Here is a 47,073-nt window from a genome sequence, read left to right as displayed (position 1 = left end):
ATCGAGGTTATTTGGCATTTGACAAGTGCACGCTGTTGAGTTCTCAAGGATCGGACGCTCCCCCCACAACACCTCACGGCATCCCAGAAGGGCAACTTCTCTACCTTACACTTCGTGTTTCGCTTGTCAAATCGGCGTTTCCGACCGAAGTCAGACGCGATGACTCGCTTGTCACGAAGCTAGATCGTTTGCTCAGCGTTTCGGCTTTACGCCAGCCCGCCGGGCAACTTCACTATCCTATCCCTCTCGCCCGACTGTGTCAAATCAGCTGTTCGCGACGATCTCGCGTCTGCGACAGCTCTCAACGACAGACTTCGATGAGCGGGATCCCATCCTAGACCAGAAGGTCTTGTTTTCTCTAGCGAGAAGTTCGAGATGGGGTGGTCCTCCACTTGAGGGGGCGAGGCCTCTCGGCCGTTTCGCTCTTCCCTGTGGGGCGAACAAGTAATATCCTGCCGCGATCACTGGGATCGGACAAATCCGGCTTGCATCCCGGGCGTGTCGCGCAGGACGGCCCCCGCTCCGAAGAGCGGGGGCCGTCGTCTGTCGTGTGGCGCTGCTTACTGGGCAGCCTTCACGATGTCGAGGAGGGTCGGGTTGTTGGCATACGCCTCAGCCGCGTTCTCCTTGGTGACGATGACCGGCTTGAGCAGGTACGCGGGAACGACCTTCACGCCGTTGTCGTACTGCTCGGTGTCGTTGACGTCGACCTCTTCGCCCTTCTGCAGCTGACCGATCATCTTGATGGTCTGCTCGACCAGGAGCGAGGTGTCCTTGTTGATCGTCGAGTACTGCTCACCGGCCATGATCGACTTCACCGACTCGACCTCGGAGTCCTGACCGGTGACGGTGAAGGTCGAGATGTCCTTACCAGCCGCCTTCACCGAGGTGATGATGGCGCGGGCGAGGGTGTCGTTCGGCGAGAGCACGCCGTCGATGGTCGCGGAGGTGTAGTTCGCCGTCAGCAGCGAGTCCATGCGACTCTGCGCGTTCTCGGCCTTCCAGCCCTGCGTCGCCGTCTGCTGGATGTCGGTCTGACCCGAGACCACCTTGAGCGTGCCGTCGTCGATCTTCGGCTGCAGCACCTTCATCGCGCCGTTGAAGAACACCGCCGAGTTGGCGTCGTCGGGTGAGCCCGAGAAGAGCTCGATGTTCCACGGCGCTGCGTGGCCCGAGCGCTTCGCCAGCCCGTCGAGCAGGGCCTGGCCCTGCAGCTCGCCGACCTTGAAGTTGTCGAACGCGACGTAGTAGTCGACGTTCGGCGTGTTCTCGATCAGCCGGTCGTACGCGATGATCTTCACACCGGCATCCGCGGCCTGCTGAAGCTGCGTACCGAGCTGCTTGCCGTCCTTGGCACCGATCACGATGACCTTCGCACCGTTGGTGATCATCGCCGAGATCTGGTTCTGCTGCTCGGCGACCGTGTTGGATGCCGGGGCGTACTGCACGTCGCCCTTGAAGCCGGCCGACTTCAGGCCGTCTTCGAAGAGCTTGCCCGCGAGCACCCAGTTCTCGGAGGTCTTGTCGGGCAGGGCGATGCCGATCGTCGCGTCGGAGGCGAACCCGGCCGCGGCCGACTCGGAGGCGCCGGTGTCGCCGCCGCGCCCACCCGAGCTCGAGCATCCCGTGAGGGCGAGAGCGGTGACGGCGGCAACCGCCGCCGCCGCGAGTGCGATTCTCTTCATTGATTCATCACTTTCTGTTGTGGGTATCTCTTGGTGTGGCAGCGCGCGAGGGCTACTGCCGGGGAAGGTCGGCCGGAAGGCTCGACTCGTTGGAGACCGACGTCGGGGCGACGGCGGGCACGGTTTCGGGGAGGGCGGCCTTCGTGTCCTTGTCGCCGGAGTCCTTGCCACCGAAGTTGCGCATGAACAGGCCGATGATCGACGGACCGCCGCGACGCTTGCTGATGACGTCGATCGCGACGGCGAGCAGCAGCACGAGACCCTTCGTGATCGAGATGGCGTCGGCACCCGCACCGATCAGTTGCAGGCCGTTGTTGAGGAACGCCATCACGAGACCGCCGATGATCGATCCGATGACCGTGCCGATGCCGCCCGAGACGGCGGCGCCGCCGATGAAGACCGCGGCGATGGCATCCAGCTCCCAGCCGTTGCCGTCTTGCGGGCCCGACGCCGTGGCGCGACCGACGTAGATCATGCCGGCGACGGCGGCGAGGATCGACATGTTCATCATCACGAGGAAGTCGACGCGACGGTCTTTGACACCCGACAGCGCGGCGGCCATGCGGTTGCCGCCGACGGCGTAGATGTGCCGACCGAAGACGGTGCGGTTCGTGATGAACGAGTAGACCACCACGAGGACGAGGAGGATCACGCCCGAGATGGGGAAGCTCGTGCCGGGGCGCCCGGTGGCGAACAGCCAGGCCGCCCAGAGGATCGCGGCCGACAGCAGCACGACCTTCACACCCGACACCCACAGCGGCGCGGGCTCGACGCCGATGCGCTGCTGCTGACGGCGCAGCCGGTACTCGTTGTAGAACACCCAGCCGACACCGATCAGGCCGAGCAGCATCGTCAGCACGTTGAAGTTCACCGCGATGGGGAGCTCGGGCAGGTAGCCGGAGCCGATGAAGCTGTACTCGGGCGGCACCGGCGTGGTCGTCGACTGGCCGATCCACTGGTTGCCACCGCGGAAGATCAGCATGCCGGCCAGGGTCACGATGAACGCGGGAACCCCGACGTAGGCGACCCAGAACCCCTGCCATGCGCCCACGAGCGCGCCGACCACCAGGCCGATGCCGATCGCGACGGGCCAGGGCACCTGCCAGTCATCCATCGACTTCGCGACGATGATGCCGACGAAGGCGGCCACCGAGCCCACCGACAGATCGATGTGACCGAGGATGATCACCATCACCATGCCGATCGCGAGGATCAGGATGTAGGACTGCTGGCTGACGACGTTGATGAGGTTCTGCGGCGAGAGCGTCGTGCCGTTCGTCCAGATCTGGAACACCACGATGATCGCGATCAGCGAGAACAGGATGCCGAATTGGCGCAGCGACGACGTGCCGCCGCCGAACATCTTCTTCAGGTCGGCGATGCCGCCGTTGCTTTTCGAGGGAACCGTCTCGGTGGTCATCGCTGTGCTTTCTGTCGTACGGAGGTCATGCTGCGCATGAGGTTCTCGGGGGTCGCCTCCGAGACCGGCAGATCATCGGTGATCTGCCCCTCGAAGATCGTGTAGATGCGGTCGGAGATGCCCAGGAGCTCGGGCAGTTCGCTCGAGATGAGGATCACGCCTTTCCCCTGCGCGGCGAGCTGCTGGATGATCGTGTAGATCTCGTACTTCGCCCCGACGTCGATGCCGCGCGTGGGCTCGTCGAGGATCAGCAGATCGGGATCGGTGAACATCCACTTGGCCAGCACGACTTTCTGCTGGTTGCCGCCGGAGAGCTTCGCGACGCCCACGTCGACCGACGGCGTCTTGATGCGAAGACGCTTGCGGTAATCATCGGCGACATCGCTCTCGGTGTAGGCGTCGATCACGCCGCGCGGGGCGACCTTCGACAGCTTCGCCGACACGATCGAGCGCTTGATGGTGTCGAGCAGGTTCAGCCCCAGAACCTTGCGGTCTTCGCTCACGTAGGCGAGACCGTGGTCGATGGCCGACTGCACGTCTTTCAAGACGATCTCTTCGCCGTCTTTGATGAGCGTGCCCGAGAGGTACTTGCCGTAGGAGCGGCCGAAGACACTCATCGCGAGCTCGGTGCGCCCGGCGCCCATGAGCCCGGCGAGGCCGACGATCTCGCCGCGACGGACGACGAGGTTCGAGCCCTTCGCGACGAGCCGCTCGGGAACCTGCGGGTGCTGCACCCACCAGTCGCGCACCTCGAAGAACACCTCGCCGATGTGCGGCGTGCGGTCGGGGAACCGGCTCTCGAGCGACCGGCCCACCATGCCGCGGATGATGCGGTCTTCGTCGACGCCGCCGGCGTTCACGTCGAGCGTCTCGATCGTGCGGCCGTCGCGGATGATCGTGATCTCGTCGGCGATCTGCTCGATCTCGTTGAGCTTGTGGCTGATGATGATCGACGTGATCCCCTTGCCCTTGAGCGAGAGGATGAGGTCGAGCAGGTGCTGCGAGTCGTCTTCGTTCAGCGCCGCGGTCGGCTCGTCGAGGATGAGGAGCTTGACCTCTTTCGAGAGCGCCTTCGCGATCTCGACGAGCTGCTGCTTGCCGACGCCGAGGTGCTTGATCTGCGTGTCGGGATCTTCGCGCAGACCGACGCGGGCCAGCAGGTCGAGGGCGCGCAGTCGGGCCTGCGACCAGTCGATCACTCCCCCGCGCTCGATCTCGTTGCCGAGGAAGATGTTCTCGGTGATCGACAGCTCGGGGATCAGCGCGAGCTCCTGGTGGATGATCACGATGCCAGCCTGCTCGCTCGCGCGGATGTCTTTGAACTCGACGACCTCGCCGCGGAACCAGATCTCTCCGTCGTACGTGCCGTACGGGTAGACGCCCGAGAGCACCTTCATGAGCGTCGACTTGCCGGCGCCGTTCTCACCGCAGATCGCGTGCACTTCGCCGGCAGCCACCGTGATCGACACGTTGCTGAGCGCCTTGACACCCGGGAACTCTTTGGTGATGGAGCGCATCTCCAAGATCGGGACTGCGTCCGTCATCGTGCGCGACCTCCTCGTCGTGTGCTGTCGTCCGGTATCGGACCGCTAGATGTGACCGTTCACATTGCTTGATCATCGTGCACCTTCGACGGCGCCGTGTCAATCGGCGCGAAGCGCTGTTATCGGCCCGTTATGGAACGGTCAGCGGCCGGGCGACGGAGCAGGCGCCGATGAGTCGCGTACGACCAGGCGCGGCACGACATCGGATGCCTCCGGAGCCGCTTCCGCCGCCTCGGGGGCAGTCGACGGTGCACCGATCGCGTCGAGCAGCGCGCGGACCGCGCGCTCGCCGAGACCCGTGAAGTTCTGGTGCACGGTCGTCAGCGGCGGCCACCCGTGGCGGGCGAGCGGGATGTCATCGAAGCCGACGACGCTGAGCTGGCGGGGAAGGTCGACCCCCACGTCGCGGAACCCGTGCAGCAGCCCCAGCGCCATGGAATCGTTCGCGGCGAACACGGCGGTGAAGTCGAGCCGCCTCGACAACTCGATCGCGGCGCGATAGCCGAAGTCTCCCGTCCAGTCGCCGAGGATCGGCGGACGGGTGGGCAGATCGGCGTCGGAGAGTGCGTGCAGATAACCGCGCATGCGGCTCTCGGCCTCGATCCAGTCCTGCGGGCCGGCGACGTGCAGGATCTCGACGTGACCGAGCGAGATCAGGTGTTCGGTGACCATGCGCGCACCGTGCACCTGGTCGTCGGCGAGTTCGGCGATGCCGCGCTCGGCCGAGTGCAGTCCGAGATAGGGCACGTCGACGTCGAGTTCGGCGAGAACGTCGAACACGCGCACCTGCGGGGCGTGCACGATGATGCCCTCGACCGACTGGCGGCGCAGATGCTCGACGGCGGCGCGGATCGTCTCGGGACGGGTGTCGCTCAGGTAGGCGGAGGTCACCCAGTAGCCGCGTTCGCGTGCGGCGTCTTCGAGGGCGGCCAGGCTCGAGGTCGGCCCGTACTCGCCGCGCGAGCCGAGGACGACGCCGAGCGTGCGCGAGCGACTCGTGACGAGCGCTCGCGCCGCCTGGTTCGGCCGATAGCGGAGCTCGGCCATGGCGTCGAGCACCCGCTGCTTCGTGGCGGGACGGATCGAGGGGTGGCCGTTGAGCACGCGCGAGACGGTCTGGTACGAGACGTCGGCAGCGCGCGCGACGTCGCGGATGCTCGCGGTGCGCGTGCGTTCCTCGCCTGCCGTCACCCTGCCCTCGCCTTCGATGTGCACGTTCACATTACCGCTCGCGGTGCGCGCGGGCGTCACGCCCGGGCGCCGCGGCGGCGCACCAGCACGATGACGAGGCAGAGCACGAGAGTCAGCACACCCCACACCGCGCACGCGGGAGGCAGCACACGGTAGGCGAGGTGCTGCGCCGTCCACGATGCGGTGAGCGGGCCGTAGACGGCGAGCCCGATCAGCCACGCGACGACGAGGGCGATCGGGAGCGACACCCACCACGCGCGGCGCACTCCGGGCGGCAGAACGCGGGCGACGGATGCCACGGGCGCACGCCGCGAGAGCCAGCGCGCACCGTACACCGCGAGGATCACGAGGGCGACGATGCTCGAGCCGTGCTGCAGCCACTTGTAACCAGGCAACGGACCCCATTGATCGGTCAGCGCCGGGATCAGCCGCAACCCCCAGCGGTCCTCGTGCGTGAAGGCATCCCACGCGATGTGCGAGAGCACGCCGAGAAGGAGAGAGACCGCGACGAGCAGCGCGACGACGAGGCGCGAACGCGTCCGCGCTCCCCCGCCGGTGCGCCCGAAGGCGGGCGGGCCGTCCCACTCCGCCGGCAGTCTCCGCGCCAGCGCGTCGGGCGAGAGCTCGCGCACCGCCGGCCGCAGCACCGCGTACCAGAGGGCGAGGAGCCCCAGCGCGATCACCGTCGACAGCAGCACGTTCGTGTGCGTCGCCTGATACGTGAGCGGCGTGCTACGGAGGAAGAGCGGCAGATCGGGGGTCATCGCCCCGATCGCGATCGCCGCGGGGACGAGCGGCGTGCGTACGAACGGCAGCGCGACGACCGCGTGCGAGGGGGTGAACGGCACGCGGTCAGCCGACGAAGAGGCCCGCGAGGGTCTTCTTGCCGCGGCGCAGCACCGACACCCCACCGGGCAACGCGCCGGTCACGACCGCGTCTTCACCCTCGACCTTGGCTCCATCGAGCGAGACGCCGCCCTGGGCGATCGCGCGTCGCGCCTCGGAGAGACTCGCGACGAGACCCGTGTCGACGAGCGCCTGCACCACCGGCGTGCCCGCCGCGACCTCGGCGTGCGGAAGCTCCTCCAGGGCGCTCCGCAGCGTCGCCGCATCGAGCGTCGTCAGATCGCCCGCGCCGAAGAGGGCCTCGGATGCCGCGATGACGGCATCCGCGGCATCCTCACCGTGCACGAACGCCGTGACCTCGCGCGCCAGACGCTTCTGCGCGGCGCGACGGAACGGCTCGGACTCGACGAGCGCCGCGTACTGGTCGATCTCGGCGCGCGTGAGGAAGGTGAACACCTTGAGACGGTCGACGACGTCGGCGTCGGTCGTCGACAGCCAGAACTGGTACATGCGGTACGGGCTGCACATCGCGGCATCGAGCCAGATCGCGTTGCCCTCGCTCTTGCCGAACTTCGTGCCGTCGCTGTTGGTGATCAGCGGTGTGCCGATCGCATGCACCCCGACGCCTTCGACGCGGTGGATGAGGTCGACACCGCTCGTGAGGTTGCCCCACTGGTCCGATCCGCCGGTCTGCAGCACGCACCCGTACTGCCGGTGGAGCTCGAGGAAGTCCATGCCCTGCAGGATCTGGTAGCTGAACTCGGTGTAGCTGATGCCGGCCTCGGAGTTGAGGCGTGCCGACACGGCGTCTTTCTTCAGCATCGTGCCGACGCGGTAGTACTTGCCGATGTCACGCAGGAAGTCGATCGCCGACAGCGGAGCCGTCCAGTCGAGGTTGTTCACCATGCGGGCGGCGTTCTCGCCCTCGAAGCTGAGGAACCGTTCGACCTGCGAACGCAGGTACCCCACCCACTCGGCGACGGTGTCTTTCGTGTTGAGGGTGCGCTCGGCGGTCGGGCGCGGGTCGCCGATGAGGCCCGTCGATCCGCCCACGAGACCCAGCGGCCGGTGACCGGCCAGCTGCAGCCGGCGCATCGTGAGCAGCTGCACCAGGTTGCCCAGGTGCAGGCTCGGGGCGGTCGGGTCGAATCCGCAGTAGTACGTGATCGGGTCGCCCGACAGCAGCTCGCGCAGAGCCTCTTGGTCGGTGGACACGTGCACGAGGCCGCGCCAGACGATCTCGTCCCAGACGTTCTCGAACGTCGGGTCGTTGGCGGGCGTCAGCGCCCGCAGGGGCGCGGCCGGAGCGTTCGCGGAGACGGTTTCAGACACCCGCCCAGGGTACCGTGCCCTGCGTGCGTGCCAGACTGACGACGTGGATGCCGCTGCCGATCTGCTCGTGACGACGCTCGTCGCGATCTTCCTCTTCCTCGCCCTGTGCGCGGCGCTCGTGCTCGTGACCGTGTCGCTGCGGCGCCCGCGAGCCGTGCCGCTGCTCGTCGCGAGCGGGCTCGTCGTGCTGTGCGTCGTCGTGGTCGCCGTACTGCCGTGGAACATCCCGCCGCTCTACGTCGCGGTGCTCGCTCTTCTGGCCGTCGCTCTCGCCGCGTTCGGCGGAAACCCGGTCGTGCGATGGGTGCTCGCCGTCGCCGACGGCGGTCGCATCGTCGACGGGCCGCGCGGAGGCATCCTCGTCGAACTCATGAGCGAGCCGCCCGCCACTCCCCGGCAGGAAGAGATCCTCCGCGGCGGCACGACGATCGGTTACGTCGAGCGGCTGGCGGCGGCCCTCGGCATCGTGGCGGGGTTTCCCGCGGTCATCGCGGTGATCGTCGCGGTGAAGGGCGTCGGGCGCTTCACCGAGCTCGCCACTCCCGCCGCGCGCGAGCGCTTCATCGTGGGGACCCTCACGAGCCTGCTGTGGGCGTGCGCCGTGTCGGCGATCGTGCCACTCGCGCTCTGGTGAGCGGGCTCAGCCGGGTTCAGCCCGGTGCGACGAGCTCCTCGAACCCGGCGATGATCGCCGTCGCCCCCGCCGCCGACAGGGTCTGCGAGACGGCCGACTGGCTGATCCCCTCCGCATCGGCGAGTTCGGCCTGCGTCGCGCCGGTGATGCGGCCGTAGACGAGCCGGCGCACACGGTCGCTCCAGCGCCCGATGAGGCGATCGCGCGCGAGGGCGCCCGCATTCGCGATGCGCACGAGCTCGGTCGCCGCGCGTTCTTCGGGAGCCGCCGCGACCCACGTGCGGGCCTGCGGCACCTCTCGCGCGGCGAGCTCTTCGACCCGTTCGACGGCGGCCCGGGCCGCCCACCACGCCGGCCCTTCGGCGAGCGCCCCGGCTGCCGAGGGGATCTCTTCGGCCGGCCCGATGCCGAGACCGAAGCGCAGGTCGACGCCGGGAGGGAGAGCGAGCCGCTGCAGCGTCGTCGCGGCGAGTGCGATCCGCAGCGATGGAAAGGTGCCCTGCAGCTCGTCGCCGACGACGGCACGCAAAGGGTCTGCGGTGCGAGCGTGCTCGGGCATCGCGAGCGACGCCCGCTCGAGGGCGCTTTCGAGGTCGCGCTGCGCCGCGGCGCGGTTGGCGAGAGTGCGAGACCCGACGATGTCGGCGATGACGGCGATGACCATGACGTCAGACTATCGCTTATATCTGACGATCAAGAAGTCTGCGGGTTATTTATTCGACGCTATCAGCCGAAGATCGATGTCGCGGCGTGCTGGGCGCGCGCGATGAGCTCGGCGCGCTGCTCGGCGACGCGCACGCCCGCCGTTCCGCCCGCCCCGGTGCGACTCGCGACCGAGCCCTCGATCGAGAGCACCCCGCGCACCGCGGGCGTGAGCAGCGGCGACACCGATGCCAGCAGCTCGTCGTCCGCGTCTTCGAGCCCGATTCCGCGCTGCTCGCACGCCCGCACGAGCGATCCCGAGATCTCGTGCGCGTCGCGGAACGGCACGCCCTGCGTGACGAGCCACTCCGCGACATCCGTGGCGAGCGAGAAGCCCGCCGGCGCGAGCGCGGCCATGCGCTCAGTGTCGAAGCGGAGCGTCGCCACCATTCCCGCGAACGCCGGCAGCACGACCTCGAGCGTTGCGATCGAATCGAAGACCGGCTCTTTGTCTTCTTGCAGGTCGCGGTTGTAGGCGAGAGGCAGGGCCTTCAGCGTCGCCAGCAGCCCCGACAGGTTGCCGATGAGGCGGCCGGCCTTGCCACGCGCCAGCTCGGCGATGTCGGGGTTCTTCTTCTGCGGCATGATGCTCGAGCCCGTGGAGTACCCGTCGTCGAGGGTGACGAAACCGAACTCGCGCGTGTTCCAGATGATCACGTCTTCGGCGAAGCGCGAGAGGTCGACGGCGATCATCGCCGCGACGAACGCGAACTCGGCGACCACGTCGCGGGCACTGGTGGCGTCGAGCGAGTTCTCGGCGGGTCGCGACAGCCCCAGCCGCTCGGCGACCAGCTGCGGGTCGAGGCCGAGCGTCGCGCCGGCGAGCGCGCCGCCGCCGTAGGGCGAGACGGATGCCCGCACCGACCAGTCGCGCAGGCGCTCGAGGTCGCGCACGAGCGGCCACGCGTGCGCCTGCAGGTGGTGGGCGAGCAGGATCGGCTGCGCGTGCTGCAGGTGGGTGCGACCGGGCATGATCGCCGACGGGTGCGCCTCGGCCTGCGAGACGATCGCGTCGATCAGCCGCAAGACGTCGCGCGCGATCACACGCGCGTGGTCGAGCAGGTACAGGCGCACGAGCGTGGCGATCTGATCGTTCCGGCTGCGGCCCGCGCGGAGCTTGCCGCCGAGCTCGGCCCCGACCTGGGCGATGAGCGCGGCCTCGAGGGCGCCGTGCACGTCTTCGTCGGAGTCGGCGGCGACCAGCGATCCGTCGGCGACGGCGGCGGCGAGAGCATCGAGCCCCGCGTGCATGCGCTCCTCTTCGTCGGCCGTCAGATAACCGGCAGCGGCGAGGGCGGCGGCGTGCGCGTGCGAACCAGCGAGGTCGTAGGGCGCGAGCACCCAGTCGAAGTGGGTCGAGCGGCTCAGGGCGGCGAGTTCGGGCGACGGGCCCGAGGCGAAACGCGCGCCCCACAGGGCGCCTTCATTCGTGCCGTGCGCGGTGGAGTCAGTCACCCGCACAGCCTACCGAGGGTCAGCGGGGCACGAGCCGCCGCGTGATCACAGCGATCATGCGCTCGAGCGGACCGCGACCCCAGATGAGGGCCCACACCGTGCAGCCGACGAGGGTGGCGAGAACGAACGGCCAGAAGGGCTGCAGCGCACGGAAGCCGGCGAGGTCGCCGGTGTCGCCGAGCACCACCGCGGCCCCGATCGCCCATGCCACGAGCTGCCCCACATAGGCGGTGAGCGGCATCGATCCGACGGTCCGGAGCGGCAGGAGGACCGCCGACACGCGCAAGCGGCACACCAGCACGCACGCGCCGATGACGGCGAGCGCTCCCCCGCCCGATCCCACGACCTCCCAGAGACCGCCCGAGTGCGCGGCATCCGTCAGCACCGTCTGCAGATAGCCGCCGAACGCACCGCCGTCGGGAACGGCAGACAGGGTGTGCGCCGTGATCGACGCGCCCACGGCCGCCGCGACGACGGCCGACAGACCCGCCAGCACGAGCACGAGGTCGGTGTGCGCCACCCGCAGATCGCTGCGACCGGCCGCCATGCCCGCCACGAGGAACGCCGCCCACAGCGGAAACGGGTAGTGCCAGCCGACGAGCGCCGTGAGGTTCCACGCCTCGCCCGCCTGCCATACCGGCACGGCATCGAGCACGGGCAGCACCCACGGCATGAGCACGGCGAGGGAGGCCGCGACGATCCAGAGCGTCTGCGCGCGCAGCGTGAGCAGGGCAGCCCCCAACAGGAACAGCAGGGCGTAGGCGGGAAGAATCACGTACACCGGCACGCCGGTCGCGACGAGCGCCACCCCGAGCAGCCAGATCAGCACCGCACGCACGATCAGCCGCCGCCGGGTGAGCGAGAGCGCGCGGCCCCGCTGGGGACGGGTGCCCGACGACCCGGGCTCGGCACTGAGCAGCGCGATCGACACCCCCGCGAGGGTCGCGAAGAGGATCGACGAGCGACCGTTGACGACATCGACCCAGGTGCCCGGGCGGGTCGGGTCGAACCGCTCGATCACGAGCAGGTGCGCGGCCAGCATGCCGAGCACCGCCAGCCCGCGGGCGAGGTCGACGCCCCGCACGCGCGACGGCGCGTTCAGGGCGGCGACCCCGACAGGTCTCACTGCTGGCGCAGCAACCAGACCAGCAGCGCCTTCTGGGCGTGCAGACGGTTCTCGGCCTCGTCCCAGACGACCGACTGCGGGCCGTCGATGACCTCGGCATCCACTTCATAGCCGCGGTCGGCGGGCAGGCAGTGGATGAAGATGGCGTCGGATGCCGCGAGGCCCATCGTCTCGGTCGTCACCTTGTAGGGGCCGAGGTCGCGCAGGCGTGCCGCCTTCTCTTCCTCTTTGCCCATCGACACCCAGGTGTCGGTGACGATGACGTCGGAGCCGACCGCGGCCTCGTTCGGGTCGGTGTAGAGAGTCACCGATCCGCCCGTCTCCGCCGCGATGCGCTCGGCGTCGGCGACGACGTCGGCGCGCGGCGCGTACGCCGCCGGGGATGCCACACGCACGTGCATGCCCGCCGTGACACCCGCGAGCACGTACGAATGCCCCATGTTGGACAGTCCGTCGCCGAAGAACGTGAGGGTGAGCCCCTTCAGCTCTCCCTTGTGCTCGCGGATGGTGAGGAGGTCTGCGAGCAACTGGCAGGGGTGGAAATCGTCGCTCAAGGCGTTGACCACCGGCACCGTGGTGCCCCGCGCCATCTCTTCGAGGCCCGCCTGCGCGTAGGTGCGCCAGACGATCGCCGCGACCTGGCGCTCGAGCACGCGCGCGGTGTCGGAGGGGGTCTCTTTGCCGCCGAGCTGGCTGTTGGCCGTCGAGATGATGAGGGGCGAGCCGCCGAGGTCGGCGATGCCGACCGCGAACGACACCCGCGTGCGGGTCGAGCTCTTGTCGAAGATCACCGCGACGGTCTGCGGACCTTCGAGGGGCTTCAGCTTCCAGCGGTCCTTCTTCAGCGAGACGGCGAGATCGAGGATCTCGGCCTGCTCGGCCGGGCTCAGGTCGTCGTCGCGGAGCAGGTGACGGGTCATGCGGATACCTCCGATGGGTCGGTGTCGTCGGGCAGCAGCGCATCGTGCACGGCCCCGAGCGCGCGGGAGAACAGGTCGGCGAACTCGTCGACCTCGACGTCGCCGATCACGAGCGGCGGCGCGAGGCGGATGGTGCGGTCGTTGGCGGCGTTGACGATCAGGCCGTGCTGCTGGGCCGCGGCGACGACGGCGCCGGCGACGGGCTCGTGGAGCGCCACGCCGATCAGCAGCCCCTGGCCGCGTGTGCCCGCGACGAGCGGCGAGTCGATCGCCGCGATGGCGGCACGGACACGGTCGCCCTGCACGGTGGCGTTCGTCAGCAGGTCGGCGCGTTCGATCTCGCCGAGGACGGCGGATGCCACGGCGGTGCCGAGCGCGTTGCCGCCGAACGTCGAGCCGTGGGTGCCGGGGTAGAACAGGTCGCCGGCGGCGCCGAAGGTGATGAGCGCCCCGATCGGGAACCCGCTGCCGATGCCCTTCGCGACCGTGATCGCATCGGGCGTGATGCCGGCGTGCTGAAAGCCGAACCAGGCGCCGGTGCGGCCGGCGCCGGTCTGGATCTCGTCGACGATCAGCAGCGCCCCGTGCCGCGCCGTGATCTCGCGTGCCGCCTCGAGGTACCCCTCGGGCAGCGCCACGACCCCCGCCTCGCCCTTGATGGGCTCGACGAACAGCGCCGCGACCCGGTCATCCATCGCCTCTTCGAGGGCCTCGATCGTCGAGTCGAGGAATTCGACGCCCGGCGTCATCGGCAGGAACGGCTCTTGCATGTACGGCTTGCCGGTGAGGGCGAGGGTGCCCATCGTGCGGCCGTGGAACGCGTCTTTGAGGGCGAGGATGCGCGGGCGCACCACGGTGCCGTCGGCACTGCGGCCGTGCAGCCGGGCGAGCTTGAACGCGGCCTCGTTCGCCTCGGCGCCCGAGTTGCCGAAGTAGACGCGACCGGAAGGGCCCGTGCCGGCGAGGCGCTTCAGCGTCGCCGCGAGGGCGAGCTGGGAGGGCGTCGCGAAGTAGTTCGAGACGTGCGCGAGCGTGGCCGCCTGCCGCGACACCGCCTCGACGAACACCGGGTGGGCGTGCCCGAGCGAGACGACCGCGATGCCCGCGAGGAAGTCGAGGTAGCGTCGCCCCTCGGCATCCCACAGGTAGGCGCCCTCGCCGCGCACGAAGAGTGCCATGCGGTCGCCGACGTTGCGGGTGAGATCCCGCGCGGCGTCGTCCTGCCACGGCGAGACCGCCGCGGTCTCGCTCACGCTCTGCGTGTCTGCGCTGGTCACTGCGCCACCACCTCTGTTCCGATTCCCTGTTCCGTGAAGATCTCGACCAGCACCGAATGGGGCTGGCGTCCGTCGATGATGGCGGCCGTGTCGACGCCGCCGTCGACGGCGTCGAGGCAGGCCTGCATCTTGGGGATCATCCCCGATTCGAGCCGCGGCAGCATCTCGCGCAGTTCGGCCGCCGTCAGGTGCGACACGAGCGAATCGCGGTTCGGCCAGTCGGCGTAGAGCCCCGCGACATCGGTGAGCACGACGAGCTTCGAGGCGCCGAGTGCCGTGGCGAGCGCGGATGCCGCGGCATCGGCGTTCACGTTCAGCGAGTGCCCCGGGTTGTCGTGGTCGGGAGCGATCGACGAGACCACTGGAATGCGCCCGGCGGCGAGCTGATCGAGCACCGGCTGCGGATCGACCCCGACGACATCGCCGACGGCGCCGAGGTCGTGCTCGGTGCCGTCGATCACGACACCGCGGCGGCGGCCGCGGAACAGGCCCGCGTCTTCGCCCGAGAGGCCCGCGGCGAACGGCCCGTAGGCGTTGATGCGCGCGACCAGTTGCGGGTTCACCTGCCCGGTGAGCACCATGCGCACGACGCTCATCGCCTCGGTCGAGGTGACCCGGTAGCCGCCCTTGAACTCGCTCGGGATCGACAGCCGGTCGAGCATCTGCGAGATCTGCGGACCGCCGCCGTGCACGACGACGGGTTTGACGCCCACGAACCGCAGGTACGCGATGTCTTGCGCGAAGGCATCCTGCAGCTCTTCGGACACCATCGCGTTGCCGCCGTATTTGATGACGATGATCTGATCGCGAAAGCGCGCCAGCCAGGGCAGTGACTCGATGAGCACGGCCGCCTTCTCGGCGGCCTGCTCAGGGGTCGTCAGCTGGACGTTCTCGGCGGCCGTGTCGCTCATGAGCTGTAGGCGCTGTTCTCGTGCACGTAGTCGTGCGTCAGGTCGTTCGTGAGGATCGTGGCCTCGGCATCGCCCGCCTTCAGGTCGATGACGACGAGGGTCGGCCGCGGGGTGAGGTCGACCTCGTCGCGGGGGCGGTCGGGTGCGCCCGCGCTGCACAGGCGCACGCCGTTGAAGCTGACGTCGACGGCGTAGGGGTCGAAGGATGCCTGGGTGGTGCCGATCGCGGCGAGCACCCGCCCCCAGTTCGGATCGTTGCCGAAGATCGCGGCTTTGAAGAGGTTGTTGCGGGCGACCGATCGCCCCACCTCGACCGCGTCGTCGACCGATGCGGCGTGCACGACCTGGATCGCGATGTCGTGGCTCGCGCCCTCCGCATCGCCCTGCAGCTGCTGGGCGAGGTCGGCGCACAGCTCGGTGAGCGCGAGGGCGAACTCGTCGAGGTCGGGGCGGATGCCGCTCGCGCCGCTCGCGAGCAGGGTCACCTGGTCGTTCGTCGACATGCAGCCGTCGGAATCGAGTCGGTCGAACGTGACCGCCGTCGCGCGGCGGAGCGCGGTGTCGAGCTCCTTCGCATCGAGGACCGCGTCGGTGGTGACGACGACGAGCATCGTCGCCAGGCCCGGCGCGAGCATGCCGGCGCCCTTCGCCATGCCGCCGATCGTCCACCCGTCCCGCGTGACGACGGCGCGCTTCGCGTGCGAGTCGGTCGTCATGATGGCCTCCGACGCGGCGATGCCGCCGTCGGGGCTGAGCTCGGCGAGCGCCGCCTCGGTGCCGGCGAGCACCTTCGCACGGAAGGTCTCATCCCCCGAGCCGATGAGCCCCGTCGAGCACACGAGCACGTCACCCGGACTCACGGCGAGAAGCTCGGCTGCCCGCTCGGCGGTCTGGTGGGTGGTCTGAAAACCGAAGGCGCCGGTGAAGCAGTTCGCGCCGCCCGAGTTCAGCACCACGGCCTCGACCGTGCCGTCGGCGATCGCCTGCTGCGACCAGAGGATCGGGTTGGCCTTGGCCCGGTTGCTCGTGAAGACGGCGGCACCGGCCTTCAGCGGCCCGCGGTTGACGACGACGGCGACGTCGGGCTTGCCGGTCGATTTCAGTCCGACGGCGACACCCGCCGCCTCGAACCCTGCTGCTGCGGTGACGCTCACGGTGCCACTCCGTTCACGGTCAGGCCCGTGGTCTCGGGAAGACCGAGGGCGATGTTCATCGACTGGATGGCGGCACCCGCGGTGCCCTTGACGAGGTTGTCGACCGCGGTCACCACGACGACGCGGTTCGCGGCGCGGTCGATCGCGAGGCCCACGAGCGCCGTGTTCGCGCCCAGCACGTCGGCGGTGCGCGGGAACTGGCCCTCGGGCAGCAGTTGCACGAAGGTTTCGTCGCCGTACGCCGACTCCCAGGCATCCCTGATCTCGGCGTCGGTCACGCCGCTCGCGATCGGCGCCGACGAGGTCGCGAGGATGCCCCGCGCCATCGGCACGATCACAGGCGTGAACGAGATGCGCACCTCGCCCGACGCGCCGGCGCCCAGCAGGGCCTGCCGGATCTCTGGGATGTGCCGGTGCGTGCCGCCGACGGCATAGGGGTTCGCCGAACCGAGGATCTCGGATGCCAGCAGGTTGGTCTTCAGGCTCTTGCCGGCCCCCGAGGGACCGACGGCCAGCACGCTCACGATGTCGGAGGGGTCGATGACCCCGGCCGAGACCCCGGGGGCGAGGCTCAGGCTCACGGTCGACGCGTTGCACCCGGGCGCGGCGATGCGGCTCGCGCCGACGAGGTTCGCGCGCTGCTTTCCGCCCGCGACGGGCAGTTCGGGCACGCCGTACGCCCACGGATCGTGGAAGTCGCCGCCGTAGAACTGCGCCCAGGCATCCGCCGACGTCAACCGATGGTCGGCGCCCGCGTCGATCACGAGCGGCGTGGCCGCGAGCGCGTCGGTGTACTGCCCCGACTGTCCGTGCGGCAGCGCGAGGAAGACGATGTCGTGGCCGGCGAGCACCTCGGGCGTCGTCGGCGCGAGCGTCAGGTGCGCGAGCGAACGCAGGTGCGGCTGGTGCGCCGCGAGCGGGTCGCCCGCGTTGCTGTGCGCGGTGACGGTGGTGATCTCGATATCGGGGTGCGAGGCGAGCAGGCGCAGGATCTCGCCACCCGCATAGCCGGAGGCGCCGGAGACGGCGACCGAATAGGTCATTTCTCAACCTTATTGTCTGTGGGATCGGGGCCGGAGACGGCGACACCCACTGCTCGACCCGGCGACGGGGAGCATGCGGGGTCGCCTACAGTCGGCGGCCGCGGAGGTCGAGGCGTCGGGGCGCGCGGAACACCGTCGACACGGTGTTCAGGTCGGCCACGAGCATGCGGTGACGATAGCGCGCGTGCGGGGCGAGAGGCAAATCCGGGCGCTCACACGCGCAACGCGGCGATCAGCTCGATCTCTTCGCCGCGGGTGAGCCCCGCCGCCCGCGCGCGGTCGAGACCCCGAGAGCGTTCGTCGTCGAGGGTGCGCGCGATCGTCTCGTCAAGCGGACGCAGCGCGCCGCCGAGCAGGCGGTAGGTCGCGTTCGACCGCGTCGCGAACCCCGTCGCCTCGGCCGGGAGCCACAGCGGCAGCGACCGGGGGCCGGCCCAGTAGCCGACACCGTGGTCCTGCAGCGCCTCGGGCGATGCGACGGCGAGGTCGCCGGTGTGACCGGATGCCTCCCGCGCGAGCCGCAGCACCTCGCCGAGCGGCACGGAATCGCCCACCGTGTTGACCACTCCCGTGAACCCGGCGCGGCCGATCGCGACGATGAAGGCCGCGAGGTCGTCGACGTCGATGACCTGCACCCGGGCATCCGGTTCGTCGGGCACGAGCACCGGTTCGGCCCCCGCGAGCGCGAACCGCGCGGGCCAGTAGCCGAACCGGTCGGTCGGGTCACCGGGGCCGACGATGAGCCCCGGGCGCACGATCGCGCCGCGGTGGCCGAACGCCGCACGAACGGCGTCTTCTGCCGCAGACTTCTGGCCCGCGTAGTCGCCATCGGCGCCGGGGTCTGCCGGGTCGACCGGGTCGGCGAGCGCGGCATGCTCATCAGCGCCGGGCTCGTCGTCGCGGGCGTACACCGACACACTCGACACGTAGGTCAAGTGGCGGGCGGTCTCACGCAGCGCGTCGGCGGCCGCCGCGACGTGCGCCGCGCGCGACGAGACGTCGACGACCTCGTCCCAGTCGCGCGTGCGGACCTCGTCGTACGCGCCGGGCGCGGTGCGGTCGGCGCGCACGAGCCGAGCGCCGTACGGCGCGTCGCGCCCGCCGCGGGCGAGGCAGGTGACGGATGCCCCGGCATCCAGCCACGCCGTCGCGACGCGGCCACCCAGCCATCCCGTCCCGCCGAGGATCAGCACGTCGGTCATGGGTCTCCTCCCCTCGTCGCAAAATCAGGTCGTCGGAAAAATCAGGTCGTCTAGAAGCTCAGGTCGTCGGGAAGGCCTTGATCCGCTGCAGCAGGTCCGGGCCGGTGCGCTCGAGGGTGCGGCCGCCGACGAGCACGCCCACCACGATCACGCCCGCGCCCACGACGAGGCCGACGGCGAGCGCGACGAGTCCCACCGCCGGGTCGCGGCCGACCATTCCGATGCCGCCGACGATGAGGGCCGGCGCGGCGAGCACACCGCACGCGGCGAGCACGACGAACACGAGCAGCCCGCTCACGAAGGTCTGACCCGGCACCGTCTTGAACGGGCTGTCGCCGGGCGCGGCCACAGGCGTCACGATGAGCGCCGACGACACGGCCGTCACTCCGTACCCGACCAGGAGCAGCCCGAGCGCCGCGCCGAGGGTCGCGGCGAGCGTCGACACGTGGCCGCCGATGACGGCGGTGATCACCGCGATCACGACGGTGAGCGGCACGCCGACGCATGCCGCGCCGAGAATGCGGCCCCACCGGTCGTGCCGGCCGCGGATGCCGCTCGAGAGCACCGACGCGAACGCCGTGCCGTCGTAGGAGATGTCGCTGTAACCGGCGATGCACAGCACGAACGCCACCATCACGGGCGAGGCCGCGAACATAAAGCCGTCCACTCCCCCGGTGAAGGCGAACAGGATCGGGAAGAGCGGCGCCACGACCAGCTGCCGCAGATAGCGCGGGTCGCGCAGCCACCCGGTGAGCGAACGCGCCCACGTGGCGCCGACGCCGCCGGTCGGCATGACGCCGAAAAGGCCGAGTCGCCCGGGTCGCACCGCCCGGGTCGCCTGCCGCGGGGGCGAGACCGTCGCCCGTTCGAGCGACCAGCGCCACGCGGCCCAGAGCACGGCGAGGGTCGCGACAGCGATGACGAACTTCAGCACCGCCGTGCCGTACGAACCGGCGGCGACGTCGCCGGGCACGGCCCACGCGGCGCCGAACGGCGTCCACCCGAGCACGTCGGCGGTGCGCCCGAACTGCGCGCCGATGTCGCCCGCGTTCGACAGGGCGGCCAAGGCTCCGGTGGCGAGCGGACCGGCGAAGATGATGACGACGAGCACGATCGTGCCGACGAGCTCGCGGCCGCGCCGGTTGCCGCCGAGACCCGTGCTGAGGGCGGATCCCAGGCGCGTCGCGACCACGCACGTGAGCACGGCCAGGGCGATGCAGGGCACCGCGACCACGACGGCGAGCGGCGAGCGCACCCACAGCACGAGTGTCGCGAGCGCGGCGATCGAGGTCGCGATGCCGGGGATTCCGGTGAGGCCCGTCGCGGTGAGGATCGCCATCACCTGACGGGTCGTGAACGGGAAGGTCGCGAGCTTCGTGGCATCCACCGTCGTGTCGATCCCCGCGATCAGCAACGGCCCCACGATCCAGCCGAGTAGCAGTGCCGAGCCGCCGAGGATCGCCACCGCGCGCACAGGCTCGAGGTCGTCGAGACGCGAGACCCCGATGAGCACCGAGATCACGAGGGCGAGGATGCTGAGGGCCCAGAGGATGCCGAAGCAGAAGCCGACGAGCTGCCAGGGACGGCGTGCGAGGGTGTTGCCGAGAATGCGGTAGCGGAGCTTCAGGACTGTCGCAACCACTGCGGTCCCTCGCTCGTGTGCCGGCCGCCGACGAGTTCGACGAAGCGGTCTTGCAGCGACTGGGCGCCGCGCACCTGATCGACCGTTCCCGCGGCGAGCACGCGGCCCGCGGCGATCACGGCGACGTGGTCGCACATGCGCTGAACGAGGTCCATCGAGTGGCTCGAGACGATGACGGTGCCGCCGGTGGCGGTGTACGAGCGCAGCACGTCTTCGATGTTGGCCGCCGAGACAGGGTCGACCGACTCGAACGGCTCGTCGAGCACGAGCAGGCGCGGCGCGTGCACGAGAGCGCACGCGAGCGCGACCTTCTTGGTCATGCCGGCCGAGTAGTCGGCGACGATGACGCCCGCCGCGTCGCGGAGGTCCATCAGGTCGAGGAGGTCTGCCACGCGCGGCGCGATCTGCTCGCGCGGCACCGAGAACATCATCGCCGTGTAGGTGATGAGCTGCTCGCCGGTGAGCCGGTCGAAGAGCCGCACGCCGTCGGCGAGGTTGCCGATCATCGCCTTCGCGGCGACAGGATCGGCCCACACATCGACGCCGTGCACCCACGCGGTACCCGCGTCGGGTCGCAGCAGCCCGGTGGCCATCGACAGGGTCGTGGTCTTGCCGGCCCCGTTCGGCCCGACGAGGCCGTAGAAGGAGCCCTGCGGGACGAGGAGGTCGACGCCGGCGACCGCGACCTTGTCGTCGAAGCGCTTCACGAGCCCCGCAAGGGCGAGGGCAGGTGCGGCGATCGGTGCGGGTGGCGGCGGCGTCTCAGTCATCCTCACCGAGCCTACTCACGCCCTGTGTGCGCATGTGGTGCGTCCGCATGTCCTGCGTCGCGAAAGCAGGGCGGATCGCGCCGGAGGGGGCGCCGAGCACGCCCCGAGCACGATCCGCCCTGCTTTCGGAACGTCGGCGACTACTCGCGGATCGTCGCGGCGTAGCGCTCGGCCGCCACAGCGACGCCCGCGAGCTTCGCGTCGGTCGCCTCGGCGGCGGTCAGGGTGCGGTCTTCCGCGCGGAACCGCAGCGCGAACGTGAGGCTCTTCGTGCCGTCGGCAAGCCCGTGCCCGCGGTAGTCGTCGACGAGCCGCAGCGATTCGAGCAGGTCACCGGCTCCCTCGCGAAGCGCCGCGGCCACGTCGCCGGCCACGACGTCGTCACCCACGACGAGCGAGACGTCTTGCGTCGCGGCGGGGAACCCCGACAGCGACGCGGCGACGTCGGGGCGCCCGGCGAGGCTCAGCGCGAGGTCGAGGTCGATTTCGGCGACGTAGACGCGACCGGGCAGGTCGGCCTCGGCCGACACCGCCGGCAGCACCTCGCCGACGTAGCCGATCTCGACACCGCCGACCGAGAGCGCACCGGTGCGCCCGGGGTGCAGCGCGGCGCGCTCTCCCTGCGCGACGTCGATCCGCACGCCCGCTGCGGCACCGATCACCTCGACCGCCGACAGCACATCGGCGAGGTCGGCGGCGACCGCCGCCCGGCCGGGAGCCTTGGGCGACACGGACCCGGTCAGGAGCACCGCCACCCGGCGCGGCTGAGGCGGGATCGAGGCGTCGAGCGCGGCGAGCGTCTCGTCGGTCGGGCGCTGCCCGAGCGGCGGGACGACGGCGGTGCCGTAGGCGACACCCATCTCGGGGTCGAACACGAGCCCGGTCTCGAACAGGGCGAGGTCGGTGAACCCGCGCGACAGATTCCGGTGCGCGACCTGCAGCAGCCCCGGCACGAGCGAGCGGCGCAGGTAGGGCGCCTGCCCGTCGAGCGGGTTGGCGAGCCGGATGCCGGGGTCGGCGTCGCCCGATGCCGACCCGTGCAGCGTGTTCGCCGCCGCGGTCGCGAACGGGAACGACGGGGTCTCGACGTAGCCCGCGCCGGCGAGCGCGTTCGCGACGCGGCGCCGGCCCTTCTGCAGCGGCGTCAGACCGCGACCCGACGGCGGGGTCGGCAGCACCGACGGAATGCGGTCGAGGCCGTGGATGCGCGCCACCTCTTCGGCGAGCGTCCAGCGGTCGGTGAGGTCGGGGCGCCACGACGGCGGGATGACCTCCCAGCCGTCGCCGTCGTCGAGTGCCGAGACCTCGCAGCCGATCGTCTCGAGGGCGCCGGTGATCTCGGCATCCGTGTAGTCGACGCCGATCAGCTGCGGCACGAACGCGCGCGGCAGCTCGATCGCCTCGAGGAACACCTCGCCGTAGAGCGCCCCGCCGAGCTCGGTGTCGAGCGTGCCGCCGGCGAGGGAGACCATGAGGTCGGCGACGCGGCGCGCCGCGACGAACGGGATGAGCGGGTCGACGCCGCGCTCGAACCGGCGCGACGCCTCGCTCGGCAGCTTGTGCCGGCGGGCGCTCCGCGCGATCGTGACGGTGTCGAAGGTCGCGGCTTCGACGAGCACGTTGCGCGTGGCATCCGTCATCTCGGTCGTACCTCCCCCCATGACACCGGCGAGGCCGATCGGGCCCGAGTCGTCGGTGATGAGCAGGTCTTCGACCGAAAGCATGCGCTCCTTGCCGTCGAGGGTGACGATCGTCTCGCCCTCGGTCGCGCGGCGCACCGTAATGCCGCCTTCGAGGGTGTCGAGGTCGTAGCCGTGCACGGGGTTGCCGAGCTCGAGCATGACGTAGTTGGTGATGTCGATCAGGATGCCGAGGGAGCGGATGCCCGCGAGCGTCAGCCGCGCGATCATCCACGGCGGGGTGGGCCGCGACGGGTCGACGCCGCGCACGACGCGCGCGACGAACTCGCTCGCCCCGACGCGCCCGCGGATCGGGTTCTGGTCGTCGACGGTGATCGGGAACCCGCTGCCGGGCTGCACGTCGTCCCATTCGTGCGCCGCGGGGTCGCGGAACGCCGCACCGGTCGCGTGCGCGTACTCGCGCGCGATGCCGCGGATCGACAGTGCGTAGCCGCGATCGGGGGTCACATTGACGTCGACCGCGACATCGTCGAGGCCGAGGAGGGTGATCGCGTCGGTGCCGGGGGCGGGGTCGAGGCCCAGCTCCGCCAGACGCAGGATGCCGTTGTGCTCATCGCCGAGACCGAGCTCGCGCGCCGAGGCGATCATGCCGTCGGAGACGTGCCCGTAGGTCTTGCGGGCCGAGATCGGGAAGGGCCCCGGCAACACGGCGCCGGGGAGCGACACCACGACCTTGTCGCCCGGGAAGAAGTTCGACGCGCCGCACACGATGCCGCGCGGTTCGGCTTCGCCGACGTCGACCTGGCACCAGCGGATCGTCTTGCCGTTGGTCTGCGGCTCTTCGTCGAACGAGAGCACCTGACCGACGACGACCGGACCGGTCACCTCGAACCCGAGCGCCTCTTCTTCTTCGAAGCCCACCGAGACGAGCGCTGCGAAGACGTCGTCGGTCGTGGCATCGGCCGGGACGTCGACGTATTCACGCAGCCAAGACAGAGGGACGCGCATCAGACCACCATTCCGAACTGCTCACTGAAACGCACATCGCCCTCGGCCATGTCGCGCATGTCCTGCACGTCGGAGCGGAACATCAGCGCCCGCTCGACGCCCATCCCGAACGCGAAGCCCGAGTACACCTCGGGGTCGATCCCCGCCGCGCGCAGCACGTTCGGGTTCACCATGCCGCAGCCGCCCCACTCGATCCAGCGCGCGCCGCCCTTGAAGGTCGGATGCCAGAGGTCGAGCTCGGCCGACGGCTCGGTGAACGGGAAGAAGTTGGTGCGGAACCGGGTCTTCGCCTCGGGGCCGAACAACTGCCGCGCGACGTGGTCGAGGGTGCCCTTGAGGTTCGCCATCGAGATGCCCTTGTCGACGACGAGGCCCTCGAACTGCACGAAGGCGGGCAGGTGCGTGGCGTCGAACTCGTCGGTGCGGTAGACCCGCCCGGGGCAGAGCACGTAGATGCCCCGACCGTTCTCGACGAGATCGGCGCCGCGCTCGAGCATCGAACGCACCTGCACGGGGCTCGTGTGGGTGCGCAGCACCAGGTGACGCTCGACCGGGTCGACGAAGAACGTGTCCTGCATCTGACGTGCCGGGTGGTCGACGTCGAAGTTCAGGGCGTCGAAGTTGAACCACTCGTGCTCGAGCTCGGGACCTTCGGCGATCTCCCAGCCCATGCCGACGAACAGGTCGGCGATCTCCTCCTGCAGCAGCGAGACGGGATGCCGCGCACCCACCCGCGCCCGCGGCGCGACGGCCGTGATGTCGATCCGCTCTGCCTCGAGCTGGGCGGCGGCCTCGGCCTCGGCGAGCGCCTCCTCGCGCGCGGCCAGCGCCTGTCCGACGCGTCCGCGCGCCTGCCCCACGAGCTTGCCGAGGGCGGCCTTCTGATCGTTCGGCACGTTGCGCAGCTGCGCGTTCAGCCGGGCGAGGGCGGATGCCTCGCCGGTGTGCGCCGCGCGGGCGGCTTTCAGCTCTGCGGTGCTCGTCGCTGCGGCGATCGCCGCGAGGGCGTCGTCGGCGGCAGCATCCACCGATTCCTGGGTGATCGTGGGCTCGTCAGACACAAGAGCCGAGTCTACCGGCGGGCCCGGTGCCGCACGCACCCCGACCGGCGGCGGCTCGGCTCCCGCTCGGCGCTGCTCAGTGCGGCCGGCGCCCGAATCCGCCGCCCTCGGCGCCGGATCCCCCGTCGGGCACGTTCTGCAGTCCGATGAGCTGCGTGTCGGTGACGTCGCCGACCGGGTGGTGCATCGGGTCGACGGGTGTCAGCGCGCTGTCCTGCCGCTTCAGGCGCTTCTCGAGCAGGCGGGCGATGTACGACAGCGCGAGGCACAGGGCGACGTAGATCGAGCCGCCGACGATCGCCGCGGGGATGAGGGGCGAGCCGTACACGGCGTTCGAGCCGAGCAGCTTCACGAGGTAGAGCAGCTCGTGATAAGTGATGATGAAGCCGAGCGCGGTGTCCTTCAGCGTCACGACGAGCTGCGCGACGATGACCGGCATCATCGCCCGGATCGCCTGCGGCAGCAGGACGAACGCCATGACGCCCGACTTGCGGAGCCCGATCGCGTATCCCGCCTCGCTCTGACCGCGCGGCAGCGACTCGACGCCGGCGCGGATCACCTCGGCGAGCACCGAGCCGTTGTAGGCGATGAGGGCGATGACGACCGCCCAGTACGGCTCCATCTTGATGCCGACGACGGGCAGCCCGTAGTAGAGCAGCATCATGAAGATCAGCACCGGGATGGCGCGGAGGATCTCGACGATCCAGCCGACCGGCACCCGGACCCAGGCGTGGTCGGAGAGTCGTCCGAGCGCGAGCAGGAAGCCGAGCACGAGGGCGCCCACCGCGGCCGCGGCGAACGCGGCGAGCGTGTTCAGGGTGGCCTCGCCGAAGAGGGCCCAGATCGAGGAGTAGGTGAACAGCTCCCACTTCTTGGCGGTGAACTGCCCCGTCACCGCGAATCGCCAGATCACCCAGGCGATGCCGGCGATCACCAGGAGCGCCGTGATCACGGCGAGGATGCGGTTGCGCGCGATCGCCTTCGGCCCGGGCACGTCGTACAGCACGGAACTCATCGCGCGACCCTCCATTTGTTCTCGAAGACCCGTTGCAGCCACGCCAGCAGCAGCACCAGCACGATGAAGATGAGCATCACCCACAGGAGCACGACGAGCTGGTTCTCGCCCTGCTCACTGAGCCACGATCGGATCGACCCGAGGTTCAGCACGGAGAACCCGGCGGCGACGGTCGTGTTCTTCAGCAGCGCGATGAACACGCTCATCATCGGCGGGATCACCGAACGCGTGGCCTGGGGCAGCACGACGAGCGTCATGACCTGGGTGAACGTGAGACCGAGCGCCCGCGCCGCCTCGGCCTGCCCGACGGGAACGGTGTTGATGCCCGAACGGAGCGTCTCGGCGACGTAGGTCGCGGTGTAGACGCCGAGCGCGATCGTCGGCAGCACGATGGGGTCGATGCGTTCGCGCAGCAGGATCGGCACGCAGAACGCGAAGAAGAACATCACCAGCGTCAGCGGGGTGTTGCGGATCCAGTTGACGTAGACGGTGCCCACGGCGCGCGCCACGGGCACCGGCGACACGCGCATCGCCCCGACGATGAGGCCGAGCACGAGGGCGATGAGCCCCCCGCCGAAGAACAGGATGAGCGTCCCCTGGAGTGCCTGGCCCCAGAGATCCAGGTGATCGGTGATGACTCCCATGCCCTGTTCTTCCTGCGTCGTCGTGCGCGCGTGTCGCGTTGGATGTGAGACCGGATGCCGGGGGCGCGGCTCCTCGATCGCGCCCCCGGCACGAGATCAGTCGACCGGGTCGACCTCGGGCTGCGTGCCCTTGACGCCCGAGGCGCCGAGGTTCTTATCGAAGATCGCCGTCCAGGTCTCGCCGCCGTCGGTGAACATCTTGTTGATGAACTCCTGGAAGGCGGTATCGCCCTTGGCGATGCCGACGCCGTAGCGCTCCTCGCTGAACGGGTCGCCGACGACCTTCAGCTCGTCGGGGGCCTGCGCGGCGTAGCCGATGAGGATCGCCTCGTCAGTCGTGACCGCGTCGACCTGGCCGTTCTTCAGGTCTTCGACACAGGTGGAGTAGGTGTCGTACTCCTTGGTCTGCGCGGGGGTCTCGTCCTTGATCCGCTGGATCGAGGTCGAGCCGGTCGCCGAGCAGACGATGTCCTCAGCGGTGAGCGAGTCCTTGCCGGTGATCTTGTCGTTGCCTGCGGCGACCAGCAGGCCCTGACCGGTGACGAAGTACGGGCCGGCGAAGGAGATCTGCTCCTTGCGCTTGTCGGTGATCGAGTAGGTGCCGACGTAGTAGTCGATGTCGCCGTTCACGATGGCCTGCTCGCGGTTGGCCGACGGGATCGCGGTGAACTTGATCTTGTCCTCGTCGTAGCCGAGCGACGCGGCGATCCAGCGGGCGACGTCCACGTCGAAGCCGGTGCGCTCTCCCGTGGTCGGGTCGAGGTAGCCGAGGCCGGGCTGGTCCTCCTTGACCCCGACCTTCACGACGCCGGCGCTCTTGATGCGGTCGAACGTCGGGCTGCCGTCGATCGTGACGTCGGTCGCGACCGTCCACGGGTTGCCGGCCGCCGAGCTCTCGCCGGCGTCGCCGGTCGAGGTCTCCTCGGCGCCCGGCGTGCCGCTGTTGCAGGCCGTCAGGGCGAGGGCGGCGATGGCGATGCCGGCGAAGGCGCCGACGATTCTGGTGGTGCGCATGTGATCCTCCTGGTTGCGTGTCGTCATTTCGGGGGGCCGCGCCGGTGCAGGGCGCGGGGTCAGTGGGTGATGAGCTTCGAGAGGAAGTCCTTCGCCCGGTCGCTCTTCGGGTTCGTGAAGAACTCGTCGGGGGCGGCCTCTTCGACGATCTGTCCGTCGGCCATGAACACGACGCGATCGGCGGCCTTGCGGGCGAAGCCCATCTCGTGAGTGACGACGATCATCGTCATCCCGTCCTGCGCGAGACCGACCATGACGTCGAGCACCTCGTTGATCATCTCGGGGTCGAGGGCGCTCGTCGGCTCGTCGAACAGCATGACCTTGGGCTTCATGGCGAGGGCACGGGCGATCGCGACGCGCTGCTGCTGCCCGCCGGAGAGCTGCGCGGGCAGTTTGGATGCCTGCTGCGCCACCCCGACACGCTCGAGGAGCACCTTGGCCTCCGCCTCGGCATCCGCTTTCTTGAGCTTTTTGACCTTCATCGGTCCGAGGGTCACGTTCTCGAGGATCGTGAGGTGCGAGAAGAGGTTGAACGACTGGAAGACCATGCCGACGTCGGCACGCAGAGCCGCGAGGGCCTTGCCCTCCTCCGGCAGCTCCTTGCCGTCGATCGTGATCGATCCGCTCGTGATCGTCTCGAGCCGGTTGATCGTGCGACACAGCGTCGACTTGCCGGACCCCGACGGACCGATCACCACGACGACCTCGCCGCGGTTGACCGTGAGGTTGATGTCTTTCAGCGCATGGAAGTCGCCGTAATGCTTCTCGACGTCAGTCACGACGACGAGCGGGTCGCCGCGTCGCACGGTGATGTTCGAGGTCGCGGGAGCGGGATCCGGTGTCGCCATGGGGTCAGCCTAGGCAGAGGTCCCCCGCAGAGCTCACGTTATGCACAGGATCTTGACCGAGTCGTGACCCGGCCGAAACACACCGCGTCAGTCGGAGGCGCGCTGCGCGAAGGCCGTCTCGTACAGGCAGACACTCGCCGCCGTGGCGAGGTTCAGCGACTCGGCGCGGCCGTAGATCGGCAGGCGCAGGGCGAGGTCGGCGTGGGCGAGGGCGTCGGTTTCGAGGCCGCGCGCTTCATTCCCGAACAGCCATGCAGTGGGCTCGGCGAGCAGATTCCGGCGCGTCAAGAAGTCGTCACCGCCCACGTCGGCCGCGATGACCCGCAGCCCCGCGGCGTGCGCCCGCTCGACGACCGAGGCGAGGTCGGCGCCGACGGCGACCGGCACGTGGAACAGCGATCCTGTGGTCGCACGCACGACCTTCGGGTTGTACGGGTCTACGGTGCGGCCGGTGAGCACGACGGCATCGGCGCCCGCCGCGTCGGCGGCCCGGATGATCGTGCCGAGGTTACCGGGGTCGCGCACCTCTTCGCAGATCGCGACGAGCCGCGGTGAGGCTGCGAACACGTCTTTCAGCGAACTGGGCGACTGCCGCGCGACGGCGACGATCCCCTGCGGCGTGACGGTGTCGGCCATGGCATCCAACACCGCCTCGGTCGTGTACTCGACCTCGAGCCCCGCCTCACGAGCCGCGTCGCGGACGTCGGGGTGACGCTCCATCGCGGTGGGCGTCGCGAACAGCTCGATCACGGTGTCGGGGCGGTAGGCGAGCGCCTCGCGTGCGGCCTGAGGTCCCTCGAGCAGGAACAGCCCGGTCTCCTGACGGGCGCTGCGTTTGGTCAGTTTCGCGACCGCGCGCACGCGGGGGGAACGGGGGTTCTCGAGCACGCTCTCATCCTAGGGAACGCGAAAGGGTGTCCCCCGAAAGGAGGACACCCTTTTCCGCGTCGGTGCTTACGCCTTGGGCGCGTTCACGTCGGCGGGCAGCGCGTTCTTCGCGGTCGCGACGAGCGAGGCGAAGGTCTTCGGCTCGTTCACGGCGAGCTCGGCGAGCATGCGGCGGTCGACCTGCACACCCGCGAGGCCGAGGCCCTGGATGAAGCGGTTGTAGGTGATGCCGTTCTGGCGCGCGGCGGCGTTGATGCGCTGGATCCACAGGCGGCGGAAGTCGCCCTTGCGCTTGCGACGGTCACGGTACGCGTAGACGAGCGAGTGGGTGACCTGCTCCTTCGCCTTGCGGTACAGGCGCGAACGCTGTCCGCGGTAACCGGCGGCGCGCTCGAGGATGACGCGACGCTTCTTGTGGGCGTTGACGGCCCGCTTGACTCTAGCCATTTCTTGTTCTTCCTAACGTGCGGCGCGGCTCAGATGCCGAGGAGCTTCTTGGCGACCTTGGCGTCGCCCTTGGCGAGGACCTGCTCCTGGTCGAGGCGACGAGTGCGGCGGGTGGCCTTGCCCTCGAGGTTGTGGCGGAGGTTCGCCTGCTGCTTCATGATCTTTCCGCTTCCGGTGACCTTGAAGCGCTTCTTGGCACCCGAGTGGGTCTTCTGCTTCGGCATGTCTCTATCCTTCGTTGTGGTTCCCGGCGAGCGGGAGTCTGTGGGCCGCGTCACTCCGCCGAAGCGGAGGCAGCGGTGTCGGCGGGCGCAGCCGCCGGGGCGTCGTCAGAGGCCGCGGAGCCGGTGCGCGCCTGGCGTGCCGCCTCTTTCTTCGCATCGCGCTGGGCGTTCTGCTCGGTCTTGACCTCGGACTTGTTCTTGTGGGGCGCGACCACCATGACCATGTTGCGGCCGTCGATCGTGGGGTTCGACTCGACGGTGCCGTACTCGGCGACGTCTTCGGCGAACTTGCGCAGGAGCCGCACGCCCTGCTCGGGGCGCGACTGCTCGCGACCGCGGAAGAGGATCATCGCCTTGACCTTGTCGCCGGCCTGCAGGAAGCCCTCGGCGCGCTTGAGCTTGGTCGTGTAGTCGTGCGCTTCGATCTTCAGGCGGAAGCGAACCTCTTTGAGCACGGTGTTCGCCTGGTTGCGACGGGCCTCTTTGGCCTTCTGCGCCGTCTCGTACTTGAACTTGCCGAAGTCCATGATCTTCACCACGGGGGGCTTCGAGTTCGGGGCGACCTCGACCAGGTCGAGGTCTGCTTCCTGAGCGAGGCGCAGAGCCACCTCGATGCGGACGACGCCGACCTGCTCACCCGCGGGGCCGACGAGGCGGACCTCGGGGACGCGGATGCGGTCATTCGTGCGGGGATCGCTGATGCGGAACTCCTTGTGTCGAACGGGTGGATGCCACCGGACACGGGAGTGTCGCGGGCGGAAGATTCTCACGCCCACCCGGCACGACGCAAGCGACGGCGGGAAGTTCTGCACCCTGTCCCCCACGGCTCTCACCGTGGTGGCTACCCGGTGCCGATATCGCTGGCGGGCCGGGCGGAGTGCGAGACCCGGTAGCCTGGAGCGGCAAGCGCGGGTGGGATGTGATCCACTTTCGATCCGGAGCAGAACACTCCGGTGCGCGCCCAGTTTAGCAGAAAGCGAACCGTGACCGACAACGCCCCCTCCCCCGACCATTCCCACGACGCGGACAGCGAGCGTCTGGCCCGCTGGGAGGAGCAGGAGCGGGCCGCCGCGGCGGCCTCACGCGACATCGCCGACGTGCCCGCCGTCGAGGTGATCACGACCGCCGCCGTGCACCTGATGAGCGCCGCCGCCGTCAAGACCGGCCTGGCCGATGACCCCGAGACCCAGACCGACCTCGACGAGGCGCGCAAGCTCATCAACGCCCTCGCCGGACTCATCACCGCCGGCGCCCCCGAGATCAGCGACATGCACGCCCGATCGCTGCGCGACGGGCTGCGCTCGGTGCAGTTGGCGTTCCGCGAGGCATCCGTCATTCCCGACCCGATCGGCAAGGGCCCCGGCGAGAAGTGGACCGGCCCGGTCACCTGATCTCGGTCGCGCTCGGGCGCCGCGGCCGGGCGCTGTGGCCGGGTCAGGCGCGCAGCAGCTTGACGGTTAGCGAGTCGACGAGCACCGCGATGCGGTCATCGGCCGCCCAACGGGCGGCGAGGCGCTGCAGGATCGCGTCGAGCGCGGGCTTTTCGAGCCCGTCGACGAGGTGCAGCCCGACGATGAGTTCGGGCCCGCGCAGCCGACCCGACGAGTCGCCGTCGCTCACGGTCAGGTCGATCACGCCCAGCTCGCTCGCGACGCTGTGCTGTAGCCCCGCGTAGACCTCGGGCGAGCGCCAGGCCGGCTCCCACCGCTGCCCCTGCCCGATCGCCCACACCGCGGGGCGACGCAGCACGAACTCGGTGGCCGATGCCGGGTCGATGACGATCAGGTCACTGTCATCGGCGGCCGCCGACAGCGCGGTGCGTACGCCGTCGACGGGAACCGGGCGCGCTTTGGCATCCCACCGGGCGAGCGCGGCGACCGACGTGAACACCGGCAGCACCCGCCGCCCGTCCGGGGCGGCGACCGTGACGATCGACAGCTCCTGCGTCTTGTCGACGGTGTGCCCCGACGGGGCGATGCCGACATCTCCCGCCTCGGCGACGAGCGGGATCAGCAGCCGGGCCTCGCGGTACGCGTCGACGATCGCGACGGCGTCGCCCCTGCCTGCGTGGAACGCCTCGAGGGCGGCCAGCAGCGCGGCATCCGCCGATCCGTCGTCACCGGAATGCGGGTTCGGCTCGAAGCTGCGCCCCTCCCACGGGACGCCGGCGCTGTCAGCCTGCGACATCCAGCGCCTCGGCCAGCGTGAACGCCCCGGCATACAGCGCTTTGCCGACGATCGCGCCCTCGACACCGAGCGGCACCAGCTCGCGGAGGGCGGCGATGTCGTCGAGGGTCGAGATGCCGCCCGAGGCGACCACCGGGCGGGTGGTGCGCGCCGTGACTTCGCGCAAGAGGTCGAGATTCGGGCCCTGCAGCGTGCCGTCCTTCGTCACGTCGGTGACGACGTAGCGGCTGCAGCCGGCGTCTTCGAGACGCTCGAGCACGTGCCACAGGTCGCCGCCCTCGCGCGTCCAGCCGCGGGCCGCGAGCGTCGTGCCGCGCACATCGAGGCCGACGGCGATCGCCTCGCCGTAACGGCCGATCACATCGGCGGCCCACTCGGGGTTCTCGAGCGCCGCGGTGCCGAGGTTGATGCGGGATGCCCCCGACTCGAGCGCTGCCTCGAGGCTCGCGTCGTCGCGGATGCCGCCGGAGAGCTCGACCTGCACACCGCGCAGCTGCTTGATGACCCGGCGGATCACCGCCGTGTTGTTGCCGCGGCCGAACGCCGCGTCGAGGTCGACGAGGTGGATCCACTGCGCGCCGTCGCGCGCCCACGCGGCTGCCGCGTCGACCGGGTCGCCGTAGCTCGTCTCGGTGCCGGCCTCGCCCTGCGTGAGACGCACAGCCTTGCCGCCGGCGACATCGACGGCCGGCAGCAGGATCAGTTCAGGGGTCGACGCGAAATCGTTCACCCCGAGAGACTACCCGGCTTGCGGCAGTGACGAGATCCAGTTACGAAGCAGACGGATGCCTGCCGCGCCGCTCTTCTCGGGATGGAACTGCGTCGCCGACAGCGGACCGTTCTCGACAGCCGCGAGAAACGGGGTGCCGTAGTCGCACCAGGTGAGCACCGGCTCACGGAAGGGCTTCATCGGCTCCATGGTCCAGTGCTGCGCGCCGTAGGAGTGCACGAAGTAGAACCGTTCCGCCTCGATGCCCTCGAACAGCACCGAATCTGCGCCCGCCCGGACGGTGTTCCAGCCCATGTGCGGCAGCACCGGGGCATCCAGTTCGGTCACCGCGCCCGGCCACTCGCCGAGCCCCTCGGCATCAGCGCCGCGTTCGACCCCGTGCTCGAACAGCACCTGCATGCCGACGCAGATGCCGAGCACCGGCAGGCCGCCCGCGAGGCGCCGGCCGATCAGCTCGTCGCCGCGGCTCGCCCGGAGCGCTTCGATCACGGCGCTGAACGCACCGACACCGGGCACCACGAGGCCCGCGGCGTCGCGGATCAAGCCGCGATCGGCGGTGAGACGGGCATCGGCCCCCGCCGCCGCGAGCGCCTTGACGGCGGAGTGGACGTTGCCGGAGCCGTAGTCGAGAACGGCGACGAGCGGTGCGGTCGTCACAGAGCGCCCTTGGTGCTCGGAACCCCCACCACCAGCGGATCGAGCGCCTTCGCCTGCCGGAACGCACGGGCGAACGCCTTGTACTCGGCCTCGGCGATGTGGTGCGGATCGCGACCGCCCAGCACCGTCACGTGCACCGTGAGGCCGCCGTTGAAGGCGATCGCCTCGAACGTGTGGCGCACGAGCGACCCGGTGAATTGGCCGCCGATCAGGTGGTGCTCGAAACCGACCGGCTCGCCGGTGTGCACGAGGTAGGGCCGACCGCTGATGTCGACGACCGCCTGGGCGAGTGCCTCGTCGAGCGGCACGAGCGCGTCGCCGTAACGCGAGATACCCGCCTTGTCGCCGAGCGCCTGGCGGATCGCCTGCCCGAGCACGATCGAGACGTCTTCGACGGTGTGGTGCGCGTCGATATCGGTGTCGCCCGACGCACGCACCGTGAGGTCGGTGAGCGAGTGCTTCGCGAACGCGGTGAGCATGTGGTTGAAGAACGGCACCGTGGTGTCGATGCGGCTCTGGCCGGTGCCGTCGAGGTCGAGCTCGAGCTCAACCGTCGACTCACTCGTCGCCCGGCGGATCGAGGCCGTGCGGTGCGTGGGGGCGGTCATGGCTCAGAGTCTAGCGAGCGGCGTGCGCACCACCCGGCCCGAGCGAGGCGAGGGCGTCGAGGAACGCGGTCGACTCGGCCTCGGTACCGGCGGTGACCCGCAGGCTGCGCGGCAGCCCGACGTCGCGGATCAGCACGCCGTGGTCGTAGAGTCCCCGCCATGTGGCCGCCGGGTCGTCGACACCGGCGAACAACACGAAGTTGGTCCAGCTCTCGAACGGCTCGTAACCGAGCGCGTCGAGGGTCGCCGAGATGCGGTCGCGCTGAGCGACGATCTCGTCGACCATGGCGAGCATCGCGGGGGCGTGGCGCAGGGCCGCGCCCGCCGCGGCCTGGGTCAGCGCACTGAGGTGGTACGGCAGCCGCACGAGCCGCAGGGCCTCGATCACCGCCGGATCGGCGGCGAGGTAACCGACGCGCGCCCCGGCGAACGCGAACGCCTTGCTCATCGTGCGCGAGACGACCAGGCGCTCACGCCCCGGCAGCAGGGTCAGCGCCGAGCGCGACTCGCGTGGGGCGAACTCCTGATACGCCTCGTCGACGATGACGATGCCGCGCGCGGCGTCGTACACCGCCTCGATCACGTCGATGCCGAGCGGCGTGCCGGTGGGGTTGTTGGGGGCGCACAGGAAGACGACGTCGGGGTCGGCCGCCTCGATCTGGGCCGCCGCGTCTGCGGCGCTGAGGGTGTAGTCGACTCCGCGCGTGCCGGCGAGATAGGTCGCCCCGGTGGCGCGGGTGAGCAGGGGGTACATGGAGTACGTCGGCGCGAAGCCGAACGCCGTGCGCCCGGGACCGGCGAAGGCCTGCAGCAGGTGCTGCAGTACTTCGTTCGATCCGTTCGCCGCCCAGATCTGGTCGGCCGAGAGTCCGTGGCCGAGGTAGTCGGCGAAGCCTTCGCGGAGGGCCGTGAACTCGCGGTCGGGGTAGCGGTTCACGTCGCGCAGGGCACGCGCGAGGCTGTCGAGGATGTCGTCGGCGACGTCTTCGGGAACGGGGTGGGTGTTCTCGTTGACGTTCAGGGCCACCGGCAGCGGCGCCTGAGGCGCCCCGTACGGGGTCAGCCCGCGCAGATCGGCTCGCAGGGGAAGGTCGTCCAGACTCGCACTCACAGCCACCATCGTAGGGCGGACCGCAGCCGTGCGCTCAGTGCTGCGGGGCGTACTCCGCGGGCAGCGCGAGGCTCTGTCCCGCCGTCAGCGAGCCCGAGGGCAGCGCGTTCAGGCGAATGATCGCGTCGACGACGTCGCGCGGGTCGGCGCCCGGTGCGACCTCTTCGGCGATCGACCACAGCGTGTCGCCGGGCATGACGGTGACTTCGGAGAACGTACCGGCCGGCGCACTGCCCTCACCCGAGGCGAGCGCGCCACCGCCCGAGACGATGGCGATGCTGAGGGCGACGATCGCCGGGATCGAGGCGAGGAAGGCGAGCACGCGACGACCGCGCGCGGTCAGACGAAGCCGGGTGGCAGGTGCGCCGCCCGCGGCGGTGAACGCGGCGCCGGCACTGATGTCGATCGTGGTCATGATTCCTCCTGGGGGCGAAGCCTCGGACGATCCCTTGCGGGATGTTCGCATCCGGCGCTCGGCCGGGAGCGCCGAATGCGAACTTCTTTTCCGAAGCTATCTTCGATACAGTTCGATTGTCAAGGGGCATCCGGATCGGAATCGGATCGAACGCGACACGCGGATGCCTGCCGGCCGAGCCCGCCCTCACCGGATACGGTTTCGATAACGAGAGCCCATCACCCACCTCCGACATTCGAAGACGGTGACCCGTCAGAGATCGTCGGAGGGCGCGAATCCGAAGGAGTGCGTTCATGGACAAGCCGCAGACGCGTCGGCGAAAGAGCCTCAGCGACAAGCAGCTGGCGATCCTCGAAGTGATCCAGCGCTCGATCGCGCAGTACGGCTACCCGCCGAGCATGCGCGAGATCGGCGACGCGGTCGGGCTGAAGTCGCTCTCGAGCGTGACGCATCAGCTGGGCCAGCTCGAACTCAGCGGCTACCTGCGCCGCGACGCGGGCAAGACGCGCGCGATGGAGGTGCTGATCGACCTGCCCGGCGCGTCGACCGAGAACCCCGCCGACACCGCTCCTGCTGTCGGCGACGCCGCGCTCGTTCCGCTCGTCGGCCGGATCGCCGCGGGCGTGCCGATCACTGCCGATCAGCACGTCGAAGAGGTGTTCCCGCTCCCCCGTCAGCTCGTGGGCAAGGGCGACCTGTTCATGCTCAAGGTGAGCGGCGAGTCGATGATCGATGCCGCGATCTGCGACGGCGACTGGGTCGTCGTGCGCTCACAGGCGACCGCCGACAACGGCGACATCGTCGCGGCGATGCTCGACGGCGAGGCGACCGTCAAGACCTTCCGCCAGCGCGACGGCCACACGTGGCTGCTCCCCCGCAACAGCGCGTTCGAACCGATCCTGGGCGACGACGCCACGGTGCTCGGCAAGGTCGTCGCCATCCTCCGCGCGGTCTGACTCAGCTGAGCTCGCTCCGCACGAGGGCAGCCCCCGCACTCAGCGCACTGAGCTTCTGCAGCGCGACCTCGCGCGGGAACGGCGCCATGCCGCAGTTGGTGCTCGGGATGAGCTTGTCGGCGTCGACGAAAGCGAGCGCACGGCGGAGCGTGCCGGCGACCTCGTCGGGGGTCTCGATGGCGTCGTTCGCGACGTCGATCGCGCCGAGCATGACCTTCTTGCCGCGGATGAGTTCGATGAGGTCCATCGGAACGTGCGAGTGCTGGCATTCGAGCGACACGATGTCGATCGACGAGCGCTGCAGCAACGGGAACGACTCTTCGTACTGCCGCCACTGCGACCCGAGGGTCGCCTTCCAGTCGTTGTTCGCAGTGATGCCGTAGCCGTAGCAGATGTGCACGGCCGTCTCGGCGCGCAGGCCCTCCGCCGCGCGTTCGAGGGCGGCGACACCCCAATCCTTCACCTCGTCGAAGAACACGTTGAACGACGGCTCGTCGAACTGGATGATGTCGACCCCCACCGCTTCGAGCGCCTTCGCCTCTTCGTTGAGGATGACGGCGAACTCCCACGCGAGCTTCTCTCGGCTCTTGTAGTGGGCGTCGTAGAGCGTGTCGACCATCGTCATCGGGCCGGGAAGGGCCCATTTGATCGGCCGGTCGGTCGTCGAGCGCAAGAAGGTCGCGTCGTCGACGAACACGGGGCGCTCGCGGCGCACCTCGCCGACGACGGTCGGCACACTCGCGTCGTAGCGATCGCGGATGCGCACGGTCTCGCGCTTGTCGAAGTCGACTCCGCTCAGGTGCTCGATGAACGTCGTGACGAAGTGCTGCCGGGTCTGCTCGCCGTCGCTGACGATGTCGATGCCGCGCCGCGCCTGCTCGTGCACGGCGATGCGCAGCGCGTCGTGCTTGCCCTCGTCCAGGGCATCCCCCTCGAGGGCCCACGGCGACCACAGCACCTCGGGCTCCGCGAGCCACGACGGCTTCGGCAGGCTGCCGACGATCGTCGTGGGCAGGAGCGTGTGCACGGGAACGGATGCCCCGGTCACGCGAACGCCGCCTCGACGCCGGCCGCCCACCGCTCGAGCACCTCGCGGTGCGGCTCGATGAAGTGCTCCTGCGCGTAGCGGCCCTGGGTGAGGGCGAGCCGGCTGCGCTCCTCACGGTCGTAGTCGATCTGGGTGCGCGAGAAGTCTTGCGCCGCGAGGCTCGGCCGGTAGACGGCGGGAGCCGCCGAGTTGGCGTTGTAGATCTCGGGTCGGTAGATCTTCTGAAAGGTCTCCATCGCGCTGATCGTGCCGGCCAACTGCAGGTCGGTGTAGCCGGCGGGCAGGTCTCCGCTGAAGTAGAACGCGAGCGGCGCCACGCTGCCGCGCGGCATGAAGTAGCGCGCCTGCAGCCCCATCTTCGCGAAGTACTCGTCGGTCAACGACGGCTCGGGCTGGGCGTACTCGACACCGAGGATCGGGTGATGGTTGTCGGTGCGCCGGTAGGTCTTGCTGGTCGAGACGCTGATGCAGATCACGGGAGGCTGCGCGAACCGCTCCCGGTAGGCGACCGAGTCGAGGAAGCGCCGGAAGAGCGTGCCGTGCAGGTCGCCGAAGTCGCTCGGCGCGATGGGCGCGCCGGCCTCGGTGCGCTCGGCGACGGCCGGCAGCAGCACGCTGAAGTCGTAGTCGCGCACATACGACGAGAAGTTGTTGCCCACGATCCCGTGGGTGCGCAGCCCCGTCTGCCGGTCGAGGACGTGGATGTCGAGGACTTCGAGCAGCGGGAAGCGCTGGTCGGCGCCCTCCGCGGCGAACTCGAGCTGCACCGAGACGATCTCGAGTTCGAGCGTGTAGCGGTCGCCGGTCGGGTTGTCGCACGGCATGAGGTCGTTGAAGCGGCGGTCGATCATCGTGAGGGTGTTGCGCAGGTTCTGCTCCCGGTGCTCGCCGCGTGCCAGGTTGGCGAAGTTCGTCGTGATGCGCGAGCTTTCGGCCGGGGTGTAGTGCTCGTCGAAGCGCGTGGTGGTGATGCTGAAGGCGACGTCGTCTGCCATGAGTGGCCAATCCGAGTGGGCGGGCGGCCGCGAGCCGGCCGGAGAAAAGAAGTGCTCTCCATCGTGCAGGCACTGGCAGATATCGGGTAACTCATGCCGACTATGCATCCATATAGCCTCTCCCTATGGGAAGGTGGGCCTATGGCACAGGGCACCGGTGGACTGACGCTGCAGCAGTTGCGGTACTTCATCGAGGTCGCCGCCGAGGGGTCGATCTCGGCGGCCGCCGACGTGCTCTACGTCGCGCAGCCGACGATGTCGGCCGCGATGAAAGACCTCGAGGCGCGGGTCGGGCGCACGCTGCTCGTCCGCTCCGCGCGCGGGGTCAGCCTGACCACCGACGGCGCGGAGTTCCTCGGCTATGCCCGACAGGTCGTCGAGCAGGTCGAGTTGCTCGAGCAGCGTTACCTCGGGCGGCCGCCCTCGCGGCGCCTGCTGGGCGTCTCCGCGCAGCACTACTCGTTCGCCGTCGACGCGTTCGTGCGCATGGTGAAGTCGAGCGGCGCGGCGCAGTACGAATTCGCGCTGCGCGAGACCCGCACGTGGGACATCATCGACGACGTCCGCACCCTGCGCAGCGAACTCGGCATCCTCTACCGCAACGACTTCAACCGCAAGGTCATCGACCGGCTGCTCCGCGACAGCGGGCTCGCCTTCCATCCGCTCTTCGTCGCGTCTCCGCACATCTTCATCTCGCGCCGCAACCCGCTGGCCGCACGGGCACGCGTGACCCTCGACGACCTGACAGAGCTCCCGCGGCTGACCTTCGACCAGGGCGCGAATAACGCGTTCTACTTCTCCGAAGAGATCCTCTCCACCTCGTCGAGCGCGCAGGAGATCCGTGTCTCGGACCGCGCGACGATCTTCAACCTGATGATCGGCCTCGACGGCTACACGATCTCGACGGGCATCGTGAGCGACGAGCTCGACCCCGAGATCGTCGCCATCCCGCTCGACGTCGACGAGCGCATCGAGATCGGCTGGATCGACCACGCCTCGATCCCGCTCACCGAGCAGGCCCAGCGCTACCTCGACGAGGTGCGCGCCGTCGTCGCCGGGTTCGGGGTGACGCTCCTGGAGTGACGCGGCGCGGTGAGGCATCCACCCCTGCTGTCGGAGCGGGCGCGTAGCGTGAAGGGCATGGTCGACACACTCCCCTACGGTTCCTGGCCCTCACCGTTCACCGCCTCGTGGGCCTCGAAGGCCTCACCGCGCGTCGACGGCGCCGCCTTCGTGGGCGACGAGATCTGGTGGGGCCAGTCCGTGCCCGAAGAGGCCGGTCGCACGACGGTGCGGCGGCGCGCCGACGCCGGGGTCGAAGACGTCTTGCCCGCGCCGTGGAACGCCCGCTCGCGCGTGCACGAGTACGGCGGCGGGTCGTGGGCGGCCGATGCGGGCGGCACCCTCTGCTTCGTCGAGAAGAGCGACCAGCGGGTGTGGGCGCTGCGGCCGGGCGCGAAGCCGGTTCCCCTCACTCCCGAAGACCCGGCGACCAGTTACGGCGGCCTGCGGTTCTCACGCGGGCGACTGCTCGCCGTGCGCGAGTGGCAGGGTGAGGGGACGGTCAGGCGCGGCATCGTCGAGATCGCGGTCGAGGGTGCGGCATCCGTTCGCCAGCTCGTCGCCGACAGCGATTTCGTCGCCCAGCCCGATCTCTCGCCCGACGGCACGCACCTCGCCTGGGTCGCGTGGGACCACCCGCACATGCCGTGGGACCGCACCGAGGTGCGCGTCGGCCGCATCGACGACGGTCGGGTGCGCTCGTGGGCGGCGGTGACGGCGGGCGACACGGCCGCCCTGCAGCCGACATGGCGCACCGACACCGACCTCGTCTATCTCGACGAACCGACCGGCCGCTGGAACCTCTGGCACCGTGAGCACGGCGCTGAAGGCTTCGGGCCGGCCGAGCCAGTCGCCGCCGCCGACGCCGACACCGGCGGAGCGCTCTGGTCGCTCGGCGCACGATGGTACGGCGTGCTCGAGGGCGGCCGCATCGTCGCGGTGCGCACCAACGGGGCCGACGAGCTCGTGATCATCGACGAGCACGGCGGCGCCACGCGGGTCGACCTGCCCGCGACGAGCGAGCTGAACGTCGACGCCGTCGAGGGCTCTCGGGCGCTCGTCTCGGGAAAGGGCGCGGGCACGAGCGGACTGTGGCTCGTCGACGCCGGCACAGGCAGAGTCGTGCAAGTCGCGGGAGACCCCGCCGAGATCGACGCGCCATGGATGCCGCGCACCCGCGCGATCACCACCGACGGCCCGCACGGGCCGGTGCACGCCTTCGTGCACCCGCCGCAGCACCCGGGCTTCACCGGACCGGCCGACGAGCGCGCACCCTACGTCGTCATGGTGCACGGAGGCCCGACCGGGCACGACGGCGGCGTCGCCGACGCGAAGACGGTGTACCTCACGAGTCGCGGGATCGGGGTCGTGCAGGTGAACTACGGCGGGTCGACGGGTTACGGGCGCGACTACCGGGAGCGCCTGCGCGGTCAGTGGGGGGTCGTGGACGTCGACGACGTCGTCGCTGCCGCAGCGGGGCTCGCGGCGGCGGGCGACGCCGACGGCGAGCGCCTTGCGATCAAGGGTGGATCGGCCGGCGGCTGGACGGTGCTCGCCGCGCTCGCCCGCACCGACGCCTTCGCGGCCGGGATCAGCCGGTACGGGGTCGCCGACGCCCGCACGCTCGCCGAAGACACGCACGACTTCGAGTCGCGCTACCTCGACGGGATGATCGGGCCGCTCCCCGAGGCCGAAGAGCTCTACCGCGAGCGTTCACCGCTGACGCACGTCGACGGGTTCACCGCCCCCGTGCTGCTCCTGCAGGGCGACGAAGACCGTGTGGTGCCGCCGTCGCAGTCCGAGGCGATCCGCGACGCGCTCGCGGCACGGGGCATCCCGCATGCCTACCGGCTGTATGCGGGCGAAGGACACGGATTCCGCCGCGCCGAGACGATCATCGACGCGACCGAGGCCGAAGTCGCTTTCCTCGGCGCCGTGCTCGGCTTCACCCCGCCCGATGTGCCGCCGATCACGCTCGACGGAGCAGGGGCGGATCAGACCGCGTAGGCCGCGAGCCGGCCGCCGAGGATCGCCGGCACGTGCGCGTGCAGGAAGGTGCCGTCGGGGCCGTGCTCCTGCGCGAGGATGATGCCGTTCTCGTGCACCGCCGAGACGAGGTCGCCCCGGTCGTAGGGCACGACCGCACGCACCTCGACGGCGGGCAGCGGCAACGTGCGCTCGATCGTCTCGCGCAACTCGTCGATGCCCTCGCCTGTGCGCGACGAGACGAACAGGGCCTGCGGCGCGAGACCGCGCAGCACCAGGCGCGTGTCGTCGTCGACGAGGTCGGCCTTGTTGAACACGACGATCTCGGGAAGATCCCGCGCGCCGACGTCGCCGATCACGTCACGGACCGTCGCGAGCTGTGCGGCCGGGTCGGGGTGCGAGGCATCCACCACATGCACGATGACGTCGGCGTCGCCCACCTCTTCGAGGGTCGAGCGGAACGCCTCGACGAGCTGGTGCGGCAGGTTCCGCACGAAGCCGACGGTGTCGGTCAGCGTGTAGACGCGCCCATCGGCGGTCTCGCTGCGGCGCACCGAGGTGTCGAGGGTCGCGAACAGCGCGTTCTCGACGAGCACTCCCGCGCGGGTCAGGCGGTTCAGCAGACTGGACTTGCCGGCGTTGGTGTACCCGGCGATCGCGACGGCGGGGATCGTGTTGCGCTTGCGTTCGGCACGCTTCGCCTCGCGCGCGGGAGCGAAGTCGCGCAACTGGCGCCGCAGCTGCGCCATCTTGGTGCGGATGCGGCGGCGGTCGAGCTCGATCTTGGTCTCACCGGGGCCGCGCGAGCCCATGCCCGCACCGCCCGCACCGACCTGGCCACCGGCCTGCCGGCTCATCGAGTCGCCCCAGCCGCGCAGGCGGGGCAGCAGGTATTCGAGTTGGGCGAGCTCGACCTGGGCCTTGCCCTCGCGGCTCTTGGCGTGCTGACTGAAGATGTCGAGGATGACGGTGGTGCGGTCGATCACTTTGACCTTGACGACGTCTTCGAGCGCGCGCCGCTGACTGGGCGCGAGTTCAGTGTCGGCGATGACGGTGTCGGCGCCGACGGCCGCGACGAGGTCGCGGAGCTCTGCCGCCTTGCCGCGCCCGATGTAGGTCGCCGGGTCGGGGTGCGGGCGGCGCTGCAGCACGCCGTCGAGCACGACGGCGCCCGCGGTCTCGGCGAGCGCGGCGAGCTCGCGCAGCGAGTTCTCGGCGTCGTCCTGCGAGCCCTGCGGGTACACGCCGACGAGCACCACGTTCTCGAGGCGCAGCTGGCGGTATTCGACCTCGGTGACGTCTTCGAGCTCGGTCGAGAGCCCGGGCACACGGCGCAGCGCGGCACGCTCTTCGCGATCCCACTGATCGCCGTCGGTGTCGCCGTACGCGACCGTCGAGGCATCCTGCAACGCCTGCGCGGCGCCGAAGACATGCGCGCCCGTCCGCGACTCGGCGCGCGCGAGCACCCGGTCGACGGGGTCGATCGGCAGGTCGTGCGCGTCGACGTCGTAGCCTGCACCTTCGTCGGTGCCGTTGGTGTCGCTCGTTCCGGTGATGCCGGTGGTGTCTGTCATTCGATCCATTTCGTGGTGAGCCTTGCAGTCTAGTCGTTGTGTGGCCTCCCGCGCCGTGGCGCGGCTCCGGTACGCTCGCATCTCATGGAGAGCGATCACTACTTCAGTGCCTCTCCGTCCAGCGCCGAGAACCAGCGCCGCATCTCCGTGACCCTCGCGGGCCGCAGCGGCGATGTCACGACCGCGGGCGGGGTGTTCAGTCCCGCGCACGTCGACGGCGGCACGGCGGTGCTGCTGTCGAACACGCCCCCTCCTCCCCCGGGCGGTCACCTGCTCGACCTCGGCTGCGGATGGGGTCCCATCGCCCTGAGTCTCGCGGTGCAGTCGCCGCACGCGACGGTGTGGGCCGTCGATGTGAACGAGCGCGCCCTCGACCTCGTCCGTCTGAACGCGCAGGCCTGGGGCCTCGATAACATCAACGCCGTCCTGCCCGAAGATGTTCCGTCCGCCGTCACGTTCCGCACGATCCGCTCCAACCCGCCGATCCGGGTCGGCAAGAACGAACTGCACGGCCTGCTGCAGCGGTGGCTGCCGCGCCTCGAAGAGCGCAGCGACGCGTGGCTCGTCGTGCAGCGCAATCTCGGTTCGGATTCGCTGCAGCGGTGGATCGCCGCGACGTTCGACGACGGGTATTCGGTCATGCGCTCCGCGACGGCGCGCGGATTCCGGGTGCTCAAGGTGCGTCGTCACGGGGCGGTGCCCACCGCCCCGGTCGACATCGTGGAGGGGTGAGAGCGTGGAGCAGAGCGCGCAGCGGCGGGTACCCATCGAATCGCAGCGCGTCGACGCGCCGCTCACGTCGTCCGCGGTGCTGCTGACCCTCACCCTGACCGATCCGGCGGCGGGGTCCGAGGCGGTGCGGATCGTCCGCGGCGTGCTCGCCGACCTCGAGGACATCACGAAGAACGTCGCCTTCCGAGACCTCGACGCGGCGCTCGCCTGCACGGTCGGCATCGGCAGCGACGTGTGGGATGCCGTGACCGGCGCCGCCCGGCCCGCCGAGCTGCATCCGTTCCGCGGGGTCGTCGGTGCCGTGCACACGGCGCCGTCGACCCCGGGCGACCTGTTCGTGCACATCCGCGCCAACCGGCGGGACCTGTGCTTCGAGCTCGAGCGTCAGCTACTCGACCGGCTGCACGGGGCGGTCCTCGTCACCGATGAGACCGTCGGGTTCCGGTACTTCGATGCCCGTGACCTGCTCGGCTTCGTCGACGGCACGGCGAACCCCGTCGGAGATGCCCTCCCCGCCGCGACGCTGGTGGATGCCTCGGATCCCGCGGCCGACCCCGCGGCCCACGGCGGAAGCTACCTCGTTGCGCAGAAGTACGTGCACAGCCTCGCGGCGTGGAACCGGATGTCGGTGGAGCAGCAGGAGGCGGTGATCGGACGCACGAAGCTCGACAACATCGAGCTGGCGGATGCCTCGGCATCCGAACAGAAGTCGCACAAGACCCTCTCGACCATCACCGACGACGACGGCGTGGAGCACGACATCCTGCGCGACAACATGCCGTTCGGCTCACCCGGCCACGGCGAGTTCGGCACGTACTTCATCGGCTACACGGCACGGCTGTGGGTCATCGAGCGGATGCTCGAGCGCATGTTCCTGGGCGACCCGCCCGGCAAGCACGACCGGCTGCTCGACGCATCGACGGCGCTCACCGGCGGCGTCTTCTTCGTGCCGCCCGCGGGGCTGCTGGCCGGGCTCGGCGACTGACGCGGCGCCGCTCAGGCCAGGGCGACCTCACCCGAGTACACGATCGCCGCCGGCCCCGACAGCAGCACGTGGTCGCCGTCGCGCTCAGCCGCGATGCGGACCCCCAGCACACCGCCGGGGACCTCGACCGACCACTCGTCGGGCGCGGCCGGGCCCGCCCAGTGCCGTACGGCGAGGGCGGAGGCGGCGACCCCCGTGCCGCACGAGAGCGTCTCGCCGACGCCGCGCTCGAACACGCGCATGCGGATGGCGCCGACGCCCTCGCGCACGAGCGCCGGCCCCTGCGGGGTGCGCGACGCGGCCGGCACGACGAACTCGATGTTCGCACCGTGCGGCGGCGCGGGGGTCGCGACCGGCTGCACCGTGAGGTCGAGGGCGTCGAGCTCGGCGGGGTCGCCGAGGGCGATGACGATGTGCGGGTTGCCGACGTCGATGCCGACGCCGGGGCGCGGCACATCGAGCCCGCGGGCGTGCACGACGATCTCCGACTCGTCGACCGCGAACAAGCCGAGATCGACTTCGAAGCCCAGGTCGCTGCGCGTAACGCGCTTGGTGCCGGCACGCGTGCCGATGGCGATCGGGGCCGCATCGATATCGGCGAGGCCCGTCTCGACGAGGTACTTCGCGAAGACGCGGATGCCGTTGCCGCACATCTCGGCGGCCGAACCGTCGGCGTTGCGGTAGTCCATGAACCACTCGGCGTCCGGGGTCGCGGCGCCCTCGGGGAGCGCTGCCGACCGGACGACCCGCAGCGTGCCGTCGGCGCCGATGCCGAACCGGCGGTCGCACAGGGCCGAGACCTGCGCGTCGCTCAGTTCGAGCATGCCGTCGGGGTCGGGGATGATGACGAAGTCGTTGCCGGTGCCCTGGCCCTTGGTGAACGCGACGGTCTGCGGCATGCGGTTCAGTCTAGGGCGCGCAGCAGAGACGGAGCTCAGTCGGCGATCAGGCGCTTTCCGGTCGTCCAGGTGTCGAACGGCTCATAGCCGAGCTCGCCGTAGAACGCGTGCACGCCGCCGTTCTCGGGGCGCACCATGAGCTGCACCTTCGGGCAGCCGAGCTCGAGCAGTCGCTCTTCGGCCGCCTCGACGAGGCGGCGACCGATCCCCTCGCCGCGGCGCGCCGGGGCGCTCGCGAGGTAGTACAGCCAGCCGCGGTGCCCGTCGTACCCGGCCATCACCGTGCCGACGAGCTCGCCGGGAGCCTGAGCACCGATGCCATCGCCGACGCCGGCGGCCTCGCCATCGCCCGTGTCGAGTTCCTCGCCGCGGTCCACCGCGACGAGGAAGAGCTCGGGCTGCACGGTGAGCTTGCGGCGAATGTCCTGATAGGGGTTGTTCCACGGCCGCGACAGACCGGTCTCCTGCCAGAGCGAGACCGTCGCCTCGGTGTCGGCCATCTGGAAGGGGCGGATCTCGATGCTCATTCGGGCGAGTCTGCCAGGTCCGCGGCATCCGCGGCGGGATCCGTCCACCGGATGCCGTCGTAGCGGCGGAACCACGACACCTGACGGCGTGCGTAGCGCCGGGTGAGCGCCTGCGTCTGCGCGATGGCCTCGGCCTCGGTCAGCTCACCACGCAGCTGCGCCAGAGCCTGGGCGTAGCCGATGGCCCGGCCTGCGGTCGGCGAGCCTTCGAGCCCGACCTGTTGCAGCCGGGAGACCTCCTCGAGCATGCCGCCGCGCCACATGCCCTCGACGCGCCGGTCGAGCCGCTCGACGAGCGCGGCCCGCTCGAGCGCGACGCCGATGATCGTCGTGGGCGCATGCCAGAGCGGGGGGCTCTCGGGCAGGGCCGCGCCGTGCGTCGCGGCGCCCTGAGCGAGCACCTCCAGGGCGCGCACGATGCGGCGGCCGTTGCGTGGATCGACGCGGGCGGCGGTGGCGGCGTCTGCGTTCTGCAGGCGCGCGTACAGCGCCGCTGCGCCGTGCTGCTCGAGGTCGGCCTCGAGCTGCGCGCGCACCGCATCGTCGTGCGGCGGGAAGCGGAAGTCGAAGATCACGCTCGAGACGTACAGTCCCGACCCGCCCACGAGGATCGCGTCGGCACCGTGGGCGAAGACGCCCTCGATCGCCTGCCGGGCGGCCGGCTGATACCAGGCGACCGCGGCCTCGTCGGTCACGTCGAGCGCGTCGAAGAGATGGTGCGGGATGCCTCGGCGCTCCGCCTCGGGAAGCTTGGCCGTCCCGACATCCATGCCGCGGTACAGCTGCATCGCATCGGCGTTGACGATCTCGGCCGGGCGGCCGCGCGCCGCGAGGGTCTGCGCGAGCCGCAGCGACAGGTCGGTCTTGCCGGTGCCGGTCGCGCCGACCACCGCCCACAGACGCGCGCCGTCGGCGCGCTCGGGCGTGCCCTGATCGCTCACAGCGCCGGGCTTCGCCG

General features: G+C 70.1%; 46 protein-coding genes. 7 read left to right on the top strand and 39 right to left on the bottom strand.

All coding sequences use genetic code 11. From position 1 onward, the window contains the following. Window positions 1–560: 560 nt before the first annotated feature. From G3N18_RS06540 to tyrS, 6 genes are all read right to left on the bottom strand, one after another. Window positions 561–1,685, bottom strand: a complete 1,125-nt coding sequence (locus G3N18_RS06540) for a substrate-binding domain-containing protein (RefSeq protein WP_196383509.1) — start codon at window positions 1,683–1,685, stop codon at window positions 561–563. Window positions 1,686–1,737: 52 nt separating this feature from the next. Further along, on the bottom strand, window positions 1,738–3,105 hold the full coding sequence (mmsB, locus tag G3N18_RS06535; protein WP_196383508.1) for a multiple monosaccharide ABC transporter permease: 1,368 nt from the start codon (window positions 3,103–3,105) through the stop codon (window positions 1,738–1,740). Beyond that, on the bottom strand, window positions 3,102–4,649 hold the full coding sequence (gene mmsA / locus G3N18_RS06530) for a multiple monosaccharide ABC transporter ATP-binding protein (RefSeq protein ID WP_196383507.1): 1,548 nt from the start codon (window positions 4,647–4,649) through the stop codon (window positions 3,102–3,104). Before mmsA ends, mmsB begins: the two co-directional genes overlap by 4 nt. 141 nt (window positions 4,650–4,790) lie before the next feature. Continuing rightward, complete coding sequence (locus G3N18_RS06525) at window positions 4,791–5,870, bottom strand: substrate-binding domain-containing protein (RefSeq protein ID WP_196383506.1); 1,080 nt, start codon at window positions 5,868–5,870, stop codon at window positions 4,791–4,793. A 26-nt stretch (window positions 5,871–5,896) separates the two neighbouring features. Further along, the gene (locus G3N18_RS06520; RefSeq protein WP_196383505.1) at window positions 5,897–6,688 is read right to left on the bottom strand and encodes a DUF4184 family protein; all 792 of its coding nucleotides are present in this window, start codon (window positions 6,686–6,688) and stop codon (window positions 5,897–5,899) included. A 4-nt stretch (window positions 6,689–6,692) separates the two neighbouring features. Further along, on the bottom strand, window positions 6,693–8,018 hold the full coding sequence (tyrS, locus tag G3N18_RS06515) for a tyrosine--tRNA ligase (protein WP_196383504.1): 1,326 nt from the start codon (window positions 8,016–8,018) through the stop codon (window positions 6,693–6,695). Window positions 8,019–8,061: 43 nt separating this feature from the next. Between tyrS and G3N18_RS06510 the strand changes: the two genes are divergently transcribed. After that, window positions 8,062–8,652, top strand: a complete 591-nt coding sequence (locus tag G3N18_RS06510; RefSeq protein WP_196383503.1) for a hypothetical protein — start codon at window positions 8,062–8,064, stop codon at window positions 8,650–8,652. A 16-nt stretch (window positions 8,653–8,668) separates the two neighbouring features. Here the strand turns inward: G3N18_RS06510 and G3N18_RS06505 are convergent, their stop codons facing one another. The 21 genes from G3N18_RS06505 to infC form a co-directional block, all read right to left on the bottom strand. Beyond that, on the bottom strand, window positions 8,669–9,316 hold the full coding sequence (locus tag G3N18_RS06505) for a SatD family protein (RefSeq protein ID WP_196383502.1): 648 nt from the start codon (window positions 9,314–9,316) through the stop codon (window positions 8,669–8,671). Window positions 9,317–9,378: 62 nt separating this feature from the next. After that, window positions 9,379–10,809 (bottom strand): argininosuccinate lyase, encoded by a 1,431-nt coding sequence (gene argH, locus G3N18_RS06500; RefSeq protein WP_196383501.1) that lies wholly within the window; start codon window positions 10,807–10,809, stop codon window positions 9,379–9,381. A 19-nt stretch (window positions 10,810–10,828) separates the two neighbouring features. Further along, window positions 10,829–11,935 carry a heparan-alpha-glucosaminide N-acetyltransferase domain-containing protein gene (locus G3N18_RS06495; protein WP_338038332.1) on the bottom strand — a complete coding sequence of 369 codons (1,107 nt, stop codon included), beginning with the start codon at window positions 11,933–11,935 and terminating at the stop codon, window positions 10,829–10,831. Further along, entirely contained in the window at window positions 11,932–12,855 is a 924-nt protein-coding gene (gene argF / locus G3N18_RS06490) for an ornithine carbamoyltransferase (RefSeq protein ID WP_196383500.1), read from the bottom strand. Before argF ends, G3N18_RS06495 begins: the two co-directional genes overlap by 4 nt. Beyond that, window positions 12,852–14,132 carry an acetylornithine transaminase gene (locus G3N18_RS06485; protein ID WP_206693021.1) on the bottom strand — a complete coding sequence of 427 codons (1,281 nt, stop codon included), beginning with the start codon at window positions 14,130–14,132 and terminating at the stop codon, window positions 12,852–12,854. The genes argF and G3N18_RS06485 overlap by 4 nt, the downstream gene beginning before the upstream one ends. Beyond that, entirely contained in the window at window positions 14,129–15,043 is a 915-nt protein-coding gene (gene argB / locus G3N18_RS06480; RefSeq protein ID WP_196383499.1) for an acetylglutamate kinase, read from the bottom strand. The genes G3N18_RS06485 and argB overlap by 4 nt, the downstream gene beginning before the upstream one ends. Then, complete coding sequence (gene argJ, locus G3N18_RS06475) at window positions 15,040–16,197, bottom strand: bifunctional glutamate N-acetyltransferase/amino-acid acetyltransferase ArgJ (protein ID WP_196383498.1); 1,158 nt, start codon at window positions 16,195–16,197, stop codon at window positions 15,040–15,042. Before argJ ends, argB begins: the two co-directional genes overlap by 4 nt. Then, on the bottom strand, window positions 16,194–17,240 hold the full coding sequence (argC, locus tag G3N18_RS06470) for an N-acetyl-gamma-glutamyl-phosphate reductase (protein ID WP_196383497.1): 1,047 nt from the start codon (window positions 17,238–17,240) through the stop codon (window positions 16,194–16,196). The genes argJ and argC overlap by 4 nt, the downstream gene beginning before the upstream one ends. A gap of 212 nt (window positions 17,241–17,452) precedes the next feature. Beyond that, complete coding sequence (locus G3N18_RS06465) at window positions 17,453–18,442, bottom strand: NAD-dependent epimerase/dehydratase family protein (RefSeq protein ID WP_196383496.1); 990 nt, start codon at window positions 18,440–18,442, stop codon at window positions 17,453–17,455. 58 nt (window positions 18,443–18,500) lie between these two features. Then, the gene (locus tag G3N18_RS06460; protein WP_196383495.1) at window positions 18,501–20,084 is read right to left on the bottom strand and encodes a hypothetical protein; all 1,584 of its coding nucleotides are present in this window, start codon (window positions 20,082–20,084) and stop codon (window positions 18,501–18,503) included. Beyond that, window positions 20,066–20,854: an ABC transporter ATP-binding protein gene (locus G3N18_RS06455; protein WP_196383494.1), complete on the bottom strand. Its 789-nt coding sequence runs from the start codon at window positions 20,852–20,854 to the stop codon at window positions 20,066–20,068. The genes G3N18_RS06460 and G3N18_RS06455 overlap by 19 nt, the downstream gene beginning before the upstream one ends. Window positions 20,855–20,994: 140 nt before the next feature. Beyond that, a complete protein-coding gene (pheT, locus tag G3N18_RS06450; protein WP_196383493.1) occupies window positions 20,995–23,502 on the bottom strand; it encodes a phenylalanine--tRNA ligase subunit beta in 2,508 nt (835 codons plus the stop codon). Then, window positions 23,502–24,563, bottom strand: a complete 1,062-nt coding sequence (gene pheS / locus G3N18_RS06445) for a phenylalanine--tRNA ligase subunit alpha (RefSeq protein ID WP_196383492.1) — start codon at window positions 24,561–24,563, stop codon at window positions 23,502–23,504. Before pheS ends, pheT begins: the two co-directional genes overlap by 1 nt. Window positions 24,564–24,639: 76 nt before the next feature. Beyond that, window positions 24,640–25,578 carry an amino acid ABC transporter permease gene (locus G3N18_RS06440; RefSeq protein WP_196383491.1) on the bottom strand — a complete coding sequence of 313 codons (939 nt, stop codon included), beginning with the start codon at window positions 25,576–25,578 and terminating at the stop codon, window positions 24,640–24,642. Next, a complete protein-coding gene (locus G3N18_RS06435) occupies window positions 25,575–26,222 on the bottom strand; it encodes an amino acid ABC transporter permease (protein WP_196323337.1) in 648 nt (215 codons plus the stop codon). Before G3N18_RS06435 ends, G3N18_RS06440 begins: the two co-directional genes overlap by 4 nt. Window positions 26,223–26,318: 96 nt before the next feature. Then, on the bottom strand, window positions 26,319–27,236 hold the full coding sequence (locus tag G3N18_RS06430; RefSeq protein ID WP_196383490.1) for a glutamate ABC transporter substrate-binding protein: 918 nt from the start codon (window positions 27,234–27,236) through the stop codon (window positions 26,319–26,321). Between the two features lie 59 nt (window positions 27,237–27,295). Further along, window positions 27,296–28,084 (bottom strand): amino acid ABC transporter ATP-binding protein, encoded by a 789-nt coding sequence (locus tag G3N18_RS06425; RefSeq protein WP_196383489.1) that lies wholly within the window; start codon window positions 28,082–28,084, stop codon window positions 27,296–27,298. An 87-nt stretch (window positions 28,085–28,171) separates the two neighbouring features. Further along, on the bottom strand, window positions 28,172–28,972 hold the full coding sequence (locus G3N18_RS06420) for a TrmH family RNA methyltransferase (RefSeq protein ID WP_196383488.1): 801 nt from the start codon (window positions 28,970–28,972) through the stop codon (window positions 28,172–28,174). A gap of 66 nt (window positions 28,973–29,038) precedes the next feature. Then, entirely contained in the window at window positions 29,039–29,419 is a 381-nt protein-coding gene (gene rplT / locus G3N18_RS06415) for a 50S ribosomal protein L20 (protein ID WP_196383487.1), read from the bottom strand. 29 nt (window positions 29,420–29,448) lie between these two features. Beyond that, complete coding sequence (gene rpmI, locus G3N18_RS06410) at window positions 29,449–29,643, bottom strand: 50S ribosomal protein L35 (protein WP_196383486.1); 195 nt, start codon at window positions 29,641–29,643, stop codon at window positions 29,449–29,451. Window positions 29,644–29,693: 50 nt separating this feature from the next. Then, complete coding sequence (gene infC / locus G3N18_RS06405; RefSeq protein WP_314854181.1) at window positions 29,694–30,413, bottom strand: translation initiation factor IF-3; 720 nt, start codon at window positions 30,411–30,413, stop codon at window positions 29,694–29,696. Between the two features lie 267 nt (window positions 30,414–30,680). Between infC and G3N18_RS06400 the strand changes: the two genes are divergently transcribed. Continuing rightward, complete coding sequence (locus tag G3N18_RS06400) at window positions 30,681–31,034, top strand: DUF1844 domain-containing protein (RefSeq protein WP_206693026.1); 354 nt, start codon at window positions 30,681–30,683, stop codon at window positions 31,032–31,034. 43 nt (window positions 31,035–31,077) lie between these two features. Here G3N18_RS06400 and G3N18_RS06395 read toward each other — a convergent pair whose 3' ends face one another. Genes G3N18_RS06395 through G3N18_RS06370 form a run of 6 tightly spaced genes read right to left on the bottom strand, consistent with a single transcriptional unit; the run spans window position 31,078 to window position 35,351 of the window. Beyond that, window positions 31,078–31,830, bottom strand: a complete 753-nt coding sequence (locus G3N18_RS06395) for an SseB family protein (protein ID WP_230403933.1) — start codon at window positions 31,828–31,830, stop codon at window positions 31,078–31,080. Continuing rightward, window positions 31,817–32,560, bottom strand: a complete 744-nt coding sequence (gene priA / locus G3N18_RS06390) for a bifunctional 1-(5-phosphoribosyl)-5-((5-phosphoribosylamino)methylideneamino)imidazole-4-carboxamide isomerase/phosphoribosylanthranilate isomerase PriA (RefSeq protein WP_196383483.1) — start codon at window positions 32,558–32,560, stop codon at window positions 31,817–31,819. The genes G3N18_RS06395 and priA overlap by 14 nt, the downstream gene beginning before the upstream one ends. Window positions 32,561–32,569: 9 nt before the next feature. Beyond that, complete coding sequence (hisH, locus tag G3N18_RS06385; RefSeq protein ID WP_196383482.1) at window positions 32,570–33,217, bottom strand: imidazole glycerol phosphate synthase subunit HisH; 648 nt, start codon at window positions 33,215–33,217, stop codon at window positions 32,570–32,572. After that, window positions 33,214–33,825 (bottom strand): imidazoleglycerol-phosphate dehydratase HisB, encoded by a 612-nt coding sequence (hisB, locus tag G3N18_RS06380; protein ID WP_196383481.1) that lies wholly within the window; start codon window positions 33,823–33,825, stop codon window positions 33,214–33,216. The genes hisH and hisB overlap by 4 nt, the downstream gene beginning before the upstream one ends. A gap of 10 nt (window positions 33,826–33,835) precedes the next feature. Next, the gene (locus tag G3N18_RS06375) at window positions 33,836–34,945 is read right to left on the bottom strand and encodes a histidinol-phosphate transaminase (RefSeq protein WP_196383480.1); all 1,110 of its coding nucleotides are present in this window, start codon (window positions 34,943–34,945) and stop codon (window positions 33,836–33,838) included. A gap of 25 nt (window positions 34,946–34,970) precedes the next feature. Next, window positions 34,971–35,351 carry a LysM peptidoglycan-binding domain-containing protein gene (locus G3N18_RS06370; RefSeq protein WP_196383479.1) on the bottom strand — a complete coding sequence of 127 codons (381 nt, stop codon included), beginning with the start codon at window positions 35,349–35,351 and terminating at the stop codon, window positions 34,971–34,973. Window positions 35,352–35,644: 293 nt separating this feature from the next. Here G3N18_RS06370 and lexA point away from each other — a divergent pair, with 293 nt between their 5' ends. After that, window positions 35,645–36,307 (top strand): transcriptional repressor LexA, encoded by a 663-nt coding sequence (gene lexA / locus G3N18_RS06365; RefSeq protein WP_196383478.1) that lies wholly within the window; start codon window positions 35,645–35,647, stop codon window positions 36,305–36,307. A 1-nt stretch (window position 36,308) separates the two neighbouring features. Here the strand turns inward: lexA and G3N18_RS06360 are convergent, their stop codons facing one another. Beyond that, window positions 36,309–37,334: a methionine synthase gene (locus G3N18_RS06360; protein ID WP_196383511.1), complete on the bottom strand. Its 1,026-nt coding sequence runs from the start codon at window positions 37,332–37,334 to the stop codon at window positions 36,309–36,311. A gap of 17 nt (window positions 37,335–37,351) precedes the next feature. Beyond that, a complete protein-coding gene (locus G3N18_RS06355) occupies window positions 37,352–38,350 on the bottom strand; it encodes a putative oxygenase MesX (RefSeq protein WP_196383477.1) in 999 nt (332 codons plus the stop codon). A 141-nt stretch (window positions 38,351–38,491) separates the two neighbouring features. Between G3N18_RS06355 and G3N18_RS06350 the strand changes: the two genes are divergently transcribed. Both G3N18_RS06350 and G3N18_RS06345 read left to right on the top strand, forming a co-directional pair. Beyond that, window positions 38,492–39,433, top strand: coding sequence for a LysR family transcriptional regulator (locus G3N18_RS06350; RefSeq protein WP_196383476.1), 942 nt, complete (start codon window positions 38,492–38,494; stop codon window positions 39,431–39,433). 57 nt (window positions 39,434–39,490) lie between these two features. Next, on the top strand, window positions 39,491–41,419 hold the full coding sequence (locus tag G3N18_RS06345; RefSeq protein WP_196383475.1) for a S9 family peptidase: 1,929 nt from the start codon (window positions 39,491–39,493) through the stop codon (window positions 41,417–41,419). Here G3N18_RS06345 and hflX read toward each other — a convergent pair. Continuing rightward, complete coding sequence (hflX, locus tag G3N18_RS06340; RefSeq protein ID WP_399548524.1) at window positions 41,407–42,735, bottom strand: GTPase HflX; 1,329 nt, start codon at window positions 42,733–42,735, stop codon at window positions 41,407–41,409. The genes G3N18_RS06345 and hflX overlap by 13 nt on opposite strands. A 321-nt stretch (window positions 42,736–43,056) precedes the next feature. Between hflX and G3N18_RS06335 the strand changes: the two genes are divergently transcribed. Both G3N18_RS06335 and G3N18_RS06330 read left to right on the top strand, forming a co-directional pair. After that, the gene (locus tag G3N18_RS06335) at window positions 43,057–43,704 is read left to right on the top strand and encodes a class I SAM-dependent methyltransferase (RefSeq protein ID WP_196383474.1); all 648 of its coding nucleotides are present in this window, start codon (window positions 43,057–43,059) and stop codon (window positions 43,702–43,704) included. A 4-nt stretch (window positions 43,705–43,708) separates the two neighbouring features. Continuing rightward, a complete protein-coding gene (locus tag G3N18_RS06330; protein WP_196383473.1) occupies window positions 43,709–44,689 on the top strand; it encodes a Dyp-type peroxidase in 981 nt (326 codons plus the stop codon). 11 nt (window positions 44,690–44,700) lie between these two features. Here G3N18_RS06330 and dapF read toward each other — a convergent pair whose 3' ends face one another. From dapF to miaA, 3 genes are read right to left on the bottom strand one after another with little or no spacing between them, the layout of a single operon-like run. Then, complete coding sequence (dapF, locus tag G3N18_RS06325) at window positions 44,701–45,588, bottom strand: diaminopimelate epimerase (protein WP_196383472.1); 888 nt, start codon at window positions 45,586–45,588, stop codon at window positions 44,701–44,703. 35 nt (window positions 45,589–45,623) lie between these two features. Further along, entirely contained in the window at window positions 45,624–46,115 is a 492-nt protein-coding gene (locus G3N18_RS06320) for a GNAT family N-acetyltransferase (RefSeq protein ID WP_196323353.1), read from the bottom strand. Beyond that, window positions 46,112–47,056, bottom strand: coding sequence for a tRNA (adenosine(37)-N6)-dimethylallyltransferase MiaA (miaA, locus tag G3N18_RS06315; protein WP_196383471.1), 945 nt, complete (start codon window positions 47,054–47,056; stop codon window positions 46,112–46,114). Before miaA ends, G3N18_RS06320 begins: the two co-directional genes overlap by 4 nt. Window positions 47,057–47,073 lie beyond the last annotated feature (17 nt).

The organism is Microbacterium paulum (assembly GCF_015707995.1).
Classification (GTDB): Bacteria; Actinomycetota; Actinomycetes; order Actinomycetales; family Microbacteriaceae; genus Microbacterium; species Microbacterium paulum.
This window is presented reverse-complemented; position numbering and strand designations above follow the sequence as displayed.

What these genes read in the sequence shown, in the direction of transcription:
- G3N18_RS06540 (WP_196383509.1), bottom strand. Translation starts at nt 1,685, where the DNA reads ATGAAGAGAATCGCACTCGCGGCGGCGGCGGTTGCCGCCGTCACCGCT.
- mmsB (WP_196383508.1), bottom strand. Translation starts at nt 3,105, where the DNA reads ATGACCACCGAGACGGTTCCCTCGAAAAGCAACGGCGGCATCGCCGAC.
- mmsA (WP_196383507.1), bottom strand. Translation starts at nt 4,649, where the DNA reads ATGACGGACGCAGTCCCGATCTTGGAGATGCGCTCCATCACCAAAGAG.
- G3N18_RS06505 (WP_196383502.1), bottom strand. Translation starts at nt 9,316, where the DNA reads ATGGTCATCGCCGTCATCGCCGACATCGTCGGGTCTCGCACTCTCGCC.
- argF (WP_196383500.1), bottom strand. Translation starts at nt 12,855, where the DNA reads ATGACCCGTCACCTGCTCCGCGACGACGACCTGAGCCCGGCCGAGCAG.
- argB (WP_196383499.1), bottom strand. Translation starts at nt 15,043, where the DNA reads ATGAGCGACACGGCCGCCGAGAACGTCCAGCTGACGACCCCTGAGCAG.
- argC (WP_196383497.1), bottom strand. Translation starts at nt 17,240, where the DNA reads ATGACCTATTCGGTCGCCGTCTCCGGCGCCTCCGGCTATGCGGGTGGC.
- G3N18_RS06465 (WP_196383496.1), bottom strand. Translation starts at nt 18,442, where the DNA reads ATGACCGACGTGCTGATCCTCGGCGGGACGGGATGGCTGGGTGGCCGC.
- G3N18_RS06455 (WP_196383494.1), bottom strand. Translation starts at nt 20,854, where the DNA reads ATGACTGAGACGCCGCCGCCACCCGCACCGATCGCCGCACCTGCCCTC.
- pheT (WP_196383493.1), bottom strand. Translation starts at nt 23,502, where the DNA reads ATGCGCGTCCCTCTGTCTTGGCTGCGTGAATACGTCGACGTCCCGGCC.
- G3N18_RS06440 (WP_196383491.1), bottom strand. Translation starts at nt 25,578, where the DNA reads ATGAGTTCCGTGCTGTACGACGTGCCCGGGCCGAAGGCGATCGCGCGC.
- G3N18_RS06435 (WP_196323337.1), bottom strand. Translation starts at nt 26,222, where the DNA reads ATGGGAGTCATCACCGATCACCTGGATCTCTGGGGCCAGGCACTCCAG.
- G3N18_RS06430 (WP_196383490.1), bottom strand. Translation starts at nt 27,236, where the DNA reads ATGCGCACCACCAGAATCGTCGGCGCCTTCGCCGGCATCGCCATCGCC.
- G3N18_RS06425 (WP_196383489.1), bottom strand. Translation starts at nt 28,084, where the DNA reads ATGGCGACACCGGATCCCGCTCCCGCGACCTCGAACATCACCGTGCGA.
- rplT (WP_196383487.1), bottom strand. Translation starts at nt 29,419, where the DNA reads ATGGCTAGAGTCAAGCGGGCCGTCAACGCCCACAAGAAGCGTCGCGTC.
- rpmI (WP_196383486.1), bottom strand. Translation starts at nt 29,643, where the DNA reads ATGCCGAAGCAGAAGACCCACTCGGGTGCCAAGAAGCGCTTCAAGGTC.
- G3N18_RS06395 (WP_230403933.1), bottom strand. Translation starts at nt 31,830, where the DNA reads ATGTCGCAGGCTGACAGCGCCGGCGTCCCGTGGGAGGGGCGCAGCTTC.
- hisB (WP_196383481.1), bottom strand. Translation starts at nt 33,825, where the DNA reads ATGACCGCCCCCACGCACCGCACGGCCTCGATCCGCCGGGCGACGAGT.
- G3N18_RS06375 (WP_196383480.1), bottom strand. Translation starts at nt 34,945, where the DNA reads ATGGTGGCTGTGAGTGCGAGTCTGGACGACCTTCCCCTGCGAGCCGAT.
- G3N18_RS06370 (WP_196383479.1), bottom strand. Translation starts at nt 35,351, where the DNA reads ATGACCACGATCGACATCAGTGCCGGCGCCGCGTTCACCGCCGCGGGC.
- lexA (WP_196383478.1), top strand. Translation starts at nt 35,645, where the DNA reads ATGGACAAGCCGCAGACGCGTCGGCGAAAGAGCCTCAGCGACAAGCAG.
- G3N18_RS06355 (WP_196383477.1), bottom strand. Translation starts at nt 38,350, where the DNA reads ATGGCAGACGACGTCGCCTTCAGCATCACCACCACGCGCTTCGACGAG.
- G3N18_RS06350 (WP_196383476.1), top strand. Translation starts at nt 38,492, where the DNA reads ATGGCACAGGGCACCGGTGGACTGACGCTGCAGCAGTTGCGGTACTTC.
- G3N18_RS06345 (WP_196383475.1), top strand. Translation starts at nt 39,491, where the DNA reads ATGGTCGACACACTCCCCTACGGTTCCTGGCCCTCACCGTTCACCGCC.
- G3N18_RS06335 (WP_196383474.1), top strand. Translation starts at nt 43,057, where the DNA reads ATGGAGAGCGATCACTACTTCAGTGCCTCTCCGTCCAGCGCCGAGAAC.
- dapF (WP_196383472.1), bottom strand. Translation starts at nt 45,588, where the DNA reads ATGCCGCAGACCGTCGCGTTCACCAAGGGCCAGGGCACCGGCAACGAC.
- G3N18_RS06320 (WP_196323353.1), bottom strand. Translation starts at nt 46,115, where the DNA reads ATGAGCATCGAGATCCGCCCCTTCCAGATGGCCGACACCGAGGCGACG.